Origin of the sequence: Streptomyces europaeiscabiei, from assembly GCF_001550375.1 — a bacterium.
GTDB lineage: Bacteria > Actinomycetota > Actinomycetes > Streptomycetales > Streptomycetaceae > Streptomyces > Streptomyces europaeiscabiei.
Map to the genome: position 1 here is coordinate 1 of NZ_LRTR01000683.1, position 47059 is coordinate 47059.

At 70.1% G+C, this 47059-nt stretch carries 40 protein-coding genes; 23 read left to right on the plus strand and 17 right to left on the minus strand.

The features are described from left to right. Nucleotides 1-94 precede the first annotated feature (94 nt). The gene (locus tag AWZ10_RS33410) at nt 95-952 is read left to right on the plus strand and encodes an MFS transporter (protein ID WP_425264521.1); all 858 of its coding nucleotides are present in this window, start codon (nt 95-97) and stop codon (nt 950-952) included. A gap of 122 nt (nt 953-1074) precedes the next feature. On the opposite strand, the gene AWZ10_RS33415 is transcribed toward AWZ10_RS33410, so the two are convergent. Continuing rightward, nucleotides 1075-1788, minus strand: coding sequence for a PepSY domain-containing protein (locus AWZ10_RS33415; RefSeq protein ID WP_046708942.1), 714 nt, complete (start codon nt 1786-1788; stop codon nt 1075-1077). Nucleotides 1789-1960: 172 nt separating this feature from the next. Between AWZ10_RS33415 and AWZ10_RS33420 the strand changes: the two genes are divergently transcribed. Beyond that, a complete protein-coding gene (locus AWZ10_RS33420; RefSeq protein WP_060892886.1) occupies nt 1961-2629 on the plus strand; it encodes a response regulator transcription factor in 669 nt (222 codons plus the stop codon). Beyond that, the gene (locus AWZ10_RS33425; RefSeq protein ID WP_046708944.1) at nt 2626-4047 is read left to right on the plus strand and encodes a sensor histidine kinase; all 1422 of its coding nucleotides are present in this window, start codon (nt 2626-2628) and stop codon (nt 4045-4047) included. Before AWZ10_RS33420 ends, AWZ10_RS33425 begins: the two co-directional genes overlap by 4 nt. A 96-nt stretch (nt 4048-4143) precedes the next feature. Here AWZ10_RS33425 and AWZ10_RS33430 read toward each other — a convergent pair whose 3' ends face one another. The 4 genes from AWZ10_RS33430 to AWZ10_RS33445 all read right to left on the minus strand — a co-directional run bounded on the left by AWZ10_RS33430 (nt 4144) and on the right by AWZ10_RS33445 (nt 6841). Continuing rightward, complete coding sequence (locus AWZ10_RS33430) at nt 4144-4620, minus strand: MarR family winged helix-turn-helix transcriptional regulator (protein WP_046708945.1); 477 nt, start codon at nt 4618-4620, stop codon at nt 4144-4146. 136 nt (nt 4621-4756) lie between these two features. Further along, nucleotides 4757-5554: an AIM24 family protein gene (locus AWZ10_RS33435; protein WP_037695463.1), complete on the minus strand. Its 798-nt coding sequence runs from the start codon at nt 5552-5554 to the stop codon at nt 4757-4759. Nucleotides 5555-5556: 2 nt separating this feature from the next. Then, nucleotides 5557-6207: an AIM24 family protein gene (locus AWZ10_RS33440; protein WP_046708946.1), complete on the minus strand. Its 651-nt coding sequence runs from the start codon at nt 6205-6207 to the stop codon at nt 5557-5559. A gap of 1 nt (nt 6208) precedes the next feature. Next, nucleotides 6209-6841: an AIM24 family protein gene (locus tag AWZ10_RS33445; RefSeq protein ID WP_046708947.1), complete on the minus strand. Its 633-nt coding sequence runs from the start codon at nt 6839-6841 to the stop codon at nt 6209-6211. A 189-nt stretch (nt 6842-7030) separates the two neighbouring features. Here AWZ10_RS33445 and AWZ10_RS33450 point away from each other — a divergent pair, with 189 nt between their 5' ends. The 8 genes from AWZ10_RS33450 (at nt 7031) to AWZ10_RS33485 (ending at nt 14635) form a co-directional block, all read left to right on the plus strand. After that, nucleotides 7031-7390, plus strand: a complete 360-nt coding sequence (locus AWZ10_RS33450; protein WP_046708948.1) for a DUF3817 domain-containing protein — start codon at nt 7031-7033, stop codon at nt 7388-7390. After that, nucleotides 7387-7680: an MTH1187 family thiamine-binding protein gene (locus tag AWZ10_RS33455; RefSeq protein WP_037695470.1), complete on the plus strand. Its 294-nt coding sequence runs from the start codon at nt 7387-7389 to the stop codon at nt 7678-7680. The genes AWZ10_RS33450 and AWZ10_RS33455 overlap by 4 nt, the downstream gene beginning before the upstream one ends. Before the next feature lie 154 nt (nt 7681-7834). Next, nucleotides 7835-8581 carry a membrane protein YndG gene (locus AWZ10_RS33460; protein ID WP_046708949.1) on the plus strand — a complete coding sequence of 249 codons (747 nt, stop codon included), beginning with the start codon at nt 7835-7837 and terminating at the stop codon, nt 8579-8581. Nucleotides 8582-8587: 6 nt separating this feature from the next. After that, nucleotides 8588-9310: a DUF4166 domain-containing protein gene (locus tag AWZ10_RS33465; protein WP_060892887.1), complete on the plus strand. Its 723-nt coding sequence runs from the start codon at nt 8588-8590 to the stop codon at nt 9308-9310. Then, on the plus strand, nt 9307-9939 hold the full coding sequence (locus AWZ10_RS33470; protein ID WP_046708951.1) for a TetR/AcrR family transcriptional regulator: 633 nt from the start codon (nt 9307-9309) through the stop codon (nt 9937-9939). The genes AWZ10_RS33465 and AWZ10_RS33470 overlap by 4 nt, the downstream gene beginning before the upstream one ends. A 270-nt stretch (nt 9940-10209) precedes the next feature. Then, complete coding sequence (locus tag AWZ10_RS33475) at nt 10210-12003, plus strand: glycosyltransferase family 2 protein (protein ID WP_060892888.1); 1794 nt, start codon at nt 10210-10212, stop codon at nt 12001-12003. Between the two features lie 3 nt (nt 12004-12006). Then, nucleotides 12007-13962, plus strand: coding sequence for a radical copper oxidase GlxA (glxA, locus tag AWZ10_RS33480; protein WP_046706344.1), 1956 nt, complete (start codon nt 12007-12009; stop codon nt 13960-13962). Nucleotides 13963-14125: 163 nt separating this feature from the next. Then, complete coding sequence (locus AWZ10_RS33485; protein ID WP_037695482.1) at nt 14126-14635, plus strand: MarR family winged helix-turn-helix transcriptional regulator; 510 nt, start codon at nt 14126-14128, stop codon at nt 14633-14635. Nucleotides 14636-14830: 195 nt separating this feature from the next. Here AWZ10_RS33485 and AWZ10_RS33490 read toward each other — a convergent pair whose 3' ends face one another. Further along, nucleotides 14831-15172 (minus strand): DUF3817 domain-containing protein, encoded by a 342-nt coding sequence (locus AWZ10_RS33490; protein WP_046706343.1) that lies wholly within the window; start codon nt 15170-15172, stop codon nt 14831-14833. Nucleotides 15173-15266: 94 nt separating this feature from the next. On the opposite strand from AWZ10_RS33490, the gene icmA reads away from it, so the two are divergent. Then, nucleotides 15267-16967 (plus strand): coenzyme B12-dependent isobutyryl-CoA mutase large subunit, encoded by a 1701-nt coding sequence (gene icmA, locus AWZ10_RS33495; protein WP_046706342.1) that lies wholly within the window; start codon nt 15267-15269, stop codon nt 16965-16967. A gap of 156 nt (nt 16968-17123) precedes the next feature. On the opposite strand, the gene AWZ10_RS33500 is transcribed toward icmA, so the two are convergent. Continuing rightward, nucleotides 17124-17759: a TetR/AcrR family transcriptional regulator gene (locus tag AWZ10_RS33500; RefSeq protein ID WP_046708626.1), complete on the minus strand. Its 636-nt coding sequence runs from the start codon at nt 17757-17759 to the stop codon at nt 17124-17126. Nucleotides 17760-17950: 191 nt separating this feature from the next. On the opposite strand from AWZ10_RS33500, the gene AWZ10_RS33505 reads away from it, so the two are divergent. The 4 genes from AWZ10_RS33505 to AWZ10_RS33520 all read left to right on the plus strand — a co-directional run bounded on the left by AWZ10_RS33505 (nt 17951) and on the right by AWZ10_RS33520 (nt 22432). Then, nucleotides 17951-18928 carry a tetratricopeptide repeat protein gene (locus tag AWZ10_RS33505; protein WP_046708625.1) on the plus strand — a complete coding sequence of 326 codons (978 nt, stop codon included), beginning with the start codon at nt 17951-17953 and terminating at the stop codon, nt 18926-18928. A gap of 691 nt (nt 18929-19619) precedes the next feature. Further along, nucleotides 19620-20255: a DUF6230 family protein gene (locus tag AWZ10_RS33510; RefSeq protein ID WP_046708624.1), complete on the plus strand. Its 636-nt coding sequence runs from the start codon at nt 19620-19622 to the stop codon at nt 20253-20255. A gap of 169 nt (nt 20256-20424) precedes the next feature. After that, on the plus strand, nt 20425-21063 hold the full coding sequence (locus tag AWZ10_RS33515; protein ID WP_046708623.1) for a DUF6114 domain-containing protein: 639 nt from the start codon (nt 20425-20427) through the stop codon (nt 21061-21063). Further along, nucleotides 21053-22432, plus strand: coding sequence for a hypothetical protein (locus AWZ10_RS33520; protein ID WP_179201182.1), 1380 nt, complete (start codon nt 21053-21055; stop codon nt 22430-22432). Before AWZ10_RS33515 ends, AWZ10_RS33520 begins: the two co-directional genes overlap by 11 nt. A gap of 129 nt (nt 22433-22561) precedes the next feature. Here AWZ10_RS33520 and pyk read toward each other — a convergent pair whose 3' ends face one another. The 3 genes from pyk to pta form a co-directional block, all read right to left on the minus strand. Further along, the gene (pyk, locus tag AWZ10_RS33525; protein WP_046708621.1) at nt 22562-23992 is read right to left on the minus strand and encodes a pyruvate kinase; all 1431 of its coding nucleotides are present in this window, start codon (nt 23990-23992) and stop codon (nt 22562-22564) included. A 132-nt stretch (nt 23993-24124) separates the two neighbouring features. Continuing rightward, nucleotides 24125-25330: an acetate kinase gene (locus tag AWZ10_RS33530; protein ID WP_046708628.1), complete on the minus strand. Its 1206-nt coding sequence runs from the start codon at nt 25328-25330 to the stop codon at nt 24125-24127. A gap of 20 nt (nt 25331-25350) precedes the next feature. Next, nucleotides 25351-27462 (minus strand): phosphate acetyltransferase, encoded by a 2112-nt coding sequence (gene pta / locus AWZ10_RS33535; protein ID WP_046708620.1) that lies wholly within the window; start codon nt 27460-27462, stop codon nt 25351-25353. Between the two features lie 316 nt (nt 27463-27778). Here pta and AWZ10_RS33540 point away from each other — a divergent pair, with 316 nt between their 5' ends. Continuing rightward, nucleotides 27779-28804, plus strand: coding sequence for an ATP-dependent 6-phosphofructokinase (locus tag AWZ10_RS33540; RefSeq protein WP_046708619.1), 1026 nt, complete (start codon nt 27779-27781; stop codon nt 28802-28804). Between the two features lie 43 nt (nt 28805-28847). Here AWZ10_RS33540 and AWZ10_RS33545 read toward each other — a convergent pair whose 3' ends face one another. After that, complete coding sequence (locus AWZ10_RS33545; RefSeq protein WP_234361063.1) at nt 28848-29669, minus strand: helix-turn-helix domain-containing protein; 822 nt, start codon at nt 29667-29669, stop codon at nt 28848-28850. 131 nt (nt 29670-29800) lie between these two features. Between AWZ10_RS33545 and AWZ10_RS33550 the strand changes: the two genes are divergently transcribed. Further along, a complete protein-coding gene (locus tag AWZ10_RS33550; protein ID WP_060892890.1) occupies nt 29801-30250 on the plus strand; it encodes a PPOX class F420-dependent oxidoreductase in 450 nt (149 codons plus the stop codon). A gap of 70 nt (nt 30251-30320) precedes the next feature. Here the strand turns inward: AWZ10_RS33550 and AWZ10_RS33555 are convergent, their stop codons facing one another. The 5 genes from AWZ10_RS33555 to AWZ10_RS33575 all read right to left on the minus strand — a co-directional run bounded on the left by AWZ10_RS33555 (nt 30321) and on the right by AWZ10_RS33575 (nt 36356). Beyond that, nucleotides 30321-31172, minus strand: coding sequence for a carbohydrate ABC transporter permease (locus AWZ10_RS33555; protein WP_060892891.1), 852 nt, complete (start codon nt 31170-31172; stop codon nt 30321-30323). A 5-nt stretch (nt 31173-31177) separates the two neighbouring features. Beyond that, nucleotides 31178-32080, minus strand: a complete 903-nt coding sequence (locus AWZ10_RS33560) for a carbohydrate ABC transporter permease (protein ID WP_060892892.1) — start codon at nt 32078-32080, stop codon at nt 31178-31180. Between the two features lie 10 nt (nt 32081-32090). Next, entirely contained in the window at nt 32091-33497 is a 1407-nt protein-coding gene (locus tag AWZ10_RS33565; RefSeq protein ID WP_060892893.1) for an extracellular solute-binding protein, read from the minus strand. A 475-nt stretch (nt 33498-33972) separates the two neighbouring features. After that, entirely contained in the window at nt 33973-34656 is a 684-nt protein-coding gene (locus tag AWZ10_RS33570; protein ID WP_046709879.1) for a response regulator, read from the minus strand. After that, complete coding sequence (locus AWZ10_RS33575; protein WP_046709880.1) at nt 34653-36356, minus strand: ATP-binding protein; 1704 nt, start codon at nt 36354-36356, stop codon at nt 34653-34655. The genes AWZ10_RS33570 and AWZ10_RS33575 overlap by 4 nt, the downstream gene beginning before the upstream one ends. A gap of 489 nt (nt 36357-36845) precedes the next feature. On the opposite strand from AWZ10_RS33575, the gene AWZ10_RS33580 reads away from it, so the two are divergent. The 5 genes from AWZ10_RS33580 to AWZ10_RS33600 all read left to right on the plus strand — a co-directional run bounded on the left by AWZ10_RS33580 (nt 36846) and on the right by AWZ10_RS33600 (nt 43597). Continuing rightward, nucleotides 36846-38249: a cation:dicarboxylate symporter family transporter gene (locus AWZ10_RS33580; protein WP_408993453.1), complete on the plus strand. Its 1404-nt coding sequence runs from the start codon at nt 36846-36848 to the stop codon at nt 38247-38249. Nucleotides 38250-38563: 314 nt separating this feature from the next. Then, nucleotides 38564-38992 carry a MerR family transcriptional regulator gene (locus AWZ10_RS33585; protein WP_046705212.1) on the plus strand — a complete coding sequence of 143 codons (429 nt, stop codon included), beginning with the start codon at nt 38564-38566 and terminating at the stop codon, nt 38990-38992. Between the two features lie 14 nt (nt 38993-39006). After that, on the plus strand, nt 39007-39345 hold the full coding sequence (trxA, locus tag AWZ10_RS33590; RefSeq protein ID WP_046705215.1) for a thioredoxin: 339 nt from the start codon (nt 39007-39009) through the stop codon (nt 39343-39345). A 421-nt stretch (nt 39346-39766) separates the two neighbouring features. Next, nucleotides 39767-42010, plus strand: coding sequence for a HelD family protein (locus AWZ10_RS33595; RefSeq protein WP_060892894.1), 2244 nt, complete (start codon nt 39767-39769; stop codon nt 42008-42010). 147 nt (nt 42011-42157) lie between these two features. Further along, the gene (locus AWZ10_RS33600) at nt 42158-43597 is read left to right on the plus strand and encodes a cytochrome P450 family protein (RefSeq protein WP_060892895.1); all 1440 of its coding nucleotides are present in this window, start codon (nt 42158-42160) and stop codon (nt 43595-43597) included. 246 nt (nt 43598-43843) lie between these two features. Here the strand turns inward: AWZ10_RS33600 and glgB are convergent, their stop codons facing one another. Next, nucleotides 43844-46996, minus strand: coding sequence for a 1,4-alpha-glucan branching enzyme (gene glgB / locus AWZ10_RS33605; protein WP_079104541.1), 3153 nt, complete (start codon nt 46994-46996; stop codon nt 43844-43846). Nucleotides 46997-47059 lie beyond the last annotated feature (63 nt).

A 47059-nucleotide genomic window follows, 5' to 3' on the forward strand; every position in this document is an offset into this window, starting at 1 on the left:
GAGCTGGCGGCCCGGGGCGTCGGGGCCGGTGCTGGGGGCGGTCGCGGCGGCGGCGGGGGCCTGTACACCGCCGCTCGGGCCGACCATGCGGACGGTGTGGAGTGAACTCGCCGCGGACCAGGGGCTGTTGCGGCGTGCGTACAGCCTCGACGGGGTCGCGGAGGAACTGTTGTTCGTGTCGGGGCCCTTGGTCGTGGGCGGGGTGGTGCAGTTCGCCGCTCCGGCCGCAGCCGTGGTCGTGGGGGCGCTGCTGGTGGTGGCGGGGACCTACGGGTTCGTGACCTCTCCGGCGGTGGCGCGGATGCCGGGGCGTGGGCCCGCGCCGAAGGAGGGGGCCCGGGGACGGAAGCCTCGGGTGGTGGCCGGGATCGTGCCGCCCGTCGTCGCGGCCGGCGGGGTCGGGCTGTCGCTCGGCGCGCTCGACCTGCTCGTGCTGGCCTTCGCCGAGCAGCAGGGCCACGGGGACGACGTCGTGGCCTGGATCTTCGCCGCGCTGTCGGCCGGGAGCGCGGTGGGCGGCCTGCTGTACGGCGCGGTCGAGTGGCGCTCCGGAGCCCGCGTACGGCTGGCGCTGCTGACGGCGGGCCTCGGCCTCACCCTCGCCGGTGCCGGGCTCGCCCCGGACCTCGCCGTCCTCACCGGCGCCATCGTCTGCGCCGGCCTCTTCGTCGCCCCGGCCCTGACCACCGCCTACCTCGTCGCCGACGCCTCCGCCCCGCCCGCCGCCCGCACGCGGTCCGGCGCCTGGGTCAACACGGCCGTCAACGCCGGCGTCTCGGCGGGAGCGGCCACCTCGGGCCTCCTGGTGGCCCACTTCTCCCCGGCCCTCGGCTTCGCCCTCGCGGGGGGCGCGGCGCTGCTCGCGGCGACCGCCGTGGGGGCGGGGAGGATGCGGGGCCGTGCGCCGGAGCCGGCCCTGAGCGCGGTGGAGCGGGCCGGCGCACAGCGGTGAGCGGGTCCCGGACGACGCGTCCAGGCCCCTGAAAGCCCCTGAAAAGGCGGTAGGGGCACCCGGTGCCGGGTGCCCCTACCTGTGGGGGGGAGGGAAAGGCTTCGTGTCTGGCGGGGAGGAGGTCAGTCGTTCGAGCGGTCGGCGGTGAGCTTGCCGGAGTCGAGGGCGACCCTCCAGTCGCTGCCGGTGCCGTCGGCGGCGGTGGTGTCGACCTCCCAGGCCTGGTCCCTGCTCTCCTCGTCGATGTCGACGGAGGTCACCGTGCCCTTGGCGGCGGCGGCCTCGGCGGCCTCCGCGGCGGTCACGGAGCTGCCCTTCAGGGCGGTCCGGATCTGCTCGGTCTCGGCGGCGTCGTCACCGTCGTCGTCCCGGTCGGCGTGCGAGCCGAGGACCTTGCCGGTGCCGGGGTCGACCTGGACGCTGAACCACTTGCCGCCGCCTGTCAGCACGTCGACGTCCCACACCAGGTTCGTGCCCTCGTCGTCGAGGTCGGCGGAGACCGCCGTACCGGACTTGTGCTTCAGCGCCGTCCTGATCGCGTCGGCGGCCGTGACCTGACCGGCCTTCGCCTCGGCGGCGTTCTCGGCCTTGTCCTCGGCGTCCTGGTCCGTGTCGCGGGCGGCCTGGTCCTCGGCCCGGTCCTCGGCCTTGTCCTGGGCCGTGTCGTCGCTGTCGGCGGTGTCGTCGACGTCGTCGCGGTCATTGTCGTCGTTGGCCACCGACACGGTCTTCTTCGCCGGCGCCTCGTCGTCACCCGCTACCGCGATGGCGGTCGCGGTGCCGCCGCCGATCAGGGCGACGGCCGTGATGGTGGCGATGACGATGTTGCGCTTCATGGGATTCCTCCAGAATGCGACTGGCTGCAACCAGTAACGGATGGTGTCGCCGGTTGCAGGCGGCTTGTCGGCCTCGTCTGCTTTCGACGAGGACCAATCTGGCCGACCGACGCTGAAGCGGACCTGAAGCCCCCTGAAGACCGCTTCAGGTTCGGTTTGCCAAGCTGAACGCATGCGCCTGTTGATCGTGGAAGATGAGAAGCGGCTCGCGGTGTCGCTGGCCAAGGGACTGACGGCCGAGGGCTACGCCGTGGACGTCGTCCACGACGGCGTCGAGGGCCTGCACCGGGCGAGCGAGGGGTCGTACGACCTCGTGATCCTCGACATCATGCTGCCCGGCATGAACGGCTACCGCGTCTGCGGCGCCCTGCGCGCCGCCGGCCACGACGTGCCGATCCTGATGCTCACCGCCAAGGACGGCGAGTACGACGAGGCCGAGGGCCTCGACACGGGCGCCGACGACTATCTGACCAAGCCGTTCTCGTACGTCGTCCTCGTCGCCCGGGTGAAGGCGCTGCTGCGGCGGCGCGGTCCGTCGGGTGGTGCCTCGCCCGTGCACGAGGTCGGCGACCTCAAGCTCGACACCGCCGCCCGGCGCGTGTTCCTCGCCGAGGACGAGATCACCCTCACCACCAAGGAGTTCTCCGTCCTGGAACAGCTCGTGCTGAGAGCCGGTGAGGTCGTGTCCAAGGCCGACATCCTGGAGCACGTCTGGGACTTCGCCTACGACGGCGACCCGAACATCGTCGAGGTCTACATCAGCAACCTGCGCCGCAAGCTCGGCGCCACGCTCATCAAGACCGTCCGCGGAGCCGGATACAGAATGGAGGTCCGCCCGTGAAGCGCCGTCTCGGCTCGGTGAGGGCCCGCGCCACCCTCGCCGCGACCGTCGTCGTCGCCGTCGCCCTGGTCGCCGCGGGCGCCGCCGTCCTGCTCTCGCTGCGGTTCAGCCTCACCGACAAGGCGGACGCGGAGGCCGACTCCGTGGCCCGCAACGCCGCCTCGGCGCTGGCGAACGGGTTCGCCTACGACGAGCTGAGGCTGCCGGACGGCGACGAGAACCCCGTCGAGGTCCTGGACCGCGACGAGAAGCCCGTCGCGGTCGGCGAGGACGTCGAGGGCATGAACGTGACCGCCGTCTCCTCGGACCGGCTGAACTCCGAGACCAACGACGACGCCGACGACCGGGCGGAGGGGGACCGGGACGCGGAGGACGACGGCACGCTCGATGCCCGCGAGGTCGCCGACGAGACGTGGTACGGCGAGGGCACCGCGACCGTCGAGGGGGTGACGGCGGACTACCGGTTCGCCGCGGTCGACGTGGTCACGCCCGCCGGTGTGTCGCTCACCGTCTACGCGGGCGCCCCGCTCTCCACCGAGGAGGACGCCGTCGGCACCGCGTTGACGACGATGCTCATCGGGCTGCCGCTGCTGCTGCTGACGGTCAGCGGGGTGACGTACGTCGTCACCGGGCGGGCGCTGCGCCCCGTCGAGGGCATCCGTTCCGAGATGGCAGCCATCACGGCCTCCGAGGACCTCTCCCGGCGCGTCCCCGAGCCGGACGCGCACGACGAGATCGCCCGGCTGGCGCGTACGACGAACGAGACGCTGGCCGCGTTGGAGGCCTCGGTGGAGCGGCAGCGCGCGTTCGTCGCGGACGCCTCGCACGAGCTGCGCAGCCCGATCGCGTCGCTGCGCACCCAGCTCGAAGTGGGCGCTGCGCACCCTGAGTTGCTGGACCTGGAGGGGGCCGTCGCGGACACCGTACGACTGCAGAGCCTGGCCGCCGACCTGTTGCTGCTCGCGCGCCTGGACGCGGGGGAGCGGCCGCCGCCGGACGCGCGGTTCGACCTGGCGAAGGTCGTACGGGACGAGGTGGCGTCCCGGGAGGGCGTGACCCTGGACGGCGTCGAGTCCGTGGAGCTGCGCGGCTCGCGCAACCAGATCTGCCGTGTCCTCGGCAACCTCCTGGACAACGCCCGCCGCCACGCCCACGACCGGGTCGCCGTCACCCTGCGCACCACCGCGGACCGGGCGGTCCTCCAGGTGGCCGACGACGGCTCCGGCGTCCCCCGGGCCGACCGCGAACGCATCTTCGAACGCTTCGTCCGGCTGGATGAATCCCGGGCGAGGGACGACGGCGGCGCGGGCCTGGGCCTCGCCATCGCCAGGGACATCGCCGTCCGTCACGGAGGCACTCTGACGGTGGAGGACGCCCCCGGCGGAGGTGCGCTCTTCGAACTACGGCTGCCCATGTGAGGGGCGCGGGGAACTGCGCGACCAGCCACGGTCGACCCGCGGCCACAAGAGGCCCTGCAGTCCCCCGGCGCTCGGACGGTCAATCCGAGCGGAGCGCTACGGCTTGCCCCGATGACTCCGGAGGTGATCCCCGATCGGCACCAGCGACTTGTGGAGCTCCTCCAGCGCCTCCTCCGGCAGCAGATCGATGAAGTGCCGCCGCACGGAGGCGACATGATGCGGCGCCACCCGCTGCATGGTCTCCAAGCCGTGCTCCGTCAGCACGGCGAACAGCCCGCGCCGGTCGGACTCGCAGTTCTCCCGGCGCACCAGGTCCGCGTTCTCCATACGTGTGACCTGGTGCGAGAGGCGGCTCTTGGACTGGAGAGTGGCGGCGGCGAGGTCGCTCATCCGCATCCGTCGGCCCTCCGACTCGGAGAGGTTCACCAGGATCTCGTAGTCGTTCATTGTCAGGCCGAACGGCTGCAGGTCCCTTTCCAGCTGGTGTGTCAGCAGCCTGTTGACGTCCAGATGGGTGCGCCAGGCGCACTGCTCCGCATCGGTCAGCCAGCGCGTGGCCGTTTCGGTCTCCATGAATGAAGTCTACCTAAAATGTTGAAAGGCGAACTAGTGAGGGTTCGGTACTGCCGGTCGTACGGACAGGTCGGGCCTTACGGGTCGGGGCATGACAGCGCGCACACGTTCGATGTCACACTCCGCAGACTACCGCTCACAGCCCGAAGCGACGCTGGAGGTCGCCCAGCTGTCCGGGAAGGCGCGGTGCCCCCGCCGGCTGTCCGTGCTGACCGGGGACCCCACCGCCGCCGGGCACGCCCGGCTCGTGCGGAACCATGCCCGTGGCCTGCTCGGCCATGAGGGTCTCGGACGACTGGAGCAGGACCGTGCCCGCCCCGACGAACTCGAACTGGTGCTCCTCGCCGGATGCGCCACCGACCCCCGTCATCGCACGTAGGCCGCCCATGAGGCCCGCCATGTAACCGTGGTCGTAGTGGTGGCACGGCGAGGGGCAGTCGGCCCACCCGACCAATGCCTGCGGGTCGACCCGGATGGGGGGTTCCATGAACACCACCGGGCCGTTGGAGGCCGCCACGAACTTGCCCGTTCCGATCAGGGTCAGGAAGCCCGGAACGATCGACTGCTTGAGTGCCAGACTTGGCTGAAAAGCGAGGAGGTTGCCCGAGCGAATGGTCAGGTTGCCGTCCTCGAGGTCGTACGAATTGACGTCGAAGGCCCGGTCGGCGAGGAGCATCTTGCCCGACCCCTCCGCCACGACCCAGTCGCTCGCGTGCAGAGGCGAATGGAACGACGTACGGACAAGACCGCCGAAACGGCCGTGCCCGATGCCGTTGAACTCCATCTGGCCGTAGTAGGCGATCATCTTGCCCTTCTGCAGGAACCACTGGCTCCCCTTGAGCTCCACGCAGAAGGTGTAGTTGTTGACGTTGTCGTCGGACGGCAGCGTCATCGGGTCGTGGACGGTCGGGCCGGCGCCCGGAGCCCCGTACATGCTCACAGCTTCTCCTCCGAGGCCTGGACGTACACCGCACCACTGCCGCTCAGCTCCAGCTGGAACGCCTCGCCGGAGCCCCGGCCCACCATGTCGCGCCAGCCGAGCGCGGTGGACAGCTTGTTGCGTACGTCGCCGTGGTGCGCCACGTACGCCTGTGGGTCCACGTGGACCGGACGCTGGGGGGTGATCGGGACCTCGATGACCCCGCCGTGCGCCATGACCGCGACGGCCCCGTGCCCCTTGAGGGTGGTGGTGAACAGGCCCTGGCCCGTCACCTGGCCCCGGACCATGCCCATGACGCCGCCCTGCGAGCCCATGAACATCGTGCCCTGCTGGAGGGTGCCGTCGAAGGCGAGCAGGCGGTCGGCCTCGACGTAGAGGGTCTCGCCGGTCAGGGTGATCACCTGGATGTGGTGGCCGCCGTGCCCGAACAGCACCGTGCCGCTGCCCTCGACGGTCATCAGCGGGGTCGCCTCGCCCGCCACCCGGCGGCCGATCATCGACGCGATACCGCCCTGACCGCCCTGCATGTTGGGGGTGAAGGACACCTCGCCCTTGTAGGCGAGCATCGCGCCGCGCTGGCTGAACAGCCGCTGGCCCGGCATCACGGTCGCCTCGATCATCTTCGAGTTGATCTCACGGAAGGCCATGTCACACGTCTCCCGCCACCGTGTTGCGCTCGCTGGGCTGGACGTAGACGAGCCCGTCGCCCTCGAAGCGGATCTGGAAGGCCTCGCCGCCGCCCTCGCCCATGAACGTGCGGAACGTCACACCGGACTGGAAGGACTGCTGGAGGTCGCCCTGGTGCGCGATGTACGCCCCCGGGTCCACCGTCAGCGGGTACTGGCGGCTCACCCGCAGCACCACCGCCGGGCCGTCGGACATGATCGCCGCCTGGCCGTGGCCCTCGATGGTCGTGGTGAACAGGCCGTTGCCCTGCGAGGCGCCGCGCAGCCCGGTGAAGCTCGTGCCCGTGCGCAGTCCGGAGTCCGTCGCGAGCAGATTGCTCGACTCCACGTACAGCTTGTCCCCCTGAAGATTCACGAGGTTGATCTCGGATGCCCGGTCCGCGAACCAGCAGGTCCCTTGCCCGGTCACCTCCATCAACGTCATCTGTTCACCCGTGAGGCGCCGCGTCACCATCCCGCGCAGACCCTCACCGCCGCCGCTCAGCTTCTTGAACGACATCTGACCGTCGTAGGCGACCATCGAACCGTTCTTCGCCTTGACGGCGTCCCCGGTCATGTCGACGGCCAGCACTTTGCTGCCTTGAAGTCGGAACATTGCCACGGGGTGACGGTAACCGGCCAAAGGGGGGACAGGACAGGCCCTTGAGGGGGATCTCGACCCTGAAGGGACCCCTAGGGCCATCGGGAGGCTGACGGATGCCAGAATGGACGTCGCTTGTGCTTCCGTTCACAAGGCTCGCCGAGCGACGCGACGACTCACCCCCGACCTCACCGAAGGTGACCCGTGGACACAAAGACCGCCTCCGCCCTCCGCCGCCTGCGCCTCGTCTCCGGCCCCGAGGCCGTCTCCTTCCTGCTGCTGCTCGTCTGCTCGGTGCTCAAGCGCACCACGGAGTTCAACGCGGTGCCGGTGATGGGCTGGGTCCACGCCGTCCTCTTCCTCCTGTACCTGGTCTTCTGGGCCGACGCCTGGAACCGCACGAAGTGGTCCCTGAAGACCGCCGCGCTCTACTTCGCCCTCTCCGTCCTGCCCACCGGCGGTTTCTTCGCCGACCGCAAGCTCCGCCGCGAGGCCGAGGACGCGGTCGGCGCGGCGTTCGCGTCCCGCGCCCGCGACGAGAGCGAAGGGGCCGTGAAAGCGTGATCGTCGCCTTCTCCGTGACGCCGCTCGGCGTCGGCGAGGACGTGGGGGAGTACGTCGCCGACGCCGTACGGGTCGTCCGTGCGTCGGGCCTGCCGAACAGGACCGACGCCATGTTCACCTCGATCGAAGGGGAGTGGGACGAGGTGATGGACGTCATACGGCGAGCCGTCGCCGCTGTCGAGGAGCGCGCACCCCGTGTCTCCCTCGTCCTCAAGGCCGACATCCGGCCCGGCGTGACGGACGGCCTCACGTCGAAGGTGGAGAGGGTGGAGCGCCACCTGTCCGCGTAACCCGTAGGTCGTACCGCCACTTGGTGAACCCCGGTCCTTCTGGGCCGGGGTTTTCTCGTGGCTCACTGTTTGAGCGATCGCTCAAATCGGTGTACGGTCTTGTCCAGTCGCTTGAGCAGTCGCTCAAAAAACTCGCTGAACTGGGGGAACGCGGATGGGGCTCTACGTAGAGGCACGCATACGGGCCGACCTCGACGAGGTGTGGGCGCGCACCCAGGACCCGGCCTCCCATCAGCGCTGGGACCTCCGCTTCACCGAGATCGACCACCTCCCGCGCGCGGAGGGCGAACCGCAGCGCTTCCGGTACGCCACCCGCGTGCTCCCCGGCCTGACGGTCGCCGGGACGGGGATCTCGGCCGGGGAGAAGGAGCGGCCGGACGGCACCCGGACCTCGGCGCTGCGTTTCGCCTCGCCGCACCCGCTCTCCCTGATCGCCCAGGGCGGCGGCTACTGGCGTTACGTACCGGACGGCGAGGAGGTCCGCTTCCTCACCGGCTACGACTACCGCCCCCGATGGGGCCGTCCCGGCGCGATCGCCGACCGGCTGCTGTTCCGCCCGCTCATGGGCTGGGCCACCGCCTGGTCCTTCGACCGCCTCCGTCTGTGGCTGGAGCGGGACATCACCCCCGAACGGGCCCTGCGCCGCTGGCTCGCCGAGGCGGCCGTACGCGCGCTGACGATCGTGGTCGCCTGCGCCGGACTGGCGTACGGGGCTCTGGCGGACCCGGCGGGCCCATGGGCGCCGTCGGCGATGTTCGCCACGCCGGTGGCGGCCATGTCGGCGGCCCTGGCCGCCCTGATCGTGCCGCCCCTGCCCGGTACCCCGTCCGCCCGCCGCTGTCTGCGGACCGCGCCCGCACGCGCGCGTGCTCCCCGTCTGCTCGCGACCCTGAAGGGATAGCCGGCCATGGATGCGACGACCCCGACGGCCTCTTCTCCGACGACCGCTCCGGCCTCGATCTTCCGTACGGTCATGGGGGCGGACTTCGACCGGCTCCACCCCGAACTGCGCCGTCGCTTCTCGGTCGGCCTGGCGAGCGGCGAGGCCTGCACCGGCCGGGGTGTGATGGACCGTGTCTGGCACGGGCGGGGCTTGGTGAAGCCGTTCCTCGCGCTCGGCGGCACCCGCAACATCCTCGTCCCGTGCGAGGGGCGGAACGTCCCCTTCACCATCGAGAACGTGCCGTACGTCGACGGACACGGCCGTGAGACGGTGACCTTCGTGCGTACCTTCGACCTGCCAGGCCGGGCCCGCCGGTTCGACGCCCAGATGGTGCTGGGCCCCAAGGGCGACCGCGTCCTCGATTACCTCGGCACCCACCAACACCTCGCCAGCGACCTGCACTTCAGCGCGGAAGCCGACGGGTCGCTGCTGATCCGCTCCGGCGAGCACCGCTTCCGGGAGGGGCCGGTCGACGTCCGCGTCCCCGAACTCGTCGGCGGTGAGGCGGAGGTGCGGGAGCGGTTCGACGAGCGGACGGGACGTCTCCGCATCCGGGTGCGGGTGGCGAACCGGTACTTCGGGCCGCTCTTCGGCTACGAGGGCTCCTTCGCCGCGACCTACGACGACGTCCGGGTGCGCGGGGTCCGGCCCGGTCTGCGGCCGGTCCGCGAGGAGGCGCGGGCGTGAGCGAGGCGACCAGGGCGAAGCTGCTGGAGGGCGCGCTGCGGACGCTCGTCGAGCAGGGGATCGCCAAGACGTCCGCGCGCACGATCGCCGCGACCGCCGGGGTGAACCAGGCGCTCGTCTTCTACCACTTCGGCTCCGTGGACGAACTCCTGGCGGCGGCGTGCCGGTTCGGGGCGGAGCGGCGCGTCGCCCGCCACCGGGAGCGGCTGGCGACGATCGGTTCCCTCGCGGAGCTGCTGGCCTTCGGGCGGGAGATGCACGAGGAGGAGCGCGCGGAGGGGCATGTGGCCGTTCTGGGGCAGCTCCTCGCGGGAGCGCAGACCCAGCCCAGGCTGGCGCCGGCGACCGCGGCGGGCCTGGATCTGTGGATCGCGGAGGTCGAGGGGGTGCTGCGGCGGGTCCTGGCGACCTCGCCGCTCGGGGAGTTCGCCGATGCGGGAGGGCTGGCCCGGGCCGTCGCCGCGTCCTTCGTGGGGCTGGAGCTGTACGAGGGGGTCGATCCGGAGGGGGCGGGTGCGGCGCTCGCCGCGCTCGAACAGCTGGCGGCGCTCGCGGCGGCGCTCGACAGCCTCGGGCCGGTGGCCCAGCGGGCGGTCCGTCACCACCTCCGGAAGACTGCCGGCCGCTGAGTCCTCCAGGTGCCTTTCTCGCCCCCGCCGCCCTACCCCTTCCGATCCCAGGGGCGCTGCCTCTTCGACCCCGTTCAGGTGTATCGGTTGTCCGCGGGTGGTTGGGGGGCTGGTCGTGCGGTTCCCCGCGCCCCTCGTAAAGCAGGGGCTGCGCCCCGTGCTTCTCGTACCGAGAAGTCCTCATCCACCCGATCGGCCTAATTAGTTGGACTCGCCACGCAATTGGGCCTTTCGTGTGGTTATCGGCTCGTTCGATCACTGGAGGGCGCCGTGCGGTCGGAGGTGTACGACTACGACAGCCACAGCAGACTCGCCGGGCCGCTCACGGAGCCCGCGGGATCGGCGTACCAGGTGGAATACCGCAGGCTTCTGTCGAAGGAGCCGCATCGAATACGGGCCGTGCTGCTGATGACGCTGGCGCCGCTGCTGACCGGCGCCCTGCTCGTCTATCTGGTCTGGCCCACGCACTGGGTGGAGCGTGAGGGAGGCGACACGTGGCTCGTGGGGCTCGACCTCGCGATGCTGACAGCCATCGGCCTGATCGAGCTGTTCATGGTCGTCAACGTCGTGTCGATCGCGCACGCGACGATGGTCGCGCGCGATCCCGTACCGGTCGTCCCCGAAGCCGGTACGCGCGTCGCCTTCCTGACCACCTACGTCCCGGGCAAGGAACCCCTCGCCATGGTGCGGGCCACCCTGGAGGGCGCCACCCGGCTCCGGCACAGTGGCCACCTCGACGTCTGGCTGCTCGACGAGGGCGACGACGACCGGGCCAGGGCCCTGTGCGAAGAGCTCGGCGTCCGGCACTTCACCCGCGACGGCGTCCCCGAGTGGAACCGCTCGAAGGGCGTCCACAAGGCCCGTACCAAGCACGGCAACTACAACGCGTGGATCGCCCGGCACGGCGAGGAGTACGAGTTCTTCGCCTCGGTCGACACCGATCACGTGCCGCTCCCCGAGTTCCTGGAGCGGATGCTGGGCTATTTCCGCGACCCGGACGTCGCCTTCGTCGTCGGACCGCAGGTGTACGGGAACTACGTCACCCCGGTCACCAAGGCGGCCGAATCCCAGCAGTTCCTCTTCCACGCCCTCATCCAGCGCGCCGGCAACCGCTACCGCGCCCCCATGTTCGTCGGCACCAACAACGTCGTACGCCTCGCGGCCCTGCGGCAGATCGGCGGGCTGTACGACTCCATCACCGAGGACATGGCCACCGGGTTCGAACTGCACCGGCACAGGAACCCGGCGACGCGAGCGCACTGGCGGTCCGTGTACACGCCCGACGTGCTCGCGGTGGGGGAGGGCCCGGCGTCCTGGACGGACTTCTTCGCCCAGCAGATGCGCTGGTCGCGCGGGACGTACGAGACGCTGTTCAAGCAGTACTGGAAGGCGCCCTTCACGATGCCGTGGGGGCGCCTCTTCTCGTACACGCTGATGCTCGTCTACTACCCGATGACGGCCCTCAACTGGCTGCTGGGCATCGTCAGTTGCGTGCTGTTCCTGTGGTTCGGGGCGTCCGGGACCGAGGTCGCCGCCTCCGTCTGGCTGATGCTGTACAGCGACGCGGCCGCCCTCCAGGTGGGGCTGTACCTGTGGAACCGCAGGCACAACGTCTCGCCGCACGAACCGCAGGGGTCGGGCGGGCTCGCCGGGATGGCGATGTCGGCGCTCTCCGCACCCATCTACCTGAAGTCGCTGAGTGCCGCCGTGCTCCGGCTGCCCTGCCGGTTCGTCGTCACGCCGAAGGGCGGCGACGCGAGCCCCGACCGGCTGCTGACGTTCCGGATCCATCTGTTCTGGGCGGCCGTGCTCGCGTCGTCGCTGACCGCGTCGTTCTTCCTCGGCCACACCCATGTGGCCATGCGCACCTGGGCCCTCCTGGCCATGGCGATCTCGCTCGCGCCCGTCGGAGTGTGGGCCGTCACCCGGCTCGCCGACCGCGAGGAACCCGCAGTCGCCACCCCGTCGGCCCCCGCGCTCGCCACCCCGCCCGCCCTCGCGCCCGCCCCCTCCGGCGCCACACCCGCCCCCTCCGTCTCCGGCACCACGACAGGAGGCGACTAGGCCATGGCCCACCAGCCTCCGGGGAAGACCAGGAAGTACCTGCTCGGGGTCGGCGCCGTCGCGCTGCTCGCCGGTCTCAATGCCCCGGCCGCCATCGGGTTCGCGCAGGAGCGGTACCACGAGTGGAAGATCGCCCAGCCCGGCTACCGGGCCGAGTACGGCTCCTGGACGCAGGTCGACATCCCGAAGCGGTTCCGCACGAACGCCATCCACGCGGCCCTGCTGCACACCGGCAAGGTGCTGATCGTCGCCGGGTCGGGCAACGAGCAGAGGAAGTTCGACAAGGGGTCCTTCGACACCGTCCTGTGGGACCCGGCGCGGAACACCTACAAGAAGATCCCCACCCCCGTCGACTTCTTCTGCGCCGGACACGCCCAGCTCCCCGACGGCAGGCTCCTGGTGGCCGGCGGCACCGCCCGCTACGAGCTGCTGGACGGCGAGGTCGAGCGGGCCGGCGGCGGCATGCGGGTCAAGAACGAGAACCCCGACAAGGCGGTCGTCCTGAAGAAGGGGACCCGTTTCCGCTCACCCACCGGCATCGAGTACGTCAGCCGCTTCGACGTCACCGTGCCCAAGGCCAGGCGCAGCTTCGACGTCACCTACGACGCGGCCGGCGCCATGCGGCCCTGGAAGACCGAGGTCGTCGCGAGCGAGGCCCGGGTCTTCGTCGAGGCCGTGGACGAGGGCGCGCAGTCCGTCATGCCCCGGCGGGCCCAGTACGAGATCCTCGGGCTCAAGGGTGAGGACGCGGCCAACACGTACGGCCTCTCCGAGAAGATCACCCTGGACAAGCAGGACTTCCAGGGGATCAGGGCGGCGTACGAGTTCGACCCGAAGGCCGAGAGGTACGTGCCGGTCGCCCCGATGCGGAAGGCCCGCTGGTACCCGACGCTCGTGGGACTGGCGGACGGGCGGGTGCTCGCCGTCTCCGGCCTCGACGACGTGGGCGTCGTCGACCCCGGCGACAACGAGATCTACGACCCGAGGACCAGGAAGTGGAAGCCCGGCCCGAAGCGGTACTTCCCCACCTACCCCGCCCTCTTCCTCACCCGGGGCGGCAAGCTCTTCTACCCGGCCTCGAACGCCGGCTACGGGCCCGACGACCTCGGCCGCGAACCCGGCCTCTGGGACCTGAGGACCAACAGGTTCCAGAAGGTGAAGGGCCTCACGGACCCCGACCGGACCGAGACCTCGGCGTCCGTGCTGCTGCCGCCCGCCCAGGACCAGAAGGTGATGATCCTCGGCGGCGGAGGCGTCGGCGAGTCCAGGAAGGCGACCTCGCGCACCGCCGTCATCGACCTGAAGAAGGACAACCCCGCCTTCGAGGACGGCCCCGACCTCCCCCGGGGCACCCGCTATCTGAACAGCGTGCTCATGCCCGACGACACCGTCTTCACCTCCAACGGCTCCGCCGACTACCGGGGCCGCGGCGCCAGCAACATCCTCACGGCGCAGTTCTACGACCCGGAGTCCAACTCCTTCCGGGGCGCCGCCGCCCCCAGGGTCGGCCGCAACTACCACTCGGAGGCCCTGCTCCTGCCCGACGGCCGCGTCGCCACCTTCGGCTCCGACCCGCTCTACGACGACCGGCGGAACACCAAGCTGGGCCACTTCGAGCAGCGCATGGAGATCTACACGCCGCCGCTGCTCCACAAGTACGGCAGGAAGCGGCCCGTCCTCGGCGACGGTCCCCAGGAGGTCGACGCCAAGGGCCGCGCGACCTTCGCCACCGCCCACCCCGAACGGGTCGCCGACGCCCGCCTGATGCGCCCCAGCGCCGTCACCCACAGCACGGACGTCGAACAGCGGTCCATAGCCCTGGAGGTGACGAGGACCCGCGACTCGGTCACCGTCGACGTGCCGTCGGACCGGACCCTGGTCCCGCCCGGCTGGTACATGCTCTTCGTGACGGACGGGGAGGGGACGCCGTCGAAGGCCAAGTGGATCCAGGTCAAGTGACGCTTCGGGCGGTGCGAAAGTGTGGGTCTGTCCGTACTTGTTCCATGGGTCGGCGGAGCGGTCCGGCCGGGGCGCCGGCCGGAAGCGGCGGCGCGGGCTCCGGGGCGTACCGAAAAGCGAGACGGGGCTGACCAGCATGTGACCGGCCGGTAAGGTCGATGCCGTGCCGAAGCCGCTCAGCCTCTCCTTCGATCCCATCTCGCGCGCCGACGAGCACTGGAAGCAGCGCTGGGGAAACGTCCCGTCCATGGCCGCGATCACCTCGATCATGCGCGCCCAGCAGATCCTGCTGGCGGAGGTCGACGCGGTGGTCAAGCCGTACGGGCTGACGTTCGCGCGCTATGAGGCCCTCGTGCTGCTCACCTTCTCCCAGAAGGGCGAGCTGCCGATGTCCAAGATCGGCGAGCGGCTCATGGTGCACCCCACGTCCGTGACGAACACCGTCGACCGCCTGGTGAAGTCCGGCCTCGTCGACAAGCGCCCCAACCCCAACGACGGCCGCGGCACCCTCGCCTCCATCACCGACAAGGGCCGCGAGGTCTGCGACGCAGCCACCCGCGACCTCATGTCCATGGACTTCGGCCTCGGCGCCTACGACGCCGAGGAATGCGCGGAGATCTTCGCGATGCTCAGGCCGCTGCGGGTGGCGGCGGGGGACTTCGAGGAGAGCTGAGGGCGGCCGTGGGCAGGGCCGGCGCAGGCCGGCGCCACGGGGAGCACGGCGCATCGGAACCTTCGACCACGACGTGCGGGGACTCGGTGTGCGGGTCCCCGTCGGCTGCTTCCCGACCATCGACTTCGCCTACGCGGACCTGGGCAACCGGACGTGAGGGCGCGTCTGTCGCGGTCGGTTCCGGGCTCGTCCGGGTCAGGCCGCGGCGGGGCTCGGGGCCGATTCCTTGATGATCAGCGGCTCGACCTCGCGGCTCACCCTGCGTTCGACGAAGAAGGCGGCCGTGGGGACGGTGCCGGCGAGCAGCACCCAGGCGAGGCGGCCCAGCGGCATCTTCGCCTTGCTGCCGAGGTCGAAGGCGAAGACCAGGTACAGCACGTACAGCCAGCCGTGCGCGAAGCCGACCACCGTGACGAAGCTGTCGAAGCCGTCCATGTCCAGCAGGCGCTTCCCGATCACGCCCGCCGTCAGCAGGATCAGCAGTACGGCGGTGACGTAGGCCAACACCCGGTAGCGGGTCAAGACGCTCTTCTTCATGGCGTCGAGCGTAACGGGTGCTTTTCGGCGTCTCGCGGGCGCGTCGGCCCTGCGTCGGTCGTCGTTTAGTAGGACGTCCTAGTAAATTGGGGTCATGGACGCTGACGCCATCGAAGAGGGACGCCGACGCTGGCAGGATCGGTACGACTCGGCCCGGAAGCGGGTGGGGGACTTCACCACGCTCTCCGGGGATGGGGTGGAACCTGTGTACGGGCCCCGGGCCGGGGACGTGTACGAGGGGTTCGAGCGGATCGGGTGGCCGGGGGAGTATCCGTTCACGCGGGGGCTGTATCCGACGGGGTACCGGGGGCGGACCTGGACGATCCGGCAGTTCGCGGGGTTCGGGAACGCGGAGCAGACGAACGAGCGGTACAAGACGATCCTCGCCAACGGGGGCGGGGGGCTGTCCGTCGCGTTCGACATGCCGACGCTCATGGGGCGGGACTCGGATGATCCGCGATCGCTCGGTGAGGTCGGGCACTGCGGGGTGGCGATCGACTCCGCCGCCGACATGGAGCTGCTGTTCCAGGGGATTCCGCTGGGGGACGTCACCACGTCCATGACGATCAGCGGGCCCGCCGTTCCTGTCTTCTGCATGTATCTCGTCGCCGCCGAGCGGCAGGGTGTCGATCCCGGTGTGCTCAACGGCACGCTCCAGACCGACATCTTCAAGGAGTACATCGCGCAGAAGGAGTGGCTCTTCCAGCCCGAGCCGCATCTCCGCCTGATCGGTGACCTCATGGAGCACTGCGCGGCCGAGATCCCCGCCTACAAGCCGCTGTCCGTCTCCGGCTACCACATCCGCGAGGCCGGGGCCACGGCCTCGCAGGAGCTGGCGTACACGCTCGCGGACGGGTTCGGGTACGTGGAACTGGGGCTCAGCCGTGGGCTGGACGTGGATGTGTTCGCGCCGGGGCTGTCCTTCTTCTTCGACGCGCACCTCGATTTCTTCGAGGAGATCGCCAAGTTCCGTGCGGCCAGGAGGATCTGGGCGCGGTGGATGCGCGACGTGTACGGGGCGCGGACCGACAGGGCGCAGTGGATGCGGTTCCACACGCAGACCGCCGGAGTGTCACTGACCGCGCAGCAGCCGTACAACAACGTGGTGCGTACGGCGGTGGAGGCGCTGTCGGCGGTCCTCGGCGGGACCAACTCCCTGCACACCAACGCCCTCGACGAGACGCTGGCGCTCCCCAGTGAGCAGGCCGCCGAGATCGCGCTCAGGACCCAGCAGGTGCTGATGGAGGAGACCGGGGTCGCGGGCGTGGCCGATCCGCTGGGTGGTTCGTGGTATGTCGAGCAGTTGACGGACCGGATCGAGGCCGACGCGGAGCGGATCTTCGAGCAGATCAGGGAGCGGGGGCTGCGGGCGCATCCGGACGGGCTGCATCCGATCGGGCCGATGACGTCCGGGATCCTGCGGGGGATCGAGGACGGGTGGTTCACCGGGGAGATCGCGGAGTCGGCGTTCCGGTACCAGCAGGCCCTGGAGAAGGGCGAGAAGCGGGTCGTCGGAGTCAACGTCCACCACGGGTCAGTGACCGGGGATCTGGAGATCCTGCGGGTCAGTCACGAGGTGGAGCGGGAGCAGGTGCGGACGCTGGGAGGGCGGAGGGCGGGGCGGGACGACGCCTCCGTGCGTGCCGCTCTCGGCGCGATGCTCGCCGCCGCACGGGACGGGGGCAACATGATCGGGCCGATGCTCGACGCGGTGCGGGCCGAGGCGACGTTGGGGGAGATCTGTGGGGTGCTGCGGGAGGAGTGGGGGGTCTATACGGAGCCGGCGGGGTTCTAGTGGGGTTCCGGGTGCCGCTGTCCCCGCCGGGGCGGCGCGGGGATTCTCGCCCCCGCCGCCCCTGCTCGTCCCATCCTCGGGGGCTGTGCCCCTTCCACCCCCGTCAAAGATTCGGGGCTCTGCCCCGGACCCCGTTCGCGCAGTTCCCCGCGCCCCTTATGGGGGCGGCTGCGCCTGCCCCCTTATGCCTTGCAGCAGCAGAGTCGTGAAGTCCCGTACCCACTGTTCGTCGGCGGAGCCCGCGCTGACCAGGGTGCGGTGGACCACGGCGCCGGCCACGACGTCGAAGATGAGGTCGACGGTGCGGGAGGCGGTGACGGGGTCGGACTCCGGGGGGAGTTCGCCGCGGGTCTGGGCGCGGGCCCGGCCCTCCAGGACCAGGCGTTTCTGGCGGTCGACGATGGACGTGCGGATGCGTTCGCGCAGGGCGTCGTCGCGGGTCGACTCGGCGATGACCGCCATCAGACCGCTCCTGGCCTCCGGGAGGGCGAGGATCGCCGCGAACTGGAGCACCACGCCTTCGATGTCGGCCGCCAGGCTGCCCCGGTCGGGCAGGCGGAGTTCGTCGAAGAGTTCCGCGACCGCGTCCACGACGAGTTCGTTCTTGCCGGCCCAGCGGCGGTAGAGGGTCGTTTTCGCGACACCGGCCCGCGCGGCCACGTCACCCAGCGTCAGTTTCGACCAGCCCAGGTCGACCAGAGCCTCCCTGGTCGCCGCCAGGATCGCGGCGTCCGCGGCGGCGCTGCGCGGGCGGCCGCCCGCGGCGCGGGAGGCGGGGGTGCGGCTCTGCATCCGCCGACCATATCCGGCCGTTCCCGAACTTCCCCGCGGAGTCGTGAGACAGATCACTGCGGAGTGGGTACTGAGGGGTACAGGAGAGTCTCCGGGACAGTTACGCTACGACTCGTAGCGAAATCCTGGGGCGGATACCTGGCTCTCGGAACGCTTTTCACGCGCGCGCTCGGAAGGGGGAGGATGTACTCATGCAGCCACGGAACATGTCCATGAGCGGAGTCGTCGACCTCGCCGCGGTGAAGGCGGCCCAAGAGGCCAAGGCGAAGGCGGAGCAGGCGCGTGCCGAATCGGCCCGGCAGGGCGGGGGAGGGGCGGTCTCCCCGGCCGACCTCGTCATCGATGTCGATGAGGCCGGGTTCGAGAGCGAGGTCCTGCAGCGGTCCACCGAAGTGCCCGTCGTCATCGACTTCTGGGCCGAGTGGTGCCAGCCCTGCAAGCAGCTCAGCCCGGTGCTGGAGCGGCTCGCCGTCGAGTACGACGGCAAGTTCGTCCTCGCCAAGATCGATGTCGACGCCAACCAGATGTTGATGCAGCAGTTCGGGATCCAGGGGATTCCGGCTGTGTTCGCCGTTGTCGCCGGGCAGGCGCTGCCCCTCTTCCAGGGAGCCGCCCCCGAGCAGCAGATCCGCTCGACCCTCGACCAGCTCGTGCAGGTCGCCGAGGAGCGCTTCGGTCTCACCGGCCTCGTGGTGGACCCGGACGCCGAGGCCGTCGACCCGGTCGAGGAGGCCCCGCAGATCCCGGCGGGCCCGTACGACCACCTCCTCGAAGCCGCCGTGCACGCCCTGGACGCGGGCGACTTCGGCGGTGCGGTGCAGGCGTACAAGAACGTGCTGAGTGACGACCCCGGAAACACCGAGGCCGGACTGGGCCTCGCGCAGGCCGAGTTGCTGCAGCGTGTGCAGGGGGCGGACCCGCAGGACGTGCGCAAGGCGGCCGCCGAGAACCCGGGCGACGCACAGGCGCAGATCGCGGCCGCGGACCTCGACCTCGTCGGCGGTCATGTCGAGGACGCGTTCGGTCGACTCATCGACACGGTGCGGCTCACGGCGGGGGACGACCGCGACGCCGTACGGCGGCGGCTGCTGGAACTCTTCGAGGTGGTCGGCGGCGACGATCCGCGGGTGGCCGCGGCGCGGCGCGCGCTGGCGCGGGCGCTGTTCTGACCCGCACGTGAACCATTGCCTCGGCTGAGTGTCGGCTGTGGTGGGTAGGGCCCCGGGGGGCCGGGACCGCTCCGGTCCCGGAGTACCGGGACGTGTGTTGCGCGAGTGAGAGATTTGGCGACACAGCGACACCGCGGCCGCGTTTTACCAAATCTTGGTAAACGCGGCCGCTGTTACTGGCAGTAAGAGAAAGTCGTCGATCTGTCGGACTCTGTCCATCTGTCTGCCGATGTGTCGCCTCACTCGGCGCCACCCAGGGTCGCTGGTCGATGCCGATGGGTCGTTGTTCGGTTATCCGTCCGTTACTAGCCAGTAACGACCCCCCTTGCGGGGGCGGCGAGAATGCACCACGATCGGCGACGCTCGGTCCTGTCCCGTATCCCGCCAACCAGTCGGGTCAACGGATTCTGGGTCCCCACCGAGTAGAGCGGGCGACAGTGGCGCCTGTCTCTTGGGCAGGGGGGTCTCCGTCAACGGCGGAGCCTGTCCAGCAGGTTGTGCGTGATGCGTGTCAGGCGCGACCAGTGGTTGTCGCTCGGGGGTGATCGCCGGTGATTCGGGCGCTTTTGCGCCACCGAGTGCGGGCGCTCTCCTTCCCGAGGACGTAGCACTTCTCCCATCCCTGCCCGGCTGAGCCGTCGCCCAGGTGGCGAGCCGGTGCCAGGAGATGTACGTCCGAGAAGGAGGAAATATGGAGTCCCAGGTGCGTGGCGGGACCAGATGGAAGCGCTTCGCTGTGGTCATGGTGCCCAGCGTCGCCGCTACAGCAGCGATAGGTGTCGCCCTGGCTCAGGGTGCTCTCGCGGCTTCGTTCAGCGTGTCGGGCCAGTCGTTCAAGGTATCGGCTGACCGGCTCGACGGTACGGGCTTCTCGCAGTACGGAGCGCTCGACGAGGGTTACACCCTCAAGGGCGAGAAGACGGTTCACCCCGTCGCCGTTTCGGCGTTCAAGACCGCGTCGATCACCAACATGTGCCAGTCGGTCGTCACCCCGGGCGTCCCGTTCCTCGGTAGCGTCAGCCTCAAGCTGACCGCCGGTACGGGTGCCAAGAAGGTCGAGGCCGAGAACCTCTACATCGACGTCGAGGACCTCTCGGCCGATGCCACCTTCCGTGGCATCGACATCGGTGTGGCGGCCAAGGACGCCAGCAAGGGTCCGGGCATGAAGGGTGGCTCGGAGCAGGCCAACCCCTACGGGTTCGCCCAGCAGGCCGACTCGGCCACGCTGACCGACGTGAAGCAGACGGCGTGGGCCACCACTGCCGGAACCTTCAAGCTGAGCAACCTGAAGATGTCGCTCCACAAGGGCACCGTGGAGTGCTACTAGGCACTCCCTGGGCGGGTGAAGGGGCCTGTGCTTCTTCGCCCGCCCGTCCCTCTCGCCGTGCGCGCGACCGCCGCGCACGCGCACTTCGTACGTTGAATTCCGTGCGTGCGCTTCGTACGTGCCGTACGTGAACTTGTCACAGCAACACCGTTCCAGGGAGCTGTTGTCCATGAGCGCCGAGCCAACGGGGCAGAACGAAGACTATCTCCGCGTCCTCCGGCGGCGCTTCAGCGACTGGAGGGGCAGCCGTCCCTTCTGGGCGGGCCTGTTGGTCCTGCTCGGCGGCTTCCCGATCATGTACTTCCCGTACGCGGATCTGCAGATCGGCCACCTCACGCTCGCCATGGCGACGACGGGCGGTTCGGGCTCCCTCATCATCGGCGTGCTGCTGGTGGTGCTCGGGGTCAGCCTGTGGTTCCAGCGGCATGTACGTACCTTCGCCGGTACGGCGGCGATCCTCCTGGCGCTGGTGTCCATCCCCGTCTCCAACCTCGGAGGCTTCGGCTTCGGCTTCCTGCTCGCGCTGATCGGCGGTGCGCTGGCCATCGCCTGGGGCCCCGGTCACGACGAGGCGGCGGTGCCGTCCACGTACAGGACCCCGGCACAGTCCCGGGCCGCCCAGGACGCGGCCGCCCAGGCGGCGACTTCTCAGAACACGGCACAGCAAGGTGCGGTCCTCCTGCACAAGGGCGACGCCCCGGAGCCCGCGGCAGCGGGTTCGGTGAACGGGGCGGCGAACGGCGAGGGCGACGACCTGTCAGGTACCACCCACATGAACGGGACGAACGGGAGGCACAGTGCCGGCTGACGAGGTGACCCACGGGACTTCGGTGGGAGAGTCCCGTGCGAGAACCGGACCGCGGCACGCGGCACCCAGGAAGCCCCTTCTCACCCGGCTGAACATGCCGGCGGGCAAGGCGATAGCCTTGGCGGCCATGCCGACGGCGGTCCTCATGGGCATGGGCTTCACACCCACCCTGGCCCTCGCCGAGGACCCCGCGTCGAAGAGCCTCACGGCCGACGAGTACAAGGACTGCGTGGAGGCCCTGGAGGCCGCCGAGGAAGGCACGGACACCTCCGCCTCGCCGACCCCGACGCCGTCCGCCTCCGCCACGGAGAGCGCCGACTCCCCGGACGACGAGGCGAAGGACGAGGAGACGCCGTCCGACGACGACTCCTCGGGCAACTCCTCGGACGACTCCGCCTCAGACGACACGTCCTCGGACGACTCCTCCTCGTCGGATTCAGGTTCCGACGACAAGGACGCGGCCGACGACTCCACGTCGACCGACACAGCCGACAAGACCGCCACCGACACCGCGGACACGCCGTCGGACACCGCCTCGGAGAGCGAGAGCGGCGGCAACGTCCTGGAGGACATCGGCAGCGCGATCGAGGACCTGTTCACTCCGGACGACAAGGGGACGGCCGACAGCACCACGCCCTCCGGGGCCACCAGCCCGTCCCCGTCGCCCTCGGCCTCTCAGGACGCCTCCGGCTCGGACGAGGACACGGACTCCGGCAAGGACGCGCAGGGCACCGTCGACGTCACGGACAAGGTCAAGGACACCGCGAAGGACGTCACCGACAAGGCCGAGGACACGGCCGAGGACACCGACGACGCGGCGAAGGACACCGCCGACGACGCCACCGCGACGCCGACGCCGACCCCGTCCCCGAGCGAGAGCACGGACCTGGACGGCTGCTTCGTCGCCACGGACGACGAGAGCGGTGTGGAGAAGGGCATCCCGGCGCTGCCCGACGACCCCTGGTACCTCAACGCCAGCTCGTTGCTGCTGAAGGGCGCCGACTACCAGGGCGTCGTCAAGGTGAAGACCGCCGACGGCACGGTCAAGGAGGTGCTGAAGTACGTCATCTCCGACGGCACCGACATCGGCGACCTCCACCAGACGGTCGACGACAAGCAGGCCGGCGTGACCTACCACGTGCAGGCCGGCAAGGGCACGACGTCCACGATCCGCGACGGTAAGACGGTCATGTACACCGAGAGCATCTCCGGCAACCTGCTGGGCCTGATCCCGGTGACCTTCGACCCGAAGCACCCGCCGCCGCTGAACATCCCGCTGATCTACTTCACCAAGGTGAAGGTCGTCCAGGCGGGCCAGTTCGGCGGGACGCTCACCGTGCCGGGGCTGCACCAGTACACCACCGAGTGAGCACCGCCCCCACGGCCGTCTGAGCGCCGTACAGGACCCGTCCGGGAGCCGCGACACACTGAGGGCGCCCCCTGATTCCAGGGGGCGCCCTCAGTGCTGTCGTGTCGTGCCCTTGCGGGGACGGCCGCGTCAGTCGCGGGAGCCGCCGCCCAGGTGGTGCACCCGGACCATGTTCGTGGTGCCGGGGACACCGGGGGGCGAACCGGCGGTGATGACGGCGATCTCGCCCTCGTTGAAGCGGTTGAGCTTGACCATCTCCTGGTCGACCAGGTCGACCATCTCGTCGGTGCTGTTCACGAACGGCACGACGTGCGACTCGACACCCCAGCTGAGCGCCAGCTGGTTACGGGTGGACTCGTCGGTGGTGAACGCGATGATCGGCTGCGAAGCGCGGTAGCGGGACAGCCGGCGGGCGGTGTCACCGGACTGCGTGAAGGCCACCAGGGCCCGGCCGCCGAGGAAGTCGGCGATCTCGCAGGCGGCACGGGCGATCGAACCACCCTGCGTACGCGGCTTCTTGCCCGGCACCAGCGGCTGCAGACCCTTGGAGAGGAGCTCCTCCTCGGCGGCCGTGACGATCTTCGACATCGTCCGGACCGTCTCCAGCGGGTACGCGCCCACGCTGGACTCCGCCGACAGCATGACCGCGTCCGCGCCGTCCAGGATCGCGTTGGCGACGTCGGACGCCTCGGCGCGCGTGGGGCGGGAGTTGGTGATCATCGACTCCATCATCTGGGTCGCCACGATCACCGGCTTGGCGTTGCGGCGGCACAGCTCGATGAGCCGCTTCTGCACCATGGGGACCTTCTCGAGCGGGTACTCGACGGCCAGGTCGCCACGGGCGACCATCACGCCGTCGAAGGCCATCACGACGGCCTCCATGTTCTCGACGGCCTGCGGCTTCTCCACCTTGGCGATGACGGGGACCCGGCGGCCCACCTCGTCCATCACCTTGTGGACGTCCCGCACGTCCTCGGCGTCCCGCACGAAGGACAGCGCCACCAGGTCGCAGCCCATCCGCAGCGCGAACCGCAGGTCCTCCACGTCCTTCTCGGACAGCGCCGGCACGTTGACGGCCGCGCCGGGCAGGTTGATGCCCTTGTGGTCCGAGATGACACCACCCTCGATGACCTCGGTCCGCACCCGCGGGCCGTCGACCTCGATGACCTTCAGCTCGACGTTGCCGTCGTTGATGAGAACCTGGTCGCCGGGGGAGACGTCACCGGGCAGGCCCTTGTACGTCGTACCGCAGATCTGCTTGTCGCCCGGCACGTCCTCGGCGGTGATGGTGAACTCGTCACCGCGCACCAGCTCCACCGGACCCTCGGCGAAGGTCTCCAGGCGGATCTTGGGGCCCTGCAGGTCGGCGAGGACACCGATGGCCACGCCGGTCTCGGCGGAGGCGGCCCGGACCCGGTCGTAGCGGCCCTGGTGCTCGGCGTGGCTGCCGTGGCTGAAATTGAAACGGGCCACGTTCATGCCGGCCTCGATGAGGGCGACCAGTTGCTCGTGGGAGTCGACCGCGGGGCCGAGAGTACAGACGATTTTCGAACGGCGCATGGGACGATCCTATCGGTTTGTTTCGCTGCGGAATATTCCGTCTGTTGGAATAGCAAATGGGCGGCTATGCGCTCAGACGTGTTACCGGCGTGTATTACTCGGCTGCTCTTCGCTCACTCGCGTGCTCTTTGCTCATTTGTTGACCAGGGCGTACGTCTGTGTCGCGATCTCCAGCTCCTCGTCCGTCGGCACCACCGCGACCGCGACCCGCGCGCCCGCCGGTGAGATCAGCCGCGGCTCACCGCTGCGTACGGCGTTCAGCTCGTCGTCGACCGCGAGGCCCAGCCCCTCCAGGCCGGCCACGGCGGCCTCCCGCACGGGCGCCGCGTTCTCCCCGACCCCGGCGGTGAACGCCACCGCGTCGACCCGGCCGAGCACCGCGCAGTAGGCGCCGATGTACTTCTTCAGCCGGTGAATGTAGATGTCGAAGGCCAGCTTCGCCCGTTCGTCGCCCTCGTCGATCCGCCGGCGTATTTCCCGCATGTCGTTGTCGCCGCACAGCCCGATCAGACCGCTCTTCTTGTTGAGGAGAGTGTCGATCTCGTCCGTGGACATTCCGCCAACGCGCATCAAATGAAAGATGACGGCCGGGTCCATGTCTCCGGACCGCGTACCCATCACGAGCCCCTCCAAGGGCGTGAGTCCCATGGAGGTGTCCACACACCGCCCGCCCTCGACCGCCGAGGCGGACGCCCCGTTGCCGAGGTGCAGGACGATGACGTTCACCTCGGACGGGTCCTTGCCCAGCAGTTCGGCCGTCGCCCGCGAGACATAGGCGTGCGAGGTGCCGTGGAAGCCGTAGCGCCGAATGCGGTGCGCGTCGGCGGTCTCGACGTCGATCGCGTAGCGGGCGGCGGACTCCGGCATCGTCGTGTGGAACGCGGTGTCGAAGACGGCGACCTGGGGGAGGTCGGGCCGCAGTGCGCGGGCCGTGCGGATGCCGGTGAGGTTGGCCGGGTTGTGCAGCGGCGCCACCGGGATCAGTCGCTCGATCTCGGCGAGCACGGTGTCGTCGACGACGGTCGGGTGCGTGAAGGTCAGCCCGCCGTGCACGACACGGTGCCCGATGGCGGCCAGCTCGGGGGAGTCGAGGCCGAGCCCGTCCGCGGCCAGCTCCTCGGCGACGGCCTTCAGGGCCGCCTCGTGGTCCGCGATCGGCCCGGTGCGCTCGCGGGAGGCGCCGCCGTCGGTGAGCGGGGTGTGCTTCAGCCGGGAGTTCTCCTCGCCGATCCGCTCGACCAGCCCCACGGCCAGCCGACTGCTGTCCCGCATGTCGAGCAGCTGGTACTTCACCGAGGAGGAACCGGAGTTGAGGACGAGGACGCGGGTGGCGGTCACGGTCTGCTTCCTGACGGGGTTCACTTGTCGAGGGCGGCCGGGGCGGCCGGGGCGGCGGAGGTCTGGGCCTGGATCGCCGTGATGGCGACCGTGGTGACGATGTCCTGGACGAGTGCGCCCCGGGACAGGTCGTTGACCGGCTTGCGCAGCCCCTGCAGGACCGGCCCGACCGCGAGCGCGCCGGCCGAACGCTGCACGGCCTTGTAGGTGTTGTTGCCGGTGTTGAGGTCCGGGAAGATCAACACCGTTGCCTGGCCCGCGACTTCGGAGTCCGGCAGCTTGGTCGCCGCGACACTCGGCTCGACGGCGGCGTCGTACTGGATCGGCCCCTCGATCAGCAGGTCGGGCCGCCGGGAGCGCACGATTCCGGTGGCTTCCCGCACCTTGTCGACATCGGCACCCGAGCCGGACGTACCCGTGGAGTACGACAGCATCGCGATCCGCGGCTCGACCCCGAACTGCCGTGCGGTGGCGGCGGACTGGACGGCGATGTCGGCGAGCTGCTCGGCGTTCGGATCCGGGTTGACCGCGCAGTCCCCGTACACCAGCACCTTGTCGGCGAGGCACATGAAGAAGACGGACGAGACGATGCCGGCGTCCGGCCTGGTCTTGATGATCTCGAAGGCGGGCCGGATGGTGGCGGCCGTGGAGTGCACGGACCCCGACACCATCCCGTCGGCGAGCCCCTCCTGGACCATGAGCGTGCCGAAGTAGTTCACATCGGACACGACGTCGTACGCCAGCTCGATGCTGACGTTCTTGTGGGCGCGGAGCTTGGCGTACTTCTCGGCGAACATGTCCCGCCACGTGGACGTCGCCGGGTCGACCAACTGGCTCTCACCCAGGTCGATGCCCAGGTCGGCGGCCTTCTTGCGGATCTGGTCGACGGGGCCGAGGAGGGTGAGGTCGCAGACACCGCGCCGCAGCAGCACCTCGGCCGCGTGCAGGACGCGCTCCTCGGTGCCCTCCGGCAGGACCACACGACGCCGTTCGGAGCGGGCCTGCTCCAGCAGCGTGTGTTCGAACATCATCGGCGTGATGCGGTCGCTGCTCGGCGCCGAGACCCGGCCCCGCAGCTCGGTCGTGTCGACGTACCGCTCGAAGAGCCCGAGCGCGGTCTCCGCCTTGCGCGGGGTGGCCGCGCTCAGCTTCCCCTCCATGGAGAAGAGTTCGGAGGCGGTGAGGAAGGAACCGGTCTCCACGGCGACCACGGGGGTGCCGGGGGCGAGACGTGAGGCGAGGGTCAGCACCTCGTCGCTGGGCCGCTCGTCGAGGGTGAGCAGCACACCGGCGATCGGCGGGGTGCCGGCACTGTGGGCGGCGAGGGCGCCGACGACGAGGTCCGCGCGGTCGCCGGGGGTGACGACCAGGCAGCCCGGGGTCAGGGCGTTGAGGAAGTTCGGCAGCATGGCCCCGCCGAAGACGAAGTTCAGCGCGTCGCGCGCGAGCCCGGAGTCGTCGCCGAGGAGGACCTTGCCGCCGAGGGCGTGGGTGATCTGGGCGACGGTGGGCGCGGAGAGCGCGGGCTCGTCGGGGACGACGTAACAGGGCACGGGGAGCGGCAACCGGGAGTCCCCGAGCCGTTCGGCTATCTCGGCGCGGTCGGCGGGCGCGACCCGGTTGACGACCATGGCGAGCACGTCACAGCCGAGGCCGTCGTAGGCGCGGAACGCGTTGTGCGTCTCGGCGGCCACGGACTCGGCGCTCTGCTTGCGTCCGCCGACGACGGGGATGACGGAGGCGCCGAACTCGTTGGCGAGGCGGGCGTTGAGGGAGAGCTCGTCCGGGAACTGGGTGTCGGCGAAGTCGGTGCCGAGGACGAGGACGACGTCGTAGTCACGCGCGACGGCATGGAACCGGTCGACGAGAGTCGAGATCAGCTCGTCCGTGCCGTGCTGGGCCTGGAGGGTGGACGCCTCGTGGTAGTCCATGCCGTACACGGTCGCCGGGTCCTGGGTGAGCCGGTAGCGTGCGCGCAGCAGGTCGAAGAGCCGGTCCGGTCCGTGGTGCAGCAGCGGTCGGAACACCCCCACCCGGTCGACCTGGCGGGTCAGGAGTTCCATGACCCCCAGCTCGACGACCTGGCGGCCGTCGCCGCGGTCGATCCCGGTCACGTACACGCTGCGCGTCACGTGTGCTCTCCGTTTCATGTGGGACGTGTAGGACGTGTGATTCGGTTGGTGGGGTGTGTCGGGGTGCGGTCGGTCGGGGTTCGGTCGGTAGGGCTGTCCGCCGGTGGGGGTGAAAATCACCCCGACCGGCGGACAGAAATCCTCTTGACAATACCTCTGACCATGGATAAGGCGCCCATCAGCCCCGGAGTGGTGCGGGGTGGGGTGGACGGGCGCGGCAACCCCCTGGGAGCCGTGAAACAATCGGACTGGCTCATAAGTACCAGCACCGAGCAGGACGCTCAGGATGATCAGGACGAGCAGGAGAAACAGCACGATGCGTATCGGAGTTCTCACCGCAGGCGGCGACTGTCCGGGCCTGAACGCAGTGATCCGGTCGGTCGTGCACCGAGCGGTCGCCCAGTACGGCGACGAGGTCATCGGCTTCGAGGACGGCTACGCCGGTCTGCTCGACGGCCGCTACCGCAGCCTCGACCTGGAGTCCGTCAGCGGCATCCTCGCCCGCGGCGGCACCATTCTCGGTTCCTCCCGTCTCCCGCGCGACCGCCTGCGCGAGGCGTGCGAGAACGCGCAGGACATGGCCCACCAGTTCGGTATCGACGTACTGATCCCGATCGGCGGTGAGGGCACGCTGACGGCGGCGCGGATGCTGTCGGACGCGGGCCTGCCGGTGGTCGGGGTCCCGAAGACCATCGACAACGACATCTCGTCGACGGACCGGACGTTCGGCTTCGACACGGCGGTCGGGGTCGCCACGGAGGCGATGGACCGCCTGAAGACGACCGCCGAGTCCCACCAGCGGGTGATGGTGGTCGAGGTCATGGGCCGGCACGCGGGCTGGATCGCGCTGGAGTCGGGCATGGCGGCGGGCGCGCACGGCATCTGCCTGCCCGAGCGCGCGTTCGACCCGGCCGGCATCGTGAAGATGGTCGAGGAGCGGTTCGCGCGCGGCAAGAAGTTCGCGGTCATCTGTGTCGCGGAAGGCGCCCACCCGGCCGAGGGTTCCATGGACTACGGCCACGGCGAGATCGACCAGTTCGGCCACGAGCGCTTCCAGGGCATCGGTGCGGCGCTGGCGTACGAGCTGGAGCGGCGCCTCGGCAAGGAGGCCAAGCCCGTCATTCTCGGTCACATCCAGCGGGGCGGCACCCCGACCGCGTACGACAGGGTGCTCGCCACGCGCTTCGGCTGGCACGCGGTCGAGGCCGCGCACCGCTCGGAGTACGGCCGCATGACCGCGCTCCGCGGCACGGACGTGGTGATGGTGCCGCTGGCGGAGGCGGTGACCGAACTGAAGACGGTGCCGAAGGACCGGATGGATGAGGCGGAGTCGGTGTTCTAGGGGTTCAGGGGCAGGGGGCTCTCCGGAAGGTTCTTCTGTTTTCCTAGTACGTCGTCGTTCTGTGGACCAGTGACCAGAAGTGGTCGACGATCCCGTCCAGGAAGTCGAGGCCGGCGTCGCCCGAGTCGGTGGCGGCGGTGCCGTTGGCCCAGGTGAGGGTGGCGGTCACACGGCCCTGGTACTCGGTGTGCATCTCCCTGAGGACGTCCTCCAGGAGGTGGCGGTCGAGCTGTCTGTCGAGGGACAGCAGTCTGGCGGCCGGGCGCACGTGGGCCTGCCAGCGTGTGGTCACCGCGCTGTGGAGCAGCTCCCTGAGCCTGTCCTCGCGTCCTGTCGCGACGACGAGTTCGGGGAGCGAGAGGTCCAGTGCGACGGCGAGGGCGGCGGACTGGCGGTCCGTGCCGCTCCACTCCCCGCTCTCCTCCATCTGGAGATACGCGGAGAGTTCGAGCCCGACCGCGCGGGCGACGTCCTCGGCGGCGATCCCCCGGACCGTCCGGTGCTCGCGCAGGGTCCTGGGCGTGCCGATGAGTTCGCCGGGCGAGCACCACAACACCCCCGCGAGCGCGGTGAGTTCGGGGCTCGTGGGCGCGATGGCGCCGTGTTCCCAGGCGGCGACCAGGTCCGGGGTGACGTACGGGAGTCCGAACGAGGAGCGCATTCCGTAGGCGACGTGCTCGGGTCCCATGCCGAGGGCGATACGGAGCTTTCGGGCGGCGGGGGCGTTGAAGGGCGGGGTGGGGGCGGCGGTCTGTGGGTCCGGATAGGTCGGTGGTGGGTCCGGATACGGCCGTGGGCCCGGATAGGGCTGCGGCTGTGGATACGGGTGCTGGGGCTGCCGTTCGTGGGCTGAGCGTCGGTGCACGCGCACAACGTAGGGGTGCGGGGCTGCGGTGACTACGGGCTGTTCGGCCACAATCACGGATCGTAGGAAACTACGGATTGTGCGAGACGCGTGGCTCTTGGGGTCTCAGGGGCCTGGGTATGGATGGCCGCATGACGAAGCTTGACGGGCATGTACGTGAGCGCCTACTGGCGCCGAACTTCTGGCACTTGGCGACGGTCGGGCCGGACGGAGCGCCGCAGGTGTCACCCATGTGGGTGGACATCGAGGCCGACGACACCGCCGAATACGTCATGGTCAACACCTCCGTGGGACGGGTGAAGGAGGAGAACCTGCGCCGCAACCCCCTGGTGTCCTTGTCCCATCACGACCCCGAGAACCCCTACGACCGGGCCGAGATCCGGGGCCGGGTGGTGCGGTTCGTGGAGGGCGAGGAGGCGGAGCGCGCCATGGACCGGCTCACCCGGAAGTACATCGGGGAGGAGCGGTATCCGTGGCTGCTCCCCGGGGAACGGCGCCTGATGATCCTGATCGAGCCGGTGCGGGTGCGGCGGGTGGTGGGGGTGGAGCCGTTCCGGGCCGGGGTGCTGCCGGAGGGGTGAGGGCCGGGGGTGGCGTATGGCTGGGGCCGGTTGCGGGAGAGTCCATGGACGCTCGGCTCCGGCCCTCTCGTCACCCCTTGACCGCCCCGCCCAGCGCGAACCCCCCACCCAACCGCCGGGCCACGCCCACGTACAGGAGAATCACCGGCGTCGAGTAGATGACCGAGAACGCCGCCAACTGCCCATAGATCACCGTCCCTCGATTCCCGAAGAACTCGTTGATGCTCACCGCCGCCGGCATCTGTTCCGGCGTGAGCAGCAGCATGAACGGGACGAAGAAGTTGCCCCACATCATCACGAACGAGAAGACCGTCACCACGGCGACGCCCGGTCCCATCAGCGGCAGCACCACGCGCACCAGTGACTGAAGTGACGACGCGCCGTCCGTCCACGCCGCCTCCTCCAGTTCCTTCGGCACCCCGTCCATGAAGTTCTTCATCAGCCAGATCGCGAACGGCAATTGGGACGCGGCGAAGAAGAAGATCGTGCCCTGCATGGTGTCGATCAGGTTCACCTGGACGAACAAGGCGTACACCGGCACCATGATCGCCGTGATCGGGAGGCTCGTCGCGAAGAGGATCGTGAGGAGGAAGGGGCGGTTCAGACGGGACCGGAACCGCGACAGCGGATACGCCGCCAGCGCCGCGCACACCACCGTCAGCGCGGTCCCCCCGCCACACAGCAGCAGGCTGTTGAGCAGCGGCGTGAAGGTGATCTCCGGGGTCAGGACCGCGTCGAAGTTGTCGAGGGTCAGGCCGTCCGGGAGTTTCACCGTCAGGTTCGCCCGCGGGTCCACGGACGAGAGGATCACCCAGGCCAGCGGGAGTACGAAGGTCGCGGCGACGGCCAGGAGGCCGGCATCCGCGGCCAGGCGGTGGCGGACCGTGCGGCGGGAGGCGGGCGTCCGGGTGCTCGGGGCCATGGAACTCATACCTCCGTTCGCAGCAGCCGCAGGTAGAGCGCCGAGAACAGCGAACCCACCACCAGCAGCAACAGTGCCACCGCCGTGCCGTAGCCGATCATGCTTTTCTGGAACGCCTCCTCGTACATGAACAGGGGGAGGGTCTGGCTTTTTCCCCCGGGGCCGCCGCGCGTCATCACCCAGATCAGACCGAAGACGGACAGCGTCTGGAGGGTGATGAGCATCAGATTCGTGCCGATCGAGCGGCGGATCATCGGGAGCGTGATGTGCCACATACGGCGCCAGCCGCCCGCGCCGTCCACCTCCGCCGCTTCCGTGATCTCCTTCGGGATTTCGTTCAGGGCCGCTGAATAGACCAGCATCGAGAAGGCCGTGCCTCGCCAGACGTTCGCGAAGGACACCGCGAGGATCGGGAGCGTGTACAGCCAGTTCTGGGTGGGGAGATGGAGCCAGTCCAGGACGGCGTTCATGGTGCCTTCGCGGCGGAAGAAGGCGTAGAGGAGGAAGCCCGCCACCACCTCCGGGAGCACCCACGCCGTGACGACGATTCCACCGACCAGCGTGCGGACCGGTTTCGAGGCGCGTTGCATCAGGGCGGCCAGAGCCAGACCCAGCGTGTTCTGGCCGAGCAGGGCCGAGACGAACGTGAAGACCAGGGTCAGCCAGACCGCGTTGAGGAAGGCCTCGTCCCCGAATGCCGTGCGGAAGTTCTCGAAGCCGATGAAGGAGTCCTCGGCCTGGCCGGTGAGCTGGAGGTCGGTGAAGGCGATGTAGGCGCAGTAGGCGATGGGGCCGGCGAGGAAGAGGAGCAGCAGGACGGTGGCGGGGGTGAGGGGGAGGACCCGGGTCGCGGTGCGGAGTGCGGGGTGGGGCGGCGGGCCGGACGTCAGCCCTGTCGGCCTCTTCATGCGCGCGGGCTCATTCTTCCGTCACCTGGTTGTCCGTGGCCCTCTTCAACTCCTCGTCGTAGTTCTTCGCCGCCTCGGACACCGAGGCGTCCTGCGTCGTCACGGATTCCATCGCCTCCTGGATGGCCGTGGAGACCTTGGGATACGCCGGGTACGCGGGGCGGTAGTGCGTGCTCGACACCAGGTCGGTGAAGAACTTGATGCCGGGCTGGGCCTTTGCGTAGGCGGGGTCGGACGCCACGTCCTTGCGGACGGCGATTCCGGAGTTGGCGATGTACCACTTCCGGGCGTTCGCCTTCGACTGCATCGTCTCGATGAACTCGAAGGCGAGGTCGGGGTTCTTGGCCTTGTCGGGGATGGCCCAGGTCCAGCCGCCGGACATGCTCACCTTGCCGGGGGACTGGCCGTTCTGGGTGGGCATGTGGGCGAGGCCGAGTTTCTCCGACCACTGAGGCCATGCGTGGCCGCTGCCGGGCAGCCAGTCCTGGGGGAGCCAGGAGCCGTCGAGGTTGATGCCGAGTTTTCCTTCGGGGAGGAGTTCACCGCGGACCCGGGTCGAGATGTTGGGGTCGAGGGCGTCGGAGACCTCCGGGCCGAGTTTCTCCTTGTAGACCGTTTCCACGAAGGCGAGGGCGTCCTTGAAGCCCTGCGTGCCGGCTTTCCACTTCTTCGACTTCTCGTCGTACAGGGGGTCGCTCGCCCCGGCGGCCGTGGCGTCCTGTGTGCCGTAGAGGAGCATCTCGAAGCCCTGCATGGTGGCGGCCTCGCCCGCAGGTTTGCCCGTGTAGACGTTCAGAGGGATGACGTCGGGGACTTTGTCCTTGATCGTGCGGGCCGCGGAGAGGACGTCGGCCCAGTTCTTCGGCTGCCAGTCGGCGGGCAGGCCCGCCTTCGCGAATATCGCCTTGTCGAACCACAGCCCCCGGGTGTCGGTGCCGTCCGGAATGCCGTACGTCTTTCCGTCCTCGGCCTTCGCCGCCGTCCTGGCCGTGTCGATGAACTGGTCCCAGTCCTTCCAGTCGGCCAGGTAGTCGTCGAGGGGTTTCAGATAACCGCTCGTGATGTCCGAGTTGATGAGGAAGGTGTCCTCGTAGACCAGGTCCGGCGCCGTCTTCGGGGAGCGGAGCATTTGCTGGACCTTGGTGTAGTACTCCGAGTCCGGGGCCTTGATCGGGACGAGTTTCACCTTCTTGCCCGGATTCGCCTTCTCGAACTGCTTCTTGACGTCGGCGAGGAAGGTGTCCATCACACGGACCTGGTTGTCCGTGGACTGTTTGTAGGAGACCTCCACCGTGTCCGGGTCACGGCCGGAGCCGTCGCCGCAGGCGGTGAGCGCACCGGGGGCGGTGACCGCCAGGGCTGCGGTGAGGAGGAGACGGAGTCGGGATCGGCGGGGGCGAGGTGCGGTGGGGCGCACGGGCACGACCTCCTGCTGGCTACGTCGTTGTGGCCTGGGTGGGTGCCCGGTGACGGTACGAGGAGTGGTCTAGTCAGGTCAATGCGTCTGCACCGAACACCGGTGCGTGGGCGCCTCGCCCTGGCAGAGGGCGCGTATCGAGGTCCGGGAGATCTGCCGCCGGTGTCTGTCGTGCTCGTGGGTCGCGGCTCACACAGTCCGCCGGTGCCGAGAAGGTTTTCGACTGGGAAGTAGCACATGGTTCCGGCGTCCGGCGGCGCTCCCGCAAGACCATTCAGCGCGGGATCGCCTGCTCGCCTTCCGCGTCGTTCCGCTCGCCGGGCCGCTTGTGCGCTGGGTGAGCGGGACGATCGGTTCCGGACTCGTCGTGCTCTCCGTCGCCGAGGTCCTCAAGGCAGCGGGCTCGGCGTCCTGGTCGTCCTCCAGGCCAAGCCGTTCGGCTGATACGCCAAGCCCTCGACCTGAAGGCGGCCAACTATCCCTTCACCCACCGGTACTGCAGCTCCGGCCGCCCCACCTGCCCGTACTGCGGACTCCGCGCCGCCCGCCCGGCATCCACCAGGTGCTCCAGATACCGCCGCGCCGTGATCCGCGAGATGCCGACCGCCTCCGCGACCCCGGCGGCCGTCAGGCCCTCGCCCGCGTCGCGCAGGGTCACCGTCACCCGCTCCAGCGTCGGCGCGCTCAGCCCTTTCGGCAGGGCCGCCGGGCCCGGTGCCCGCAGGGTCGCCAGCGCCCGGTCCACCTCGTCCTGGCCGCTGGCCTCGCCGGCCGCCGCGTGGAACTCGGCGTACCGGATCAGACGATCCCGAAGCGTTGCGAAGGTGAAGGGTTTCAGTACGTACTGCACCACCCCCAGCGACACGCCCTCCCGCACCACCGTCAGGTCCCGTGCCGACGTCACCGCTATCACGTCCGCGTGGTGGCCCGCCGCGCGGAGGGAGCGGGCCAGCTGCAGGCCGTGCACGTCCGGCAGATGCAGGTCCAGCAACAGCAGGTCCACCGGCATGCGGTCCAGCGCACGCCGAGCCTCCGCGCCCGTGTGGGCCTTGCCCACGGCCGTGAACCCGGGGACGCGGCCGACGTACATCATGTGCGCGTCGGCGGCCACGGGGTCGTCCTCGACGACCAGGACTCTGATGGGATCGGCACCGGTCATACGTCGTCGCCTCCAGCCACAGTGGCCCGAGGGGCCTGGACAGCCTGCACCGTCTTGCTGGCACCGCTCGTGCGCAGTGGCAGCCGCACCTCGAACTCGGCCCCGCCTCCGGCCGCCTCCGACACGGTCAGCGTTCCCTCGTGCCGGCGCGCGGTCTGCCGTACGAGTGCCAGGCCCAGCCCCCGACCCCCGGGCCCCGCCGGTTTCGTCGAGAAGCCGCGTTCGAAGACGGCCTCCGCGTGGGCCGGATCCACACCGCTGCCCGTGTCCGACACCCTCAGCACCAGCACGGAGTCGTCCGCCGGTACGTCCGCGTCCTCCAGTGCGTCCGCCTCGTCCGTGTACGCCGTCACCGTGACCCTCGCCCCCACCGAACCCTGCGCCGCGTCCACCGCGTTGTCGATCAGGTTGCCCAGAACCGTGACCAGGTCACGTGCGGGGAGGGACTCCGGGAGCAGGCCGTCGTCGATGCGGCTGTCCTCGGACACCACCAGCTCGACGCCCCGTTCGTTCGCCTGGGCGGCCTTGCCCAGCAGCAGAGCCGCGAGCACCGGTTCGCTCACGGCCGCCACGACCTTGTCCGTCAGGGCCTGCGCCAGCTCCAGTTCCGCCGTCGCGAAGTCGATCGCCTCGTCCGAGCGGCCCAGCTCGATGAGCGAGACGACCGTGTGGAGACGGTTCGCGGCCTCGTGCGCCTGGGAGCGCAGCGCCTGTGTGAAGCCGCGTTCGGAATTCAGCTCGCCCGTGAGGGACTGGAGTTCCGTCACGTCCCGCAGCGTGACCACCGTGCCGCGGCGCTGGCCGCCCGACACCAGGGAGGTGTTCACGACGAGCACCCGCTCGGCGGTGAGGAGCACGTCGTCGACCCTCGGCTCGGACGACAGCAGCGCCCCGGTCAGCGGCGCCGGCAGGCCCAGGTCCGCCACCGAGCGGCCGACCACGTCCTGCGTCACCCCCAGCAGCTCCCGCGCCCCGTCGTTGATGAGCGCCACCCGGTACTGCCCGTCGAGCATCAGCAGGCCCTCGCGTACGGCGTGCAGGGCGGCCTGGTGGTAGTCGTGCATGTTGCTCAGCTCGGCGGCGTTCATGTTGTGCGTGTGGCGGCGGAGGCGGGCGTTGACGATGTAGGTGCCCATGCCGCCGAGGGCCAGGGCGCCGGAGGCCACGCCGACGAGGGCCGTGAGCTGCTCCTGGACGCGGTCGCTGATCGCCTGGACCCTGATCCCGGCGCTGACCAGGCCGATGACCTCGCCGTTCTCCATGATCGGGGTGACCGCGCGGACCGACGGACCGAGCGTGCCCGTGTAGGTCTCGGTGATCGAGCCGCCCTGCTGCGCCTTCTCTATGTGGCCGAGGAAGTGCTCGCCGATCCGGTCGGGGTCCGGGTGCGTCCAGCGGATGCCGTCGGGGGTCATGATCGTCACGAAGTCGACGCCGGCGTGCTGTTGAACCTCGGTGGCGTAGGGCTGGAGCCGCTCGGTGGGGTCGGCGGTGTGGATCGCCGCACGGACCGACGGGGAGTCGGCGACGGTGGCCGCCACGGCCAGGGCCTGGCGGGTTCCCGCCTCCTCCGCCTGGGAGCGGTCGCTGACGTAGGTGAACAGCGCGTATCCGGCCAGGACGGCCGCGATCAGCACCGCCTGTACGGCGAAGAGCTGGCCTGCCAGGCTGCGGGGACGGAGACGGTGCGGGACGCGCATGCCAACAGTCTGCCTCCACGGGTTGGCGTGAACTAAATGAACGGAAGGGTGACCGCCCTCACAGGGCGGGGGATAGTCAGCCCATCGACCCGTCCAGCGCACGGACAGCGACAGGGAGTACGACTCCCGCACCGGGACCACATACCCGAGCCGCCGGGAGCCCGTCTCCCACCCCCGGGAGGCACCTCTCCCACCACCGGGAGCCTGTCTCCCCGCACCGGGAGCCCCCAAGCTCCCACCGCCGGAAGCCCCCAGGCCTCCGGCCCGGAAGCCCGCCGGCTTCCACCGCCGGGAGCCCCGGCTCCCACACCCCCCGGGAGCCCCGCTCCCACCGCCGGAAGTCCCCCAGCTACCGGCTCCGGGAGCCCGCCGGCTCCCGACCCCGGGAGCCGGTCTCCCACCCCGGGAACCCGCCGGTTCCCACCCTGGGAGACCGTCTCCCGAATTCCCCCGGTCGTGAGCCGCACGCCGGAGACGAACGAGCCGACGATGTCGTCGACGAGGAGGGCCGCCGTGGCCAGCAGCACTCATACGGCACCTAGCGCACCCGCCAAGCGGGACCGCACCCACTACCTGTACATCGCCGTGATCGTGGCCGTGGCCCTCGGCATCGCCGTGGGCCTCATCGCCCCCGACTTCGCCGTCGAGCTGAAGCCCATCGGCACCGGCTTCGTGAACCTGATCAAGATGATGATCTCGCCGATCATCTTCTGCACGATCGTGCTGGGCATCGGCTCCGTACGGAAGGCCGCGAAGGTCGGCGCCGTAGGCGGTATCGCCCTCGCCTACTTCACGGTGATGTCGCTGGTCGCCCTCGGCATCGGCCTCGTCGTCGGCAACATCGTCGAGCCGGGCACCGGCCTCGCCGTCACCGACGCGATCAAGGAGACCGGTCAGGCGCAGGTGTCGGCGGAGGCCAAGGACACCACCGAGTTCCTGCTGGGCATCATCCCGACGACGATCGTCTCCGCCTTCACCGGTGGCGAGGTCCTCCAGACGCTGCTCGTCGCCCTGTTCGCCGGCTTCGCGCTGCAGGCCATGGGTGACTCCGGCCAGCCGATCCTCCGTGGTGTCGAGCACATCCAGCGCCTCGTCTTCCGCATCCTCGCGATGGTGATGTGGGCCGCCCCGATCGGTGCCTTCGGTGCCATCGCGGCCGTGACCGGTTCCGCGGGCATCGACGCCCTCAAGAGCCTCGCCGTGCTGATGCTCGGCTTCTACATCACCTGCTTCCTCTTCGTCTTCATCGTGCTCGGCGCGCTGCTGCGGATCGTCGCGGGCATGAACATCCTCACGCTCTTCAAGTACCTGGGCCGTGAGTTCCTGCTGATCCTGTCCACCTCCTCCTCCGAGTCGGCGCTTCCGCGCCTCATCGCGAAGATGGAGCACCTGGGTGTCAGCAAGCCCGTCGTCGGTATCACCGTCCCGACCGGCTACTCCTTCAACCTCGACGGCACCATGATCTACATGACCATGGCGTCCCTGTTCATCGCCGACGCCATGGGTACGCCGATGTCGGTCGGCGAGCAGATCCCGCTGCTGCTCTTCCTGCTGGTGGCCTCCAAGGGCGCGGCGGGTGTCACCGGTGCCGGCCTCGCGACCCTCGCGGGTGGTCTGCAGTCCCACAAGCCGGCCCTGGTGGACGGTATCGGCCTCATCGTCGGCATCGACCGCTTCATGAGCGAGGCCCGCGCCCTCACCAACTTCGCGGGCAACGCGGTCGCCACGGTCCTCATCGGTACCTGGACCAAGGAGATCGACAAGGAGCGCGTGAGCGAGGTTCTCGCCGGGCAGCTGCCGTTCGACGAGAAGACGCTGCTGGACGACGGGCACGGGTCCGCGGCGGCGCCCGCGGCTGAGCCTGACGGTGAGAAGGAACTCGCCAAGGCGTAGGTCGGCCTGTAGCTGCCGGTCGAGTCAGGCTGGTCGCGCAGTTCCCCCGCCCCTCAGCGGGCACGGGCCGGCTCCCACCGAGAAGGCCCCCAAGAACGCCGTACGGCCGGGTCCTCCCCCGTAGACCCGGCCGTACGGCCACCAAGCCGAACAACTGAACAAGCAGCTCCCAGAACACCGAGCGGCCAGGTCCTCCCCCTATAGACCTGGCCGCTCGGCTTTTGCCGTCTCCTCCCTCGGTCTCCTCCCTCGGTCTCCTCCCTCGGTCTCCTCGGGCTTTCCTTGACGTCGGCGTCAAGGAATACGGTCTTCGTATGCGCATCGGCGAGCTGGCGGCACGGGCCGGGACGACGACACGGGCGTTGCGGTACTACGAGGCGCGGGGGCTGTTGCCCGCGCGGCGGAGCCGGAACGGGTACCGGACGTACGACGAGGAGGATCTGGAGCTGCTGCGGCAGATCCGGACGCTGCAGGACTTCGGGTTCGACCTGGAGGAGACGCGGCCGTTCGTGGAGTGTCTGCGGGCGGGGCATCCGCAGGGCGACTCGTGCCCGGCGTCGCTGGCGGTGTACCGGCGGAAGCTGGACGAACTCGACGTGCTGATCGGCGAGCTGGCGGCCGTGCGGGCCTCGGTCGGCGAGCAGTTGACGCGGGCCGAGCTGGCGCGGGAGCGGCTGGCGGCCGAGGCGGAGGTTCCGGGGGGTCCGGAGCCGGGGTGTGAGCTGGGAGGCGGGGAGCTGTGATCAGGGCGGCGGGTGTGGCCGAGGTGACGGACGCGGATTTCGAGGCGGAGGTGATCGGGGCGGAGTTGCCGGTGCTCGTGGAGTTCACGGCCGACTGGTGTCCGCCGTGCCGGCAGATGGGACCGGTGCTCAGTGCCCTCGCCGCGGAGGAGGGGGAGCGGCTGAAGGTGGTGCAGCTGGATGTGGACACCAATCCGGAGACCACCCAGGCGTACAAGGTGCTGTCGATGCCGACCTTCATGGTGTTCCGCGACGGTGAGCCGGTGAAGGCGATGGTGGGGGCGCGGCCGAAGCGACGGCTGCTGGAGGAGATTTCGGATGTCGTCCCGGTGAATTCGGCCGACGGTCCGTAGCGGATCGGATCGGGCAGCCGCGGGGTAAGCCGCATTCGGAGATTCGGAAACTCGGACCTCCAGAGACTCGGACCTCCAGAGACTCGGACCTCCAGAGACTCGGACCTTCAGAGATTCGGAGACTCGGAAGGCGGGATCGCGCGGCCGACGGTACGGGCCGGATCGTCGTGCCGACCGCGCACGCGGCCGTGCACCCGGCCCGGAGCGGCTTCACACAGGGCCACCGAGCCCTGCCGCCGCCGGACCGGTCGTGCGGCGCGCCGCACACGAAGAAATCCCCCGGGCGATTGCGCCCGGGGGATTTCTCTGCGTATATTGAATGGTTCGCGACTTCAAGAGAATGGGTCGCAAAGAAGTTCAGTGAGCACAGTGTATCCGGGCGGGAGTGGAATTGTCAAACACCGGCTTTTCGCAAGATGAATTGCGGCGCGAGCAGGAATTCATCGATGGGCTGTACGCACGCGTGGACGCTCTGCGCGGTGCGACCGAGGGCTCGGTCACGGACGCGCTCGCCCAGGGCAACACGCCCAGACAGGCCCGCCTCGAACGGGACATCCTCGTCGCCGAGCGTTCGGGGATGCTGGCCACGCTGAACGCCGTGGACGGCTCGCTCTGCTTCGGCCGCCTCGACCTCGCCGACGGGGCCGTCCACCACATCGGCCGGATCGGGCTGCGCGAGGACGACACCGAACGCACCCCGATCCTGATCGACTGGCGGGCCGAGGTCGCCCGCCCCTTCTACCTCGCCACCGGCCACACCCCGATGGGCCTGCGCCGCCGCCGGCACATCACCACCGACGGCCGCAGGGTCACCGCCCTGCACGACGAGATCCTCGACCTCGGCGACCAGACCCGTACCGGGTACGAGGACCCCACCGGTGACGCCGTCCTGCTGGCCGCCCTCAACTCGGCCCGCACCGGACGCATGGGCGACATCGTGCAGACCATCCAGGCCGAGCAGGACCGCATCATCAGGGCCCCGCACCAGGGGGTGATGGTCGTGGAGGGCGGCCCCGGAACGGGCAAGACCGCCGTCGCCCTGCACCGGGCCGCCTACCTCCTCTACGAGCAGCGCGAACTGCTCGCCAAGCGCGCCGTCCTCATCGTCGGCCCCAACCCCGCCTTCCTCGGCTACATCGGCGAAGTGCTGCCCTCGCTGGGCGAGACGGGAGTACTGCTGTCCACCGTCGGCGAACTGTTCCCCGGCGTACGGGCGACCGCGACCGACACCCCGGCGGCGGCCCGGGTGAAGGGCGGCGCCGCCATGGCCGACGTGCTCGCGGCCGTCGTACGGGACCGGCAGACGCTGCCCGACCCGGTGATCGCCATCGAGCACGACCGGGAGATCCTCATGCTCGACGACGACCTCGTACGGGTCGCCCGCGAGCGCACGCGTGAGGCGAAGCTCCCGCACAACGCGGCCCGCGAGCACTTCGAGGGCCACATCCTCAACACCCTCACGGAGATGGTCGTCGAACGCATCGGCACCGACCCCTACGACGGCGCGAACCTCCTCGACCCCAGTGACATCACCCAGATCCGCGACGAACTGGCCGAGAACCCCGAGGTCTGGTCCGCCATCGGCCGGCTGTGGCCCCGGATCACCCCGCGCCGCCTGATCGCGGACTTCCTCGCCGAGCCGGACGCCCATCTGTCCCAGGAGGACGCCGACGCCGTACGCCGCCCCGTCACCCGGGCGTGGACCGTCGCCGATGTGCCGCTCCTCGACGAGGCCGCCGAACTGCTGGGCGAGGACGACCGGGTGGCGCGGGCGCGGGCCGAGCGCGAGCGGGAGACGCAGATCGCGTACGCGCAGGGCGTGCTGGAGGTGTCGTACGCGTCGCGGACGTACGAGTTCGAGGACAAGGAGGACGGCGACCCCGACGGCTCGGAGGTGCTGTCCGCGCACGACATCATCGACGCCGAGCGGTTCGCGGAGCGCCACGAGGAGGACGACCACCGCAGCGCGGCCGAGCGGGCGGCGGCCGACCGGACCTGGACGTTCGGGCACATCATCGTCGACGAGGCGCAGGAACTGTCGCCCATGGCCTGGCGGCTGCTGATGCGCCGCTCGCCGACCCGCTCGATGACCCTCGTCGGCGACCCGGCCCAGACGGCGGAGGCCGCCGGTGTCGGCTCCTGGGCCGACATCCTCGCCCCGTACGTCGAGGACCGCTGGGAGCACACCCGGCTCGGCGTCAACTACCGCACTCCCGCCGAGATCATGGCCGTCGCGGCCGGAGTCGTCCGAGCCGAGCGGCCGGACTTCGAGCCGCCCAGCTCCGTGCGGTCGACGGGCGTACGGCCCTGGGCGCGCCACGCGGCGACGAAGGAACTGCCCGCGGAGGTGGCCAAGGCGGTGGCCGAGCTGACCCCGGCCGAGGGGCGGCTCGCCGTGATCGCGCCGCGCGAACTCCACCGGGCGCTCGCGGCCCGGCTGGACGACGTGACGGCCGGCGCGGAACCCGACCTGACCAGGACCGTCGTCCTCCTCGACCCCCGGCAGGCCAAGGGCCTGGAGTTCGACTCCGTCCTCGTCGTCGAGCCGGGGCGCTTCGGTACGAGCGATCTGTACGTGGCGCTCACCCGGGCGACGCAGACGCTGGGCATCGTGCACGCGGAGGGGCTGCCCGGGGCGCTCGCGGAAGAACTGACGGTGGCCTGAAGTCGACGGGCGGGGTGCCGTCTGCCAGGTACCGGGAAGGCGGCCTTCCCGTCACCGTCACCACGGGTGCATCGGGGATCACCAACCCGTAACAGTTCTGGTCATCGTCACTGCTCGTGCACGGTTCGTACGGTATGCGTGTCGGTCATGGAAACACATCCGTTCGCGGCCGCCCCGGCCGGCGGCCCCGGTCTGGAATCGCTGCGCGTGGAGCCGTTGCTGACCTCGGAGTTCGACGCGGACCCGGGCGGCGTCTACGAGCGACTGCGGAGCACGTACGGCCCCGTGGCACCGGTGGGGCTGATGGGGGTGCCGGCATGGCTGGTTCTCGACTACTCCGAGGTGCTGGAGGTGCTGCGCAACGAAAGTGTCTGGCGGCGCGACATCCGGCACTGGCGGGCCCGGGCGGAGGGGCGGCTGCCGAAGGACTGGCCGCTCCTCGCCGGGTACGAGGTCCGGCAGACCATGTTCTTCGACGACGAGGAACACCGGCACGCACGGCTGAGCCACCACTCGGCGATGCGGCCCTTCCAGGACGGGCACTCGCCCGAGGGCTGGGAACTGCGCGCGGCCGTCGCCCGGTACGCCGACGAGCTGATCGCCATGCTCGCGGCCGAGTCCGGGACCACCGGGTTCGCCGATCTCGCGGCGCAGTACACCCGGCCGCTGCTCCTCATGGTCACGACCAAGCTGTTCGGCTGCCCCGTCGGACTCGGCGACGAGATGGTCATGGACCTGTGGCGCATGCTGGACGGGGGCCCGGACGCGGGGCCGGCGACCGGGCGGGCGCTGGGCGCGATGACCCGGCTGGCGGCGCACCGGCGGTCCCGTCCCGGGGAGGACCTGACCTCCTACATGCTGCTGTCCGACCCCTCGCTGAGCGACGAACAACTGGGCCGTGAGCTGTTCATGAACGCGGTCTACCTCAACGACATCACCGGGAACATGGTCTGCAACACCCTCCTCGAGGTGCTGCGGGGCAACGCGACCGTCCGGCGGAGCCTGTCCGACGGGCAGCTCGGTGAGACCGTGAACCGGGCGGCGCTGGTGAATCCGCCGACGGCCAACCTGTGCTTCCGGTTCGCGGCGCGTGACGTGCGGCTGGGGAACTACCTGATCCGGGCCGGTGACATCGTGTCGCCGTCCGTCGCGGCCGCGCACCGGGATCTCCTGCGGATCGGCCCGTCCCACGTCGTGGAGTCCACCATCAGTACGCGGGCGCATCTGGCGTGGGGGGCAGGGCCCCACCAGTGTCCCAGCGCCGCGCGCGAGCTAGCGGGGACGATCGTCACGACCGCGGTCGGGCGGATCTTCGACCACTTCGCCCGTGCGGAGCTCACGTTGCCGCCGGATCAGTTGCCGTGGCGGTCGGGGCCGGTGGTGCGGGGGCTGCGGTTGCTGCCGGTCCGCTATGAGCTCGCCGCGCACAGTGCGGCTCGGGTGCCGGTGGCTCGGCGGGGGGACGAGGTGGCGGCGCCGGTGGCGCCACCGGCTGCGCCGAGTGCGGAGCCGGTGGGGTCGCGGTCGGGGAGTGGGTTGCTGGGGGCGTTGCGGCGGATGATGTTCGGGGGGCGCAGGGGCGGCTGACGGCCGCCCGGGTGCCTTTTCCGCCCCCGCCGCCCTTACCCGTCCCATCCCCAGGGGCTGTGCCCCTTCGACCCCCATCCGCGGGTCCGTCGTGGTTGCTCGCGCAGTTCCCCGCGCCCCTTTTCAGGGGCGCGGGGAACTGCGCGAGAAGCCCCACCCACCCGCACCCGACAACGCACCCTCTCGGGGTCGAAGGGGCAGCGCCCCTGGGGATGGGACGGGTAGGGGCGGCGGGGGCGAGGAAAACTAGGCCGGGCGGAGCCAGAGGGTGGTCAGCGGGGGCAGGGTGACGCGGATGCTGGCCGACTGGGCGTGCCAGGGTTGGGGGTCGGGTTTCACCGGGTCGGGGGTCGTGGTGTCGGTGCCACCGTAGGCCGCCGCGTCCGTGTTCAGGATCTCGCGCCAGGCCGGGACGTCCTCGGGTACGCCCAGCCGATAGTCCTCGCGGACGACGGGGCTGAAGTTGGAGACGGCCAGCAGCGGCGACCCGTCCTCCGCGAACCGCAGGAACGCCAGGACGTTGTCGTCCGCGGAGTCGCCCGTGATCCAGGAGAACCCGGCGGGTCGGGTGTCCTGCTGCCAGAGGGCGGGGGTGTGCCGGTAGGCGGTGTTGAGGTCACGGACGAGGTCCCGTACGCCCCGGTGGTCGGCCTCGGCACCGTACGCGGGGTCCATGAGCCACCAGTCGGGGCCGTGCGCCTCCGACCACTCCGCGCCCTGCGCGAACTCCTGGCCCATGAAGAGGAGCTGCTTGCCGGGGTGCGCCCACATGAAGCCGAGGTACGCGCGGTGGTTGGCCCGCTGCTGCCACCAGTCGCCCGGCATCTTCGACACCAGTGAGCCCTTGCCGTGCACGACCTCGTCGTGGGAGATGGGCAGGACGTAGTTCTCGCTGTACGCGTACACCATCGAGAAGGTCATCTCGTGGTGGTGGTGCTTGCGGTGGATGGGGTCCTTCGCCATGTAGTCCAGCGAGTCGTGCATCCAGCCCATGTTCCACTTCATGCCGAATCCGAGGCCGCCGAAGCCGCCGGGACCGGTGTGGTGGGTGGCGCGCGTGACGCCGTCCCAGGCCGTGGACTCCTCCGCGATCGTCACGACGCCCGGCACCCGCCGGTACACCGTCGCGTTCATCTCCTGCAGGAAGGCGACCGCGTCCAGGTTCTCCCGGCCGCCGTGCTCGTTCGGCGTCCACTGGCCCGGCTCACGCGAGTAGTCGAGGTACAGCATCGACGCGACGGCATCCACCCGCAGCCCGTCGATGTGGTACTCCTCGCACCAGTAAAGGGCGTTCGCCACCAGGAAGTTGCGCACCTCGCGGCGCCCGTAGTCGAACTCCAGCGTCCCCCAGTCGGGGTGCGCCGCCCGCTGCGGGTCCTCGTGCTCGTACAGCGGACGCCCGTCGAACTCGGCCAGCGCCCAGTCGTCACGCGGGAAGTGGGCCGGCACCCAGTCCATCAGCACGCCGATCCCGGCCCGGTGCAGGGCGTCGACCAGGAACTTGAAGTCGTCGGGTGTGCCGAGGCGGGCGGTCGGGGCGTAGAACCCGGTGACCTGGTAGCCCCAGGAGCCGCCGAAGGGGTGCTCGGCGATGGGCAGCAGTTCGACGTGGGTGAAGCCGAGGTCACAGACGTACGCCGGTAGCTGCTCGGCGAGTTGGCGGTACGTCAGTCCCGGGCGCCAGGACGGCAGATGCACCTCGTAGACCGAGAACGGTGCCTCGTGCGCGGGGGTCTGCGTCCGGCGGGCCAGCCACTCCTCGTCGGTCCACTCGTAGTGCGAGGCGTGGATGACGGAGGACGTGTGGGGCGGGACCTCCGTGCGGCGGGCCAACGGGTCGGCCCGGAGCGTCTTCGAGCCGTCCGGCCGCGTGATCTCGAACTTGTACAGCTCGCCCTCGCCGATCCCGGGCACGAACAGCTCCCACACGCCCGAGGAGCCCAGCGAACGCATCGGGTAGCCCGTGGCGTCCCAGAAGTTGAAGGTCCCGGCCAGGCGTACGCCGCGTGCGTTCGGCGCCCACACCGTGAAGCGGGTGCCGGTCACGCCCTGGTGGGTCATCGGCTCGGCGCCGAGCGCCCGCCACAGCTCCTCGTGCCGTCCCTCGCCGATCAGATACAGGTCCAGCTCGCCGATCGCGGGCAGGAAACGGTACGCGTCCTCCGTCTCCTGCTCCGTCCCCTCGTACGAGACCAGCAGGCGGTACGTCTCCGGTACCTCCCGCAACGGCAGCAGCGCCGAGAAGAACCCGCCCCCGTCGTCGTGCAGCTCCGCCCGCAGCGACTCCACCACCACACCCACCCCGAGCGCGTAGGGCCTGAACGCCCGGAACACCACACCCCCGGGCGCGGCGTGGGCCCCCAGCACGGAGTGCGGCGCGTGATGGGTCCCGTCGAGCAGCCGCTCGCGATCGGCGCCGTCCATCGCGGGGGAGAAGACGGGCTGGGCGAGGGCGGGTTCGGCGACGGAGGGCTGGGGGGCCACCGACCCGGCCGGCACCGGCTCGGCGACGGCCTGCCTGGGCACCACCGGGTCGGGGGCTGTCGGCTCGGCGGCGGCCTGCTTGGGGAGTACCGGTTCCGGGGGCGGCGCGTCGGCGGGCGTCGGCACGGGAGTGGACGTTCCGGAGCCCGGCGGGACGGCAGGGACCAACACCGCGCTCTCCGCCCGGCGCGGTGACGTCACGGCCCTCTTCGCGGCGGCGGCCTTCCTGGCGACGGCCTCGGTGGTCACAGCTTCCTCGGCCACGGTCTTCTTGCCCGCAGCCTTCTTCGTGACGGCCTTCTTGACCGCTGCTTTCTTCGCGACGGTCTTCCTGACGGCCGCGGGTTTCGTGACACCCGTTTCCGTGACAGCGGTGTCCTCCACAGCCGCTTTCGCGACAGCCGTCTTCGCGACAGCCTTCTTCGCTGTCGCCTTCTTCGCCACCGCCTTCTTCGCGGTGGACTTCCTGGCGGGAGCCTTCTTGGCGGGGGCCTTCCCGAACGCGCCCTGGGCCTCGGCCGACTTCCTCGGTGCCGACTTCTTGGCGACCGCCTTGCCCTCGGCAGACTCCTTCACCGCCGGTGTCCCTTCGACGGCCTTCTTGACCACCGCCTTGGCCCCGGCCGCCTTCCTGACCGCCGACGTCCCGTCGGCCGTCTGTTCGGCCGGTGGCGTCTTCTCGGCCGTCTTCCGGCCCTTGGCCGTTCCCCCGACAGCCTTGGCGGTGGTCCCGGCCGCCGTGCTCGTCGCCTTCGTCGCCGCCTTTTTCGTCGCCGCCTTCTTCGCTGTCGCCTTCTTCGCCACGGTTTTCTTCGCGGCCGTCTTCTTCGTGGCCGTCTTCTTCACCGGGGTGGGCCCCTCGGCGGTGGGGCCGGTGTGCTGGGTGCTGTCGTCGGACGGCGGGCGGGGAGTCACAGGTACTGCCTCCTCGGCAGGGGCGGGGCGGGGCGGGGCGGGGGGGGGGGGGGGTCGGGGGGG

Excerpts from the sequence above, each read along its gene's own strand:
- AWZ10_RS33415 (WP_046708942.1), bottom strand. The coding sequence starts at position 1,788 with ATGAAGCGCAACATCGTCATCGCCACCATCACGGCCGTCGCCCTGATC.
- AWZ10_RS33420 (WP_060892886.1), top strand. The coding sequence starts at position 1,961 with ATGCGCCTGTTGATCGTGGAAGATGAGAAGCGGCTCGCGGTGTCGCTG.
- AWZ10_RS33430 (WP_046708945.1), bottom strand. The coding sequence starts at position 4,620 with ATGGAGACCGAAACGGCCACGCGCTGGCTGACCGATGCGGAGCAGTGC.
- AWZ10_RS33435 (WP_037695463.1), bottom strand. The coding sequence starts at position 5,554 with ATGTACGGGGCTCCGGGCGCCGGCCCGACCGTCCACGACCCGATGACG.
- AWZ10_RS33440 (WP_046708946.1), bottom strand. The coding sequence starts at position 6,207 with ATGGCCTTCCGTGAGATCAACTCGAAGATGATCGAGGCGACCGTGATG.
- AWZ10_RS33445 (WP_046708947.1), bottom strand. The coding sequence starts at position 6,841 with ATGTTCCGACTTCAAGGCAGCAAAGTGCTGGCCGTCGACATGACCGGG.
- AWZ10_RS33460 (WP_046708949.1), top strand. The coding sequence starts at position 7,835 with ATGGGGCTCTACGTAGAGGCACGCATACGGGCCGACCTCGACGAGGTG.
- AWZ10_RS33465 (WP_060892887.1), top strand. The coding sequence starts at position 8,588 with ATGGATGCGACGACCCCGACGGCCTCTTCTCCGACGACCGCTCCGGCC.
- glxA (WP_046706344.1), top strand. The coding sequence starts at position 12,007 with ATGGCCCACCAGCCTCCGGGGAAGACCAGGAAGTACCTGCTCGGGGTC.
- AWZ10_RS33490 (WP_046706343.1), bottom strand. The coding sequence starts at position 15,172 with ATGAAGAAGAGCGTCTTGACCCGCTACCGGGTGTTGGCCTACGTCACC.
- icmA (WP_046706342.1), top strand. The coding sequence starts at position 15,267 with ATGGACGCTGACGCCATCGAAGAGGGACGCCGACGCTGGCAGGATCGG.
- AWZ10_RS33500 (WP_046708626.1), bottom strand. The coding sequence starts at position 17,759 with ATGCAGAGCCGCACCCCCGCCTCCCGCGCCGCGGGCGGCCGCCCGCGC.
- AWZ10_RS33505 (WP_046708625.1), top strand. The coding sequence starts at position 17,951 with ATGCAGCCACGGAACATGTCCATGAGCGGAGTCGTCGACCTCGCCGCG.
- AWZ10_RS33510 (WP_046708624.1), top strand. The coding sequence starts at position 19,620 with ATGGAGTCCCAGGTGCGTGGCGGGACCAGATGGAAGCGCTTCGCTGTG.
- AWZ10_RS33515 (WP_046708623.1), top strand. The coding sequence starts at position 20,425 with ATGAGCGCCGAGCCAACGGGGCAGAACGAAGACTATCTCCGCGTCCTC.
- pyk (WP_046708621.1), bottom strand. The coding sequence starts at position 23,992 with ATGCGCCGTTCGAAAATCGTCTGTACTCTCGGCCCCGCGGTCGACTCC.
- AWZ10_RS33540 (WP_046708619.1), top strand. The coding sequence starts at position 27,779 with ATGCGTATCGGAGTTCTCACCGCAGGCGGCGACTGTCCGGGCCTGAAC.
- AWZ10_RS33550 (WP_060892890.1), top strand. The coding sequence starts at position 29,801 with ATGACGAAGCTTGACGGGCATGTACGTGAGCGCCTACTGGCGCCGAAC.
- AWZ10_RS33555 (WP_060892891.1), bottom strand. The coding sequence starts at position 31,172 with ATGGCCCCGAGCACCCGGACGCCCGCCTCCCGCCGCACGGTCCGCCAC.
- AWZ10_RS33560 (WP_060892892.1), bottom strand. The coding sequence starts at position 32,080 with ATGAAGAGGCCGACAGGGCTGACGTCCGGCCCGCCGCCCCACCCCGCA.
- AWZ10_RS33570 (WP_046709879.1), bottom strand. The coding sequence starts at position 34,656 with ATGACCGGTGCCGATCCCATCAGAGTCCTGGTCGTCGAGGACGACCCC.
- AWZ10_RS33575 (WP_046709880.1), bottom strand. The coding sequence starts at position 36,356 with ATGCGCGTCCCGCACCGTCTCCGTCCCCGCAGCCTGGCAGGCCAGCTC.
- AWZ10_RS33580 (WP_408993453.1), top strand. The coding sequence starts at position 36,846 with ATGTCGTCGACGAGGAGGGCCGCCGTGGCCAGCAGCACTCATACGGCA.
- AWZ10_RS33585 (WP_046705212.1), top strand. The coding sequence starts at position 38,564 with ATGCGCATCGGCGAGCTGGCGGCACGGGCCGGGACGACGACACGGGCG.
- AWZ10_RS33600 (WP_060892895.1), top strand. The coding sequence starts at position 42,158 with ATGGAAACACATCCGTTCGCGGCCGCCCCGGCCGGCGGCCCCGGTCTG.